General features: G+C 62.3%; 42 protein-coding genes and 3 pseudogenes. 29 read left to right on the top strand and 16 right to left on the bottom strand.

The annotated features are described in order from the left end of the window. The 3 genes and pseudogenes from C6W55_RS15915 to C6W55_RS15905 form a co-directional block, all read left to right on the top strand. A pseudogene (locus C6W55_RS15915) lies at positions 1-236 on the top strand (IS4 family transposase); the annotation flags it as partial. A 99-nt stretch (positions 237-335) separates the two neighbouring features. Then, entirely contained in the window at positions 336-779 is a 444-nt protein-coding gene (locus C6W55_RS15910; RefSeq protein WP_286893787.1) for an ATP-binding protein, read from the top strand. A gap of 34 nt (positions 780-813) precedes the next feature. Continuing rightward, positions 814-1524, top strand: a complete 711-nt coding sequence (locus C6W55_RS15905; protein ID WP_286893785.1) for a M50 family metallopeptidase — start codon at positions 814-816, stop codon at positions 1522-1524. On the opposite strand, the gene C6W55_RS15900 is transcribed toward C6W55_RS15905, so the two are convergent. From C6W55_RS15900 to C6W55_RS15895, 3 genes and pseudogenes are all read right to left on the bottom strand, one after another. After that, positions 1512-2597, bottom strand: coding sequence for a flavin-containing monooxygenase (locus C6W55_RS15900; RefSeq protein WP_286893784.1), 1086 nt, complete (start codon positions 2595-2597; stop codon positions 1512-1514). The genes C6W55_RS15905 and C6W55_RS15900 overlap by 13 nt on opposite strands. Before the next feature lie 119 nt (positions 2598-2716). Beyond that, on the bottom strand, positions 2717-2872 hold the full coding sequence (locus C6W55_RS18185; RefSeq protein ID WP_353682049.1) for a zinc-binding dehydrogenase: 156 nt from the start codon (positions 2870-2872) through the stop codon (positions 2717-2719). Continuing rightward, positions 2806-3000, bottom strand: a pseudogene (locus C6W55_RS15895) (NADP-dependent oxidoreductase); the annotation flags it as partial. The pseudogene C6W55_RS15895 and the gene C6W55_RS18185, both read right to left, overlap by 67 nt. A 125-nt stretch (positions 3001-3125) precedes the next feature. On the opposite strand from C6W55_RS15895, the gene C6W55_RS15890 reads away from it, so the two are divergent. Then, a complete protein-coding gene (locus C6W55_RS15890) occupies positions 3126-4058 on the top strand; it encodes a LysR family transcriptional regulator (RefSeq protein WP_286893783.1) in 933 nt (310 codons plus the stop codon). Positions 4059-4085: 27 nt separating this feature from the next. Continuing rightward, entirely contained in the window at positions 4086-4610 is a 525-nt protein-coding gene (locus C6W55_RS15885; RefSeq protein ID WP_286893782.1) for a DinB family protein, read from the top strand. Between the two features lie 59 nt (positions 4611-4669). Here C6W55_RS15885 and C6W55_RS15880 read toward each other — a convergent pair whose 3' ends face one another. Beyond that, the gene (locus C6W55_RS15880) at positions 4670-5260 is read right to left on the bottom strand and encodes a CGNR zinc finger domain-containing protein (RefSeq protein ID WP_286893780.1); all 591 of its coding nucleotides are present in this window, start codon (positions 5258-5260) and stop codon (positions 4670-4672) included. An 11-nt stretch (positions 5261-5271) separates the two neighbouring features. After that, complete coding sequence (locus tag C6W55_RS15875; RefSeq protein WP_213483923.1) at positions 5272-5487, bottom strand: hypothetical protein; 216 nt, start codon at positions 5485-5487, stop codon at positions 5272-5274. A 153-nt stretch (positions 5488-5640) separates the two neighbouring features. On the opposite strand from C6W55_RS15875, the gene C6W55_RS15870 reads away from it, so the two are divergent. The 3 genes from C6W55_RS15870 (at position 5641) to C6W55_RS15860 (ending at position 7246) form a co-directional block, all read left to right on the top strand. Further along, entirely contained in the window at positions 5641-5859 is a 219-nt protein-coding gene (locus C6W55_RS15870; protein ID WP_213483922.1) for a hypothetical protein, read from the top strand. A gap of 52 nt (positions 5860-5911) precedes the next feature. Continuing rightward, entirely contained in the window at positions 5912-6652 is a 741-nt protein-coding gene (locus C6W55_RS15865) for a hypothetical protein (protein ID WP_213483921.1), read from the top strand. 81 nt (positions 6653-6733) lie between these two features. After that, positions 6734-7246, top strand: a complete 513-nt coding sequence (locus C6W55_RS15860) for a hypothetical protein (RefSeq protein ID WP_213483920.1) — start codon at positions 6734-6736, stop codon at positions 7244-7246. Positions 7247-7256: 10 nt separating this feature from the next. Here the strand turns inward: C6W55_RS15860 and C6W55_RS15855 are convergent, their stop codons facing one another. The 5 genes from C6W55_RS15855 to C6W55_RS15835 form a co-directional block, all read right to left on the bottom strand. Then, positions 7257-10304: an FG-GAP repeat domain-containing protein gene (locus C6W55_RS15855; protein ID WP_015256170.1), complete on the bottom strand. Its 3048-nt coding sequence runs from the start codon at positions 10302-10304 to the stop codon at positions 7257-7259. Next, the gene (locus C6W55_RS15850) at positions 10301-10726 is read right to left on the bottom strand and encodes a hypothetical protein (RefSeq protein WP_286893777.1); all 426 of its coding nucleotides are present in this window, start codon (positions 10724-10726) and stop codon (positions 10301-10303) included. Before C6W55_RS15850 ends, C6W55_RS15855 begins: the two co-directional genes overlap by 4 nt. Before the next feature lie 264 nt (positions 10727-10990). Next, positions 10991-11323 (bottom strand): luciferase domain-containing protein, encoded by a 333-nt coding sequence (locus C6W55_RS15845; RefSeq protein ID WP_213483919.1) that lies wholly within the window; start codon positions 11321-11323, stop codon positions 10991-10993. Then, positions 11320-12720 (bottom strand): MFS transporter, encoded by a 1401-nt coding sequence (locus tag C6W55_RS15840; protein WP_286893774.1) that lies wholly within the window; start codon positions 12718-12720, stop codon positions 11320-11322. Before C6W55_RS15840 ends, C6W55_RS15845 begins: the two co-directional genes overlap by 4 nt. Further along, on the bottom strand, positions 12713-13198 hold the full coding sequence (locus C6W55_RS15835; protein WP_286893772.1) for a MarR family winged helix-turn-helix transcriptional regulator: 486 nt from the start codon (positions 13196-13198) through the stop codon (positions 12713-12715). Before C6W55_RS15835 ends, C6W55_RS15840 begins: the two co-directional genes overlap by 8 nt. Positions 13199-13662: 464 nt before the next feature. Here C6W55_RS15835 and C6W55_RS15830 point away from each other — a divergent pair, with 464 nt between their 5' ends. The 4 genes from C6W55_RS15830 to C6W55_RS15815 all read left to right on the top strand — a co-directional run bounded on the left by C6W55_RS15830 (position 13663) and on the right by C6W55_RS15815 (position 17071). Continuing rightward, on the top strand, positions 13663-14106 hold the full coding sequence (locus C6W55_RS15830; protein ID WP_286893771.1) for a DoxX family protein: 444 nt from the start codon (positions 13663-13665) through the stop codon (positions 14104-14106). A gap of 85 nt (positions 14107-14191) precedes the next feature. After that, complete coding sequence (locus C6W55_RS15825; protein WP_286893769.1) at positions 14192-15175, top strand: stalk domain-containing protein; 984 nt, start codon at positions 14192-14194, stop codon at positions 15173-15175. 184 nt (positions 15176-15359) lie between these two features. Further along, positions 15360-16466 carry a glycosyltransferase family 2 protein gene (locus tag C6W55_RS15820; RefSeq protein WP_015256162.1) on the top strand — a complete coding sequence of 369 codons (1107 nt, stop codon included), beginning with the start codon at positions 15360-15362 and terminating at the stop codon, positions 16464-16466. Then, on the top strand, positions 16466-17071 hold the full coding sequence (locus C6W55_RS15815; protein ID WP_286893766.1) for a glycerol-3-phosphate acyltransferase: 606 nt from the start codon (positions 16466-16468) through the stop codon (positions 17069-17071). The genes C6W55_RS15820 and C6W55_RS15815 overlap by 1 nt, the downstream gene beginning before the upstream one ends. Here C6W55_RS15815 and C6W55_RS15810 read toward each other — a convergent pair. Next, positions 17043-18029 carry an alpha/beta fold hydrolase gene (locus tag C6W55_RS15810; protein WP_286893764.1) on the bottom strand — a complete coding sequence of 329 codons (987 nt, stop codon included), beginning with the start codon at positions 18027-18029 and terminating at the stop codon, positions 17043-17045. The two genes, C6W55_RS15815 and C6W55_RS15810, sit on opposite strands and share 29 nt — an antisense overlap. An 86-nt stretch (positions 18030-18115) precedes the next feature. After that, a complete protein-coding gene (locus tag C6W55_RS15805; protein WP_286893762.1) occupies positions 18116-18898 on the bottom strand; it encodes a TetR/AcrR family transcriptional regulator in 783 nt (260 codons plus the stop codon). Between the two features lie 220 nt (positions 18899-19118). Here C6W55_RS15805 and C6W55_RS15800 point away from each other — a divergent pair, with 220 nt between their 5' ends. Then, complete coding sequence (locus C6W55_RS15800) at positions 19119-19457, top strand: carboxymuconolactone decarboxylase family protein (protein ID WP_286893760.1); 339 nt, start codon at positions 19119-19121, stop codon at positions 19455-19457. Positions 19458-19526: 69 nt separating this feature from the next. On the opposite strand, the pseudogene C6W55_RS15795 reads toward C6W55_RS15800, so the two are convergent. Together C6W55_RS15795 and C6W55_RS15790 are read right to left on the bottom strand one after the other, a co-directional pair. Beyond that, positions 19527-19951 (bottom strand): annotated as a pseudogene (locus C6W55_RS15795) (SRPBCC family protein). A 71-nt stretch (positions 19952-20022) separates the two neighbouring features. Then, a complete protein-coding gene (locus tag C6W55_RS15790) occupies positions 20023-20979 on the bottom strand; it encodes a sigma-70 family RNA polymerase sigma factor (protein ID WP_286893758.1) in 957 nt (318 codons plus the stop codon). Positions 20980-21251: 272 nt separating this feature from the next. On the opposite strand from C6W55_RS15790, the gene C6W55_RS15785 reads away from it, so the two are divergent. The 9 genes from C6W55_RS15785 (at position 21252) to C6W55_RS15745 (ending at position 36419) form a co-directional block, all read left to right on the top strand. Further along, positions 21252-21437 (top strand): hypothetical protein, encoded by a 186-nt coding sequence (locus C6W55_RS15785; RefSeq protein ID WP_286893756.1) that lies wholly within the window; start codon positions 21252-21254, stop codon positions 21435-21437. Between the two features lie 147 nt (positions 21438-21584). Then, complete coding sequence (locus C6W55_RS15780; protein ID WP_286893755.1) at positions 21585-25808, top strand: glycosyl hydrolase 53 family protein; 4224 nt, start codon at positions 21585-21587, stop codon at positions 25806-25808. 159 nt (positions 25809-25967) lie between these two features. Continuing rightward, entirely contained in the window at positions 25968-27848 is a 1881-nt protein-coding gene (locus tag C6W55_RS15775; protein WP_286893754.1) for a sensor histidine kinase, read from the top strand. Then, entirely contained in the window at positions 27845-29464 is a 1620-nt protein-coding gene (locus C6W55_RS15770) for a response regulator (RefSeq protein ID WP_213483887.1), read from the top strand. Before C6W55_RS15775 ends, C6W55_RS15770 begins: the two co-directional genes overlap by 4 nt. A gap of 132 nt (positions 29465-29596) precedes the next feature. Continuing rightward, positions 29597-31333 (top strand): extracellular solute-binding protein, encoded by a 1737-nt coding sequence (locus C6W55_RS15765; RefSeq protein ID WP_015256156.1) that lies wholly within the window; start codon positions 29597-29599, stop codon positions 31331-31333. 148 nt (positions 31334-31481) lie between these two features. After that, positions 31482-32378, top strand: coding sequence for an ABC transporter permease (locus tag C6W55_RS15760; protein WP_286893752.1), 897 nt, complete (start codon positions 31482-31484; stop codon positions 32376-32378). A 12-nt stretch (positions 32379-32390) separates the two neighbouring features. After that, entirely contained in the window at positions 32391-33269 is an 879-nt protein-coding gene (locus C6W55_RS15755) for a carbohydrate ABC transporter permease (RefSeq protein WP_286893750.1), read from the top strand. 7 nt (positions 33270-33276) lie between these two features. Continuing rightward, a complete protein-coding gene (locus C6W55_RS15750) occupies positions 33277-34317 on the top strand; it encodes a glycoside hydrolase family 53 protein (RefSeq protein ID WP_286893748.1) in 1041 nt (346 codons plus the stop codon). A gap of 5 nt (positions 34318-34322) precedes the next feature. Continuing rightward, positions 34323-36419: a beta-galactosidase gene (locus C6W55_RS15745; protein WP_286893746.1), complete on the top strand. Its 2097-nt coding sequence runs from the start codon at positions 34323-34325 to the stop codon at positions 36417-36419. A gap of 583 nt (positions 36420-37002) precedes the next feature. Here the strand turns inward: C6W55_RS15745 and C6W55_RS15740 are convergent. Together C6W55_RS15740 and C6W55_RS15735 are read right to left on the bottom strand one after the other, a co-directional pair. Continuing rightward, the gene (locus C6W55_RS15740; RefSeq protein WP_015256151.1) at positions 37003-37890 is read right to left on the bottom strand and encodes a fumarylacetoacetate hydrolase family protein; all 888 of its coding nucleotides are present in this window, start codon (positions 37888-37890) and stop codon (positions 37003-37005) included. Between the two features lie 59 nt (positions 37891-37949). Continuing rightward, positions 37950-38777: an HAD family hydrolase gene (locus C6W55_RS15735; RefSeq protein WP_286893745.1), complete on the bottom strand. Its 828-nt coding sequence runs from the start codon at positions 38775-38777 to the stop codon at positions 37950-37952. A gap of 207 nt (positions 38778-38984) precedes the next feature. Here C6W55_RS15735 and C6W55_RS15730 point away from each other — a divergent pair, with 207 nt between their 5' ends. From C6W55_RS15730 to C6W55_RS15700, 7 genes are all read left to right on the top strand, one after another. Continuing rightward, complete coding sequence (locus C6W55_RS15730; protein ID WP_213483884.1) at positions 38985-40340, top strand: TrpB-like pyridoxal phosphate-dependent enzyme; 1356 nt, start codon at positions 38985-38987, stop codon at positions 40338-40340. 121 nt (positions 40341-40461) lie between these two features. Continuing rightward, positions 40462-40602, top strand: coding sequence for a hypothetical protein (locus C6W55_RS15725; RefSeq protein ID WP_157373602.1), 141 nt, complete (start codon positions 40462-40464; stop codon positions 40600-40602). A 139-nt stretch (positions 40603-40741) separates the two neighbouring features. Continuing rightward, entirely contained in the window at positions 40742-42280 is a 1539-nt protein-coding gene (locus tag C6W55_RS15720) for a TIGR02677 family protein (protein WP_015256147.1), read from the top strand. Continuing rightward, entirely contained in the window at positions 42277-43518 is a 1242-nt protein-coding gene (locus C6W55_RS15715; RefSeq protein WP_015256146.1) for a TIGR02678 family protein, read from the top strand. Before C6W55_RS15720 ends, C6W55_RS15715 begins: the two co-directional genes overlap by 4 nt. Positions 43519-43560: 42 nt before the next feature. Then, positions 43561-47691, top strand: coding sequence for a TIGR02680 family protein (locus C6W55_RS15710; RefSeq protein WP_213483883.1), 4131 nt, complete (start codon positions 43561-43563; stop codon positions 47689-47691). Then, entirely contained in the window at positions 47688-49082 is a 1395-nt protein-coding gene (locus C6W55_RS15705) for a TIGR02679 domain-containing protein (RefSeq protein WP_286893742.1), read from the top strand. Before C6W55_RS15710 ends, C6W55_RS15705 begins: the two co-directional genes overlap by 4 nt. A gap of 128 nt (positions 49083-49210) precedes the next feature. Further along, on the top strand, positions 49211-49468 hold the full coding sequence (locus C6W55_RS15700) for a hypothetical protein (protein WP_286893741.1): 258 nt from the start codon (positions 49211-49213) through the stop codon (positions 49466-49468). Positions 49469-49816: the final 348 nt, after the last annotated feature.

The following is a 49816-nucleotide window of genomic DNA, read 5'->3' as shown; positions in this document are numbered from 1 at the left end:
GCCGTCACAACAACGACGCGCGGTCGTTGGGCGGTCTGTTTTTCCTGTTTTCCGACGAAGTTCGAGACCTGGATCTCAAAACGGCTTTGCAGCATCTGATCGCATTTTTCATGGCGTTCACGGAAGCGAAATCCAAACGGGATCAGTCTGCCGTTGTATGTCAACTCCAGCAATGGATTGCGAGTTTGCCCAATTATATCAAGGCTTTGTTCGGAAAATTAAGCTGCGAAAGTTGAGTTAATAACGAGTCTCAATTTATTCTTAGAATAGGCTTTGAAAAAGTAGGATTTGAGTATCAAACTAGAGAGATTATCGCAAACTCTATTGCTAATTACTTGTTAACTAAAGCTAGACAAGGAGAATTCAAATTAAACCCTATAGTATTATTTGTTGATGAAGCACATCAATTTTTGAACAGGAAAATACACGATGAGAACTTTCAGTTCACTCATCTAAATGCATTTGACCAAATTGCAAAAGAATGTCGGAAATATGGTTTATTTTTGTGTATAGCCACTCAAATGCCAAGGGATATACCCATAGGAACGTTGAGTCAAATGGGCACGTTTATAGTTCATCGATTAATAAATCAGTACGACAAAGAAGCAATAGTAAATGCTTGTTCAGCAGCTAATAACTCCATCTTGTCGTTTCTCCCGGTTTTGGGCGAAGGTGAGGCAATTTTGGCAGGTATAGATTTTCCAATGCCAATTAGCGTTAAAATAATCGAACCCACAAAGAAGCCAGATTCGAAGACCCCACGCTTTAAAACACTTTAAACACCCAATCTTCCGACCGAAATGAGGGGCGCCCATGCAATCCTGGGTGAAAATGGCGCTGTTCGTCCTGGTCACGGCGATTTTGACCCGGCTGGTGCCGTTCTCGGCGTTCTTCCGCAATGTCTATACGCTGGTGCACGAGATGGCGCACGCCGTCATGACTCTGCTGCTCTCCGGCAGCGTCCTGTACATCCATCTCTACGCCGACCAGAGCGGCGTCACGCACTCGATGATCCAGGCCGGCTGGCGGTCGATTCTGATCTCCCTCGCCGGATATACCGGCGCCGCCCTGTTCGCGTGGCTGCTGTTCCGCCTGCAGGCGAGCGGGCGCGAGAAGATCGGGCTGCTGCTTGCCGCCGCCATCGCTTCCCTCGGGCTGCTTCTCTTCGTCCGCAACGGGTACGGCATGCTGTGGTGCCTGGGGTTTGCGGTCATCACGCTGCTGGTCTGCTTCCTGACCCCGAACTGGCTGCGCATCTTCTACGCCTCGCTTGTCGCGTTCATCTGCCTCGTGGAATCGGTCATCAGTTCCGTGACGATTCTGGCGATCGCGATCATGGACCCGGCGGGGGCCGGTGACGCGGCGAACCTGAGCCGGGCGACTGCCGTTCCCGCCGTGGTGTGGGGGCTGTACTTCGCATGGGTTGCCCTGTGGTGTGCGCGAAATGCGACATCGCTCCTGTTCCGCTCCATTTGGAACCGCCGGGTCGGGGAACGGAGCGGGTCCGAGCATTATCCGCTGTAAATGGGGGTCAGGCCCGCGCGGTCCGTCCCGCCGCAATCCGCCGCAATCCGCCGCACGATCGCTTCCGCATCGCGCCCCACGCCGCCGATGAGCGCGGAATTGCGCGACGTCTGCCACGGCAGTCCGACATAGTACAGGCCGCCGACCGGGCTCACGCCCCGTTCGTGGATCGGCTTGCCCTCCGCATCCAAGGCCCCTGAAATTTGCAGCCAACTGTAATCGAACCGGAATCCGGTCGCCCAGATGACATTGTCCGCCTCCGCAACCGTGCCGTCCGCGAATTGAACGGTCCGTCCCTCCGCACGGACGGCCTTCGGCTTGAGCGTGATCCGGTTCGCGGCAAGCAGGCGCTTCAGCTCGAAGCCGAACACGGGATCGGGCCGCTTCCGGACGATCCTGCCGATGCGCGACTCGGTCGGCGCGTTCAGAATTCCCAGCGCGTCGAACCACCGGAAGACGCTTCTGCCGGCGATCGTGAGCGGGAAGAACGTCACCCGGTGCGCCGCGGACAAGATGACCCGGCGGCTTGCGGCCAGCTCCGCCGCGATCTGCGCGCCGGAATTGCCGCCGCCGATGACGAGCGCCGTGCCCGGCTTCAGATCGGCCGGATTCCGGTAATGCGCCGAATGCAGCTGGACGACGTCCGGGTCAAGCCGGCTTGCCATCGGCGGGACCCAGGGCGCCTGGAACGGTCCCGTGGCGACGATCACCTGCCGGGCGGTGAAGGCGCCCCGGTTCGTCTCCGCCAGAAATTCCCCGTCCGCTTTCCGCAGCGTCAGCACTTCGGTCGCGAGCCGGACGTTCAGTTGATGATCTTCGGCGTATTGCTTAAGCGCCGCGGCGATCTCGTCCTTCACCGGAAAGCCGTCCGGATCGCCGGCGAGGCGCATGCCCGGCAGCTCGCTGTAGTTCCGGGGCGTGAACAGCGTGAGCGAATCATAGCGCCGCCGCCAGACTTCGCCGATTTCACGGCCCTTATCGAGCACCAGGTACGGGATGTTGCGCCGGGAGAGGAAAAATGCTACCGCCAACCCGGCTTGCCCGCCGCCGATGACCAGCACGTCCGTGTGCATGACCGTTCGCCTCCAAATCAACTTCATAAAATATATATGAACAATTATTCATATATATTGACGAATTGTCAAGGCCAAGGACAGAGACCGCACGCGAACCGTGCGGTCTGGCGATGCGGTCAGTCGATTGTCAGGACGATCTTGCCGCGGCCCCGGCGGGTTTCAATCAGCCGATGGGCTTCGTCGGCCCGTTCCAGCGGGAACGTCTGTTGCCCGGAATTTGCGGTAAACGGACCTCGACATTCCCCGGGTACAGACCGCTCCGCACCGCGCAATCGAAATGCTGCACACCCGCCGCCTTCACCCGCACCCTGACCTGGCCCGGGCCGGCCTGCGGTTCGGGGAGGTCCATCAGCTCCATCACTTCCGGGCCGCCGAATGTCGCAAATGCCGCCGCCTTCATGATTCATCCCTCTTTTCCCTGTTCGGTTCTTGTGCCATTAGTTTATAATGAAACCGAAATAAACAAAAATATATATTCTGATATATGAATCATATACTCGGATATATGGGGCAGGAGGAGATCGCATGGAACTGTTGCAGCTGCAGTATTTCCGCACAGTGGCCCGGCTGGAACACATGACGCGCGCGGCGCAGGAGCTGCGCATCGCGCAGCCTGCGCTGAGCAAGACGATCGCGCGGCTGGAAGAGCACGTGGGGGTGCCGCTGTTTGACCGTCAGAGCGGGAGAATCCGGCTGAACGCGTTCGGCAGAACCTTTTTGCACAAAGTGGAGACCGCGCTCAATCTGCTGGAGGAAGCGAAGCGGGAAGTGGCCGAACTGGCGGGTCTGGAGCAGGGGAGCATCCGGCTGGTGACCTCGACGATGACTTCCCTCGTCGAACCGATCCGTGAATTTCTGGAGCGGCATCCGAACGTCGACATGCAGATTACGCACGCGGCTTCGATGGACGAGTTGGCCGCGTCGATCGATTCCGGGGAGGCGGACATCGGGTTCTCGGTGATGCCGATCGACCGGGAAGGGGTGGAGCAGTCCCGGGTGCTCGGCGAAGAGCTGTACCTTGTCGTGCCCCGGAAACACCGGCTGGCCGGCCGCTCCGCCGTCCGTCTCGCCGATGCCGCGGGCGAGCCGTTCATCGGGTACAAGGAAGGGTTTATTTTTCAGGATGTGAACGACGCGCTGTTCCGGCAGGCCGGCATCTCGCCGCGATTCGTCTGCCGGGTCGACGAGCCTGCCGCGATTCTGAGCCTCGTGCGGGCCGGTCTCGGCGTCGCGCTGTTCGCCTGCATCAATCCCAATGATCCCGAGCTGGTCTACCTGCCGATCAAGCGTCCGGTCTGCCGGCGCGACTACTGGCTCGTATGGCCGCAGCGGAGGTATCTCTCCCTGGCGGCCCGGAAGTTCATCGACTTCATCGGCGGCTATTTCGCTGAGGAGAATCGGAAAAGCGGCTTTTTCAGAGGAACAGACTGGCGTACAATGTCAGCAGGGGAAGTCTGACACGATGTCATTGCGAGGAGGGTGCGCGTGAATTTTAATTTGCAGGAAGCATTGGAGTTGCTGGAGCGAACGCCCCGGACGCTGGAAAGCATGCTGACGGGACTGTCCGATTCGTGGCTTGGGTGCCGCGAAGGGGAAGGAACCTGGAGTGCATCCGAAGTGGTCGACCATCTGATCGAAGCGGAGAAGCGCAATTGGATTCCCCGGATGGAATGGCTGCTTGCGCATGGTGAGGAGCAGCCATTTCCGCCGTTTGACCGGTTCGCCCATTTGCGCCAACCGTCCGGCCGGTCGTTGGAGCAGCGGCTTGCCGAGTTCCGGGAGCTGCGGGACGGGCATGTGGCCAGGCTGCGGGCGTTCATTGACCCGGAGCGGCATCTCGGGCTTAAAGGCATGCACCCGGAATTCGGAAGCGTGACATTGGGCCAGCTGCTCACGGCCTGGGTGGTGCACGACCTGACCCATCTGTCCCAGATCATCCGGGTGATGGCCAAGCGGTACCGCGACGACGTCGGCCCGTGGGTAGCGTATTTGAAGATCTTGAAGCAGTAACGATGAAAGGGCGGGTTGCCGCCGCCGGGGCCGAAGCGATCGTAAAGGCATGAAGGACGTCATCCGCCTGACTTCTTTTTCTGCCGGGCGTAATATTCGGCCGCCTTCTGACGGTTGCCGCACAATTCCATGCTGCACCAGCGCCGCCTGCCGCTCTTCGAGGTATCGACGAAATGCAGGATGCATGATGGGTGTTCGCACTTCCGAATCCGGTCCGGCGAATGGCTGGCCAGCGTGTCGACGATGGATTGGATCACCGCATGGCTTGCGCGGTCGGCAGGGCTCCGGCCTTCGTGAACCAGCCGGAACCCGCCGTCCCGCCGTTCCATTCGCGCCTCAATCTCCAGGCCGCGCAGAACTTCCGCAATGTCCGCGCAAGTCCGGTCGGACAACCGTCCGTTCCGCTTCAGATCCGAGATCGCGCCGGCGCAAAGATCACGCAGCCGCATGAGCGCGGGGAGAACGGCGGCCAGCATCCGGCCGGCCGCATGTTTATCTTCGGGGGCTTCCGTCAGCAATCCGTTCGACATAAGCCATTCGACCGCGAAACGCGGATCTTCGAGTCCGTCCGTCCGCTTGCCGTCCCGCATCATGACGGTGTTCGCCAGATTGATCCACAACGCGCCGCCGAGTGTCATGGTCCTGTGCATGGGATTTCTCCTTACAGCCTCAGAATTTCCGCAGTTCCGATCATGTCCACCCTTATTTTATTGGCCGCAGCCGCTTCAAGTCGAGCCGCAATATCCGCCGTCTCGTGATAGATCGGGGGATGGTGCATCGTGCCGTAGTGGATGGGAACTAGCGTCTTTGCATCGAGAATGACGGCGGCGGCGACCGCGATGCGAACCCCGGCCCATGGCAAACGTTGCAGAAGCATGTGCATTCCTCCCCCATGCAAATTGATATAACCATTATAATAGATTATTAACGGTTATATTGTGGAGTTATCATACCACACCAACTATAACCTGTAAATATTAATTTTAAAAGTTATAACTGCGGTCGGAAGACCACATTAATCAATTCTTTCATGACGAATCTGCAGCAATGGTACCCGGAAGACCGCGAGAAATCGGGCATCATCCATGGTGGAGGAGTTGCTCGGGAATTTGAGCAATGCCGACCGGGCAGCGGCGGAGTGGGAAATGAAATTATGGAGGCGTTGCCTCCATTCGAAAAGAACTGCGCATTCGAAGCGCCGGAAACAGATAAGAAAAAGGTTTCTAAATCAAAGGTAATTGACACATAAAAAACAAAATAGTAATATTTTAGGAGAATACACTTTAATTTAGGGGGGTTTTATGAAGAAAATCAGGTTTGCCGGAATCTTAATTGTTCTATCGTTGGTTCTGCTACCGACTGAAAACATCATAGCATCAGGTGATAAAACATATACCGAAGAAGATCATAAAAGGATTGTAGACCAACTTAAATTTGAAATTGACTCTGCAAAGAACGTGCCTAGTCCCGAAATTATTCTTAAACAAGAGAAAGTCCGTACTGACAGCCAAATTACCCATATGTTGTATGTAGTTCCCCTGTCTTTGGACAAATGGTTATATCGTTATCAATTAAGCAGATGGTCAGAAGCGTTGATAGATGCGGGATTGCCGATGTCAGGAGCGTTCTTGTTCCACTCTTTACAAGATGAACCATCTGATTTGGTTTATAATGCAGGTGAAGGTTACTCCAATACGGTAAAAAACTCAGAAGTCATAAAAAATTTCATTAAAAGTTTCAGAAGTGAACTTCCGTCTTCAGGGAATTACTACAGTAAAATGGGGAGCCTAACTTTAAATAAACCGGTTGATGTCTATTTAAGCCTGAATAAAGTGTCTTATATTGCCGGGGCTGAAAAGATTAACGGTTCATGGAAGGTTTATCTCAGACTTTACGACATATATGATTTTGAACACCAGAACTATACGACTTCCAATGGGGTTCCCAGTGCTTTTGTCACATGGGTGAATAACCATGCTGCTGATGCTCAAGAAGCTGGCGCCATTGTGCCTTATAGTATTACAATTTATATACAGGATTAAGATGAAGTGGGGACTTTATGTCCCCACTTCACCGTTTTTCAATTTTATGTACAATTTTCAATATGCGTCAGGAGGGATTGGATGGCCGCCGGAACCGGCAAATCGCGATCGCGGCTGATCGTCTGGATTGGCGCGATCCTTGCAGCGATCTTGGCGCTGCTTGTCGTGATCACGGAAGTCAGCAAATCGCTGGAGAGGACACAGGCTGAAGTGTGGCGTTTGAACTGGGGATTCGATACGCCCGAGCCGGAGCAGCTTGAGCGGATTCTCGCATACCCCGGAAGGGACCATGCGCAGTATTCGATCGCCCGTTACAGCGAGGAAGCGGTCCGGGAGATGCTTGCCATGCCCGATTGGGTCAGCATCGAGTCCGCGACCGGCTACGTATCCGCATTGATTGATGCCTTCATGACGGATCTGCAGCAATGGTACCCGGAAGACCGCGAGAAAATCGCGCAATTGTTCGTACAGCACCCGCCGGTTTTCGATGAACAGGATTATTACCTTGTCAAAAATGAATCGGACGGCGACCGTCTGATCGCCGTCCTGAATCCCGATCTCCGAACCCTTTATGTGCTGGAATCCTACCAATGATTCGGGTGCGTCACCGAATCTTGAGCTTCATTTGAGCCCGCTCGCCGTAATGGATGATGGTGTAATGGTTGCCGTCGCGCTTCACGCGCAGATTTTTGCCCGTCACGTTGAGCGGCTCGGGGGAGTAGATCTCGATCTCCTGCATCCCCTGCGCGTCAAGCTGCAGCTCCAGCGCGCCCTCCCGGACGGTGAACGCGACCGGGCCGTTGCTGCGGACGACATGGAGGCGCTCCGTTATCTTGGACGAGTCGACAAGATCGACCGCCGTCGGCCCGGGAATGCCGATGTAATGCCCGCCATTGCCCTCGTAATAGAACATGCCGGACGTGTCGACTTCGCGGTCCGCGTACGCCTCGCCGAGCTCCAGCTTCACGCCGAGCGTGCCGGCGTATTCCTTCACATTGGCGGGCACTTGCGAGCCGTCAGGCGTCAGATAAATCTGTCCGCCGTCCGCCTGCACTTTCACATCGGCATAGAACGTGTTCAGCAGCGACCGGGCGATCTGCTGCTCGGTCATGAAGGTGTATTTGTGCGTCTCCCGGACCCGGTTCATGGCGGAGATCATCTTGAGCAGCTTCTCGTACAGATCCGTTCCCGGCTTCATGCTGTGCTCGATATGCTCAAAATTGATAAGCGGAATGTCGAACTGCGCCAGGCTGTCCCATGCCATGCCGTAGTTGAGCGGGTGGGGCGCCGGCGAGAACAGCATGAACGGCTCGGACGGCGTATCGCCGCTGTCGTCGGGCAGCAGGAACGGAATGACGAACAGGAACTCCGCCCCATCCCGCGGCGCCGTGCTCACGTTCGGCGGATTGAACCCGAAGTTCCACCAGATCCCCGCCTCCCGCTGGTTGCGGAACGTCTGCAGCGCGTCCTTGTTGATTCGCCACGTATGATGGTTGACGCCCATGTCGTCGTCCCATTCCAGGCCGAGCGCGTGGAAGGCCGCCTTGTGCAGGGCGATCTCCTGCTTCTCCCGTTCGTCCGACATGTATTCATGCAGGTACATGTGCGGAATGAGCGGAAGATGCTTGCGCTGGATGTACCGGAGGTTCCCCCGCAGATCCTTCGGATAGGGGAACAGCGGACTGTCGATGGCGTAAGGGCTGCCGAATTCCAGATGTCCCGTGATCAGATCCTTCTTCCCGTCCCCGTTCCAGTCGACGACAACGGGCACCGCGTTGCGCCCCGGCTTGATCGTGTTCGTGCCGAAGAAATTGTATTCCTCGCCCGTAAGCGGCCCTTTGTTCGTCAGCGTGCCGTCTTCCCGGCCTTCCAGCAGCACGATCTCTCCGCTTTCGGTGCCGACCAGCAGGTCGGGGATGCCGTCGCTGTTCCAGTCGGTCGCGAACGGCGCGGCGTACCGTCCGACGTTCACCGGCTCGCCGTCCGCCCGGATCGGTTCGGCCGGGTGAAGCTCGAGCGAACCGGAGGCGGTCCCCCTGAACAGATGGAGGCTGCCTTCCGCGTCCCCGACGATGAGATCCGGGATGCCGTCGCCGTCCCAATCGGCGGCGGCGGGCGCGGCTGCTCCGGCGACGGACAGCGCCTGGCCGCCGGCGGTGAAGGTTCCCGCAAGCTTCAGCTTGTTTTTGCCGTTATTTCGGTACAGGACGACTTCGCCATTGCCGCTTCCGAGCACCAGATCGGGGTGACCGTCGCCGTCCCAGTCCACGACGAACGGCGCGGCGTCGCTGTCCGTCCGGACGCCTTTCAGCTTGACGGGCTTCTTGAAGACGAGGTCTGTTGCCTCGCCGTCATTTTCCGCGAAATAGACGTATCCGTCATGCGTGCCGATGATGAAGTCCGTCGCGCCGTCCCGGTTCCAGTCGACGGCTGTCGGGTAGGCCCGGCAGCTGGTGTCGAGCTGCGACAGGAACGAGTTGTATCCCGGCACCCGGCCGAAATGGATGTTCGCCTTCTTGGTCGTCAGCGCCCGGCCGGCGGAGAAGAAGGAGTCGCTTTCCATATTGACGAACCGCGGCGCTTGGTCGGTGCCGATGTTCTCCAGATAGCGGAGCGATTCCATCCAGACGCCGCCGTTGTAGCTGCCGCGCACGACGGAGTAGGTCGGGACCTGGTCGTGTTTTTCCAGCAGCTCGGTGAATTTGATCATGTCCCGCAGCACGAACGAATACAGCGCCTCATAGTGCGCCTGCCAGGCCATCCCCGGTCTGCCGTACGGGCCGTAGGCTTTCTGCACGGAGAAGCCGTGGTGCTCCTTCGCGGCGAACTTGATCAGTTCCGTCCGGAACAGATAGTTGGCGCTGGCATAGCCGAAGTGGAAATATTTCTGTCCTTCTTCGGCCTGCAGATCGAAGCGGGTGATGAACTGCTCGTTCGGCAGGAAATTGTTGGCCCAGATGACGGTGCCGTCGCCCGCCTGATTGGCCGTGAGCAGCGCGAGGTCGCCCTTCTTCACCAGCGGCACGGCCTGATCCGTCACGGCGCCTTCTTCGAAATGAATATGAAACTTCGGATTCAACCCGTTGTAACGGCCGTAAATGTCGCTGAACGACTGCCACACCCGCTGAATCCCCTGCAGGTTGCGGCGCACTTCCGGATACGCGAAGTTCAGCTCGGTATCCTCGATGGGCGTCATGGCCGCGATGCCGGTGAATGCCGCAGGGAAGGCGTCCGCATATTCATGGGACAGGAACAGGATGCCGCCTTGCTCGACATAGGCGATGAGCCGGTCCCGGACTTCCGGCCAGGCGGGTTCGCCGGTCAGGTCCCGGTCCAGGTACACCAGATCATAGGAGTCATCGATGGCGGCCGCATCCAGCTGCCGAACCGTCAGCCGCGCGTTCGCCACCGTGGTTTGCCGCAGGTGATGGAGAATGCCGGCGGCGCTGATCCCCCCGGAGCCGTGCAGGAACAGGACATCGACATGGATTTCCGGGCCGGACGCTGCCGGCGCAGCCTCGGCTTCCTTCAGAAGCGAGGCGGGAAGAACGGGCGAGATGTCTCCCGAACCGCCGACGCATTGGGTGAGCAGGCCGAGCAGGACGATGGCCGGGAGAAGCTTTTTCCATAGCAACTTCAACGACAATCTCATCGGACAAGCCTCCGCTTTATAAATATTCCCAGTGTGGCGGCCAGAAACGGCAGCAGGGTGATGAGCAGCACATTGACGGCATGGAACGAATCGACCAGCGGAAGCCAGGCGTACGGCAGATGGAACAGGCCGTACATATAAATCGCGTCCAACGCCAGGTCATGCAGGGCGTAGACCGGATAGAGCAGCAGGCTGATGATCAGCAGGGACAGGGTGGACAGCACATTGCCCAGCGCTTTGCGATGAGGGGTGAGCAACAGGCCGATGACGAAAGAGCCCGGCACGATGACGGCGGGGAACCAGCCGATCATATGAAAGGTGTCCACGCCCGCCCTCCATAGGCCGTAGCCCGCGGCGGCGATGAGCAGCAGCAGGATCAGATGATAGAATACCAACCGCAGATTGTTCCGGATATAAAACACGATACCGACCACCCGAGATGCCACAGGAAGACGCTGGCATTTAATAATGACGTATTATACCGCAGCATGGTTCAATTGCAAGTTGCTTCAGAAATTAATAAGATTTTCGGAACATCCCCGGCGCTTCCTGCTATGTGCTCCATAACGGCACGATCGACAGAAAGAAATGCCGGTACGATCGCGCAAGTCGGAAGGCGGCCGCCGCACGGTTGCGGTCATGGCGTGTGGCGGAAGATTGGTGAAAAGGAAAAAGACAGCGGCGGATCAGTCCCGCACGCTGTCTTTGTTCATCAGCCGATCGTAGTTGAACCGCAGCAGTTCGACCGCATGGGCTGCCGCGGCGTCATCGGTGACATGCACCGACACCCAGTTCGATTCCGGATGGATATGGTGCGGGGACGCTTTCCCGCGAGCGATCGCTTCGTCCCGCACCGCCTTGGGCAGCAGGATGTCGACGAGGGAAAACCCGTGCGTATGGCCGATTTCTTTGCCGTTTACGAGAAATTCCGTGCCGCCGAACCGGTGCGGTCCCGTCGTCACGCCCGGCCATGCGCATACTTCGGCAAACCACGCCGGCGGTTTCGTTCGTTCCGTCATCCGCTTGTCACGCTCCTTTCACGCGCGGCCCCGGCGCCGAACCGAACCCGATAGACGATGAGCAGGACGATGTGCAGGGCGGCCAGCGCACCATAGATCAGATTGAAGGCTCCGGCGTTCAGTGCGAGTTCGGACGCCAAGCCGGTTCTTCCCGCCTCGACGGCGACGCCGTACAAACTGGCCGATACCGCATTGGAGATGAAGTTCGTCATGGAGAACAAGCCCATGCCGACGCCCGCCTCCGGCTTCGGCAGCGTGCCCGACACGGAGTTGGTGATGGCGACCTGGATGAACGTCTGTCCGACGTTGCCGAACATCAGGACGAGCGGAATCGCCCAGACGGGCAATGTCCCCGCGAGGAGGCCCATGAGCGAGAAGCAGGTGATGAGCAGCCCGGCGGCGATGGCGTAGAGCGCAAGATTCCCCTTGCGGTCCGCCAGCTTGCCGCCGCGCCTGCCGAGCACGGCCGCCGCGAAAGCGGCAGGCACCAGGGCGAAGCCGATCCACTGGGATTCGAGATGGTACACGTCCGCCAGCAGCATCGGCGTCAGCAGGAACACGCCGTTCGAGGCCGCGGCGATCAGCGAGGTCATCATAAGACCGGTCCGATATTTCCGATTCCGGAACAGGGCCGGCCGCACGAACGGCTCCCGCACGCGCCGGATGTGAACGATGAACAGCGCCAGCGCGGCGGCGAACGCCGCGAACAGCCAGACGTTCCACCAGGTGAATGCGAGCAGCAGCGCTGCCGTCGCCGCAAGCAGCAGCCCGCCGCCGGGGGTGTCGAGCTTCCCTTGCGGGTTGCCGGCGGCGTCTGCCGCTTTCAGATATTTGCGGAACAGCGGCAAGAGCGTCAGCATCAGCAAGGACGGTACATAAAGCCACCGCCAGTTCGCGAAGCTGAGCAGCAGCGCCGAGACGACCGGGCCGAGCACGCCGCCGATCGCCAGCCCGACCGCGGTCATGCTGATCGCCGAACCTCTGCGTTCCGGCGCGAAATACCGGATCGGCAGAATCATGGCCATCGCCGGCACGACGGACGCGCCGGCCGCTTGCAGCAGCCGCCCCGCGAGCGCCGTCCAGAACGTCTGCGACAGCAGGCCGGTCAGGGAACCCGCCGTGAAGATGAACAGACCGATGGTGATGATCGGCCGCAGCGCGAACCGGTCCGCCAGCTTGCCGTAGACGACGGTGCCGAAACCGTAAAAGAGCGTATAGCCGGAAGACAGCCAGCTCGCCTGCGCCAGCGTGATCCCGAACTGCCGGCTGATCTCCGGCACGACAATGTTGAACGAGCTGGCGCTCATGAACGACAGCACCGCCGTGACCATCATCAGCCGCATCAGCCGCATGCCGGCCCGTTCGCGTTGCTCGTCATGTGTCAGTTGGTCAGTCATCGTCATCCGCACCTCCTTCTTCTCCCGCATCATGGCGTCCGGCTTCGACCAGCGCCAGTGCGTTCGCCGACATGCGCTTGATGGTGCGCATCATGAACGCGTACTCGTCTTCGGTGAGCCCCTCTTCGAGCGTCCGGGTCCACTTTCGCAGCTTCTCTTGGATCACATCGCGTATCTTCAGCCCTTCAGGGGTCAGCGTCACCGCGTATGCCCGGGCGTCGTTCTGGTCGCGCGCCCTGCGCACAAGCCCGAGCTTCTCCAGCCGGCTGATCGCCCGCGCCGTCGCGGCCTTGTTGATGTACAGGTTCCGGGACAGCGTCTCCTGGGAGACGCCGTCCTTTTCGTACAGATTCACGAGGTAAATGTACTCCGATGATCGGATGCCGTACGGCTTCAGTTCCCGGTTAAGATACATCTGGAATTGGCGATGCAGCACCGAGATCCATTTCGCCACGCTTTCTTTGCGGGTGTCGTTCATTGTGCGCCGCCTCTGTGTACTGGGATGGTTGATAAGTCAACTATATGCGAAGATAGTTGACTTGTCAACAGTAAGGTTAGAAATGCAAGCTGCACACGCCGGACATTCTGAGCATCGGGGAAAAGATTGTGCTTTATACCTGTGTTCCGCAAGTGGTTTTGTACGCAACGACAGGGGGCTTGCTGCTGGTTGGTAAAAGGGCCGGATGGAATTTTGATTTTGTCAACGTTGATTTTCCAATTGATGAAGCTTATTGAATTGGGCGGAGAATGATCGTCCCGGTCTTGTCATTGTGTGTGCTGTATGTTGCGGCGCATCAGTATTTTTACAAATTATTTTTCGAACGATGAAAGGCCCATGATTATTTCATGGGCCTACTCGATATGCCCTCCCAAAACTATTTAAAGACCGGCGGTCGGTCTTTTAAAATAAATTTTAGATGAGCGCAAACGGGAGGTTCGAGAATGGCACCGTTTATCATGCTGGTCGGATCGCTGCTGCTTTTCCGCTTGGCGGGTTATATGGGATGGACGTATTTCGACGACTGGACCACGTCGCTGCGCTTCGCGGTCGCCTTGATGTTCCTGCTCACGGCGCCCGCCCATTGGGGAAAACGCCAGCCCGACTTGATCCGCATGGTTCCGCCGGCATTTCCGAGGCCGGAGCTGCTCGTCACGCTCACCGGCTGGCTTGAAATCATCGGCGCGGTCGGAATTGTGATTCCCGCCGTGTCCCCGTATGCCGCCGGCGGCCTGGCGCTGCTTCTTGCGGCCATGTTTCCGGCGAATGTCCATGCGGCGCGCAACCGCCTGACGCTGGCCGGGAAGCCGGCAACCCCTATTCTACCGCGAACCTTGCTGCAGCTCGTATTTTTGGCGGCCGTTCTGCTTGCGGGATTTATGAAGTGATGCACGACGGCCGATATCCTATAATGAAGAAGAAGCCTGGCGGCATGACCGACAGCGCATACGACGGAAGACAGAGAGGTGCCGGATGAAGAAAAACATTTCGCTCCTGTTGGTGGCGGTGTTCTTGCTCCAGACTGCCGTGGTTGCGGCGGCGGAACCGGAAGACGCGGGGTATGATGCATCGAAGCTGTTTTATTTGGCCGATGAAAGCACGGGTTACCAGGTATATTTTCCGCATTATGTCAAGAGCGGTTCCGCCGTACTGGCGATCAACGGCGAGGCGTTCGAAATTGAAACGAATTACTTCGACTATCCGGACGGCGACGGCGATGTGCTCCTGTTCGAGGTGATCACGTCGGACCCGGATGCCCGCTACCTGGATATCCTGATCAGCGACGAATCCGGGCAGTGGTACGCGGCCGAATGGAAAGGGCTGGAGCTCAGAGGCGGAAAGGCGAGCGTCTCGGTAAGCCGCAGCATCTGGGAAATGAATTTTCAGGAAGAGATGCTGCGTATCGATATCTACTCGTACGATGAGGCCGGAGACTTGCTGTGGCATTTCCTTGATCTGTACATCATGTTTACGGATCAGGAGGAAGCGGAACCGGGTGCGCAAGAACCTGCGGCAGAAGACAGAGAGGTCATGGCCTTGCCGCAGACGGCCAACGTGACGGTGGACGGCAAGACGGTCGCTTTCCATGCCTATGCGATCAACGGCAACCTCTACTTGAAGCTGCGCGATCTTGCCATGGTGCTGAGCGGAACCGACAAGCCGTTCGAGGTCAAGTGGGACGGCGCGCGGAACGCCATCAGTCTGATTTCCGGCGAATCCTACACACCCGTCGGCGGGGAGCTCGCCAGATCGGAAAACCGGATGGCCGTAACCGCGACACCGAACCGTTCGAAGATCTATGTGGACGGCCGGGAGATGCAGTTTACGGCGTACACGATCGGGGGCAACAACTATTTCAAGCTCCGCGACATCGCGAGGACGTTCAACATCGGCGTGACCTGGGACGCGGCGGCCAAGATGGTCGGCCTGGATACGCAGCAGGACTACCAAGATTGACCGGATGATAAAAGGCGCCTGGAATGCAGGTGTCTTTCTTTTTTCATCACCGATAACCTCGCGCCATCATAAAGTGTTCTCGGAATACCGCTCATCTGCTACAATATTTGTATTCCATCCGTGTTCCGTTTTACGGTTTGGCAGCGGTCAGCGCTTGAACATCCTGAAATGGGACGGTGGACAGATGAAGAGCTGGATGCTTGAAGCGGCAATCGGAGCAGTGCTTGCGGCGGGTCTGTGGGCGGGATGGCGATTGTTCGACAAGAAACTTCTTCAAGCGCCTTCGGATCCATCGCCGGATGTTTTGCGGAAGACGGTGTCGGTGGTCATTCCGGCCCGCAACGAGGCGGCGAATCTGCCGCATCTGCTCGAGTCACTGCGCGACCAGACGCTGCCGCCCGTCGAAATCGTGGTGGTCGACGACGGTTCCGAGGACGGAACCGGGGAGATTGCGGCCCGTCTCGGCGCGAGCGTCGTGCGCCATGATGATCTGCCGCCGGGGTGGACGGGGAAGAACTGGGCGCTCTGGGACGGTTTCCACCACACGACCGGGGACATCGTTGTTTTTCTGGACGCCGATGTGCGGCTGGCGCCCCGGGGGTTGGAAGCGCTTGCATCAGAAAGGGAGCAGACGGGAGGCGTCATCTCGGTCGTCCCGTACCATGTCGTGCCGCGGCTGGCCGAGAAGCTGTCGCTCGTGTTCAATATGCTCGGCGTTTTCGTCTTCATGTCGCCTTATGAGGCGAACAACCCGCGCCAGGGGCTGTACGGCCCCTGCATTGTGACGTCGCGCGACGATTACCTGCGGGCGGGCGGCCATGCCGGCATCCGCTCCGAGGTCATCGACGACCTGGCGCTCGGCGCGCGCTGCAAGGCCGCGGGCATTCCGCTCGCCCATTATCTCGGCGGTGATCTCGTCTCCTACCGCATGTATCCCGGCGGCATCCGCCAGGCCGCCGAAGGGTTCGCGAAGAGCGCGGTGCCCAGCATGGCCGTGGTGAGCCGGACGACGGTCCTCCTGTGTGCGCTGTGGATGATCGGCATGTTCTTGACGGGCTTGTTCTTCTGGCTGGACTGGCTGCTTGCGGCCGGCCTCATCCTGTACGCGGCGCAGCTGTACCGCATGGCGCGGGTTGCGGGGACGTTCGGCGTGCTCATGCCGGTCCTGCACATGCTGCCTACGCTGTTCTTTGCCGCCGTCATGCTGTATTCGCTCTATCAGACCGCATGGCTTGGCCGCGTCACCTGGAAAGGCCGGCAAATCCATCTGGGAAGCGGGAGGGACGCATGATGGCGCTCTGGTTCATCCTCGGCTTCCTGTCCGGTTCCGTCATGTATGCCCATCTGCTCGGAAAAATCGCCCGCGTCGACCTGCGCACCATCGGCGACGGCAACCCCGGGGCGTTCAATCTGTGGCAGGCGGCCGGATACCGTTTCGGACTGCTGGCCGTCGTCCTTGATTTCATGAAAGGGTTCGTCCCCGTGGCGGTATGCCTGCAGACCGGCGTCATCCACCCGGACGATCCGGTCCTCATCCCCATTGCCGCCGCGCCGGTGCTCGGCCACCTGTTCTCGCCGTTCCTCCGCTTTCGCGGCGGCAAGGGGATCGCTGTCACCTTCGGCGTCTGGAGCGCGCTCACGGCGTTCGAAGTGACGCTGGTCTATGCCGTCATCCTGGCTGTGCTGCTCGTGATCGGCCGCGCGCTCAACGGCTGGCGCCCGGTCTCGTCCGAGGCGGACAGCTTCCAGGTCGTCCTCGGCATGTTCGCCGTATCGGTCTGGCTGCATCAGCGGTCGTATCCCGCCGCCATCTTCTGGGGCTGGTGCGCGAACATCGCGCTCATGATCTGGGCTCACCGCACCGGGCTCAGAGTGTTTCTGAAGAAATGGATTTGACCGGCACGGACGGCGCGGCCCCGGACAGCTCCCGCACCCTGTCGATCGCCTCGAGCGCCAGCTCCGGATGAAGCTGCGGAATCATGTGCGCGACGCGCGGGATTTCCCTCAGCTCGGCATGGGGGATATCCCGTTTCAACCGGGCGGCCTGTTCCCGGGTCCCGTAAGGATCCTCCTCGCCGACCGCGATGACGACCGGGCAGCGGATCTCGCGATAACGCCGGCCGGCCTCCAGCGCGGCGGGCACGAACGCGAGAATGTCTTCCCGGTTCGCCCGGAACTGGCCCGGCCGGAGCCAGAGCTCCAGCGCCGCTTCCCGGTAACCCGCCGGCACCGGCTCGGGGGCGAACGCCTGCCGTACCGAAGAACGGGCGAGCGCCATGCCGAGCGGACTTCCCGGCACCGTGTTCACGAAAATCGGCCCGACCACCGGCGCGGCGGCCAAGCGGGAGATCGGATCGCCGTGTTCCGCGGGATACCCTTCTTTGTACATCGCTCCCGCGAGCGTGACGACGCCGGAGACGTCGTCCGGGTAGTGAAGCGCATAGGTCAGGGCCAGCAGCCCGCTCCAGGAATGGCCGACGATGATCGGCTTTTCCACCCCCATCTGCTTCAGCGCGCCGTGAATGAGCCTCGCCTGGTCAGCCGGCGTCGCCCGCGGCGGCCGTTCGCTGTAGCCGTAACCCGGGCGGTCGAACGCGATGGCCTCATACCCGCAAGCTGCAGCCCGTTCCACCACCTGATCAAAATCGTTCGCCCGAAGCACTCCGCCATGCAGCAACACGACCGGCGTTCCCTCGCCTTTGCGGATATAGTGCAGCTTTGTCCCTTCGACGGTAATGAACGATCCGGCCGGAGGAAAAGCGGCCTCCGCCTGCGCGGACCGGATGCGGTTGTACAGCCACAGCGCCGCGGTCAAGCCGGTCAGCAATAAAACAGCGATCAGCAACATCCACATGGGGAATCCTCCTCTTCGACATTCTTTAAAGTGTTCGATTAACATACCTAACGGTATGTTCAGGCCAAATAAATCGCCGCAAAAATCTAGGATTTTTGCGGCATCATGCCTTGCCAGAGCAGGCGGGCAATCGTCCGGAACATGTCTTTCTCCTGGACGCGCCCGGGATCGATCAGCCATTCCACGACCAGCCCTTTCAGCAGGGCGTCGACCATGAGGGTGACCGCCTGGGGGTCGAGATCGGCCCGGACCCAGCCTCTGCGCTGCATTTCCCCGATACAGGCGGTCGCGCCGTCCAGCATCAGGCCGTGCATTTTCTGCAGCCGTTCGCGCACTTCCGGTTCCCGGCTTGACGTGACGAATTCCAGGAACAGCATCGGGCGGCCGTCTTCCTCGCCGGGGAGGCAGAGCTGGGCGGCCAGCCAATCCGCCAGCGCGGACTCGGGGTCTGCGGACTGCAGCGTCTGATCGAGCTGACGGGGCAGCAGCCGCAGTTGCCGGTTCAGGTGAAGATCCAGGATGGCGAGGAACAGATCCTGCTTGCTCGAGAAATGCCAGTACACCGCGCCTTTGGTCAGGCCCGCATCGGCGGCAACTTTGTCCAGCGACGTGTTGGGGTAGCCGAGCCGGGCGAACACGGCAGCGCCCGCCTCCAGGATGCGCGTGCGCGTATCCGCCGGCGGTGTCTCCAGCGCCGTCTGCAGGCGCTGCAGCCAGTTCCGCATGTCCTGCCGGCTGCCGAGATGCCTGCGCACGGCCGTCCAATGCACACCGGCTTCCTTGGCGATGTCGGCATAGGTGATGCGATCATAAGGCCGTGTGCGGGCCAGCCGCTCCGCAGCTTCGACGACTTTGTCCCTGACGTTCAATCGCGCGCCTCCCAACCTGACCGGAATGTCAATTAAATACCGTTCGGTATGCAAATATAATATATAAAATTGAAGCGGCCTGTCAATCGAGGCGGCTTCCGTTTGCCGTCTCCTCCCGAATCAATTCGATCATCAGCCGGAACGGAATACGAGGACTGGACCTTCGGCAACGGTGTGGCGCAGATGCTGGAAATCGCGCAAGGGAAGGAGCGGGCGGTCCATGGCGCATCGGTTGATTCCTTCTAGCGTCCGGGAAACGTTCGGCGGGGTCGCGGACGCGTTCGCGGACTATACCGAACAGGTGCTGTTCGGCGACTTGTGGCGCCGGGAGCAGCTGTCCCTGCGCGACTGCAGCCTGCTGACGGTCTCCGCCTTGGTCGCGGGCGGCACGCCCGAGCAACTGCCGTTCCATCTGCGTCTTGCGCAGGAGAACGGGCTGAGCGGGGAAGAGCTGGCGGAAGCCATCACGCATCTGGCGTTCTACGCCGGATGGCCGCGTGCCGCGAATGCGCTGACGGTGCTGAGACAAGTGCTGGAATCGCAGCGGTCGGCCGAATAATGCGGCCGCCGCCCCCCATGCACACACAGAAAAAGGGCGCCCCCCGGGGACGCCCTTTTTCGGATCGGCTCAATGCTGCTCCGCGTGCCGTTTGAAATTGTCCAGGATGGATTGCCAGCCCGCCTGCTGAAATTCGAGGGGGTACGTGTTTTCGGCGTCGAACGTCTCCGTGATCTTCGTTTCATCCCCTGCGCGGTGAACACGATGTCGACTCTTCGGCCGTCGCCCATCGTGAAGGAAATTTCCTCATGCTCCTTCACAACATCGTAGGTGCCGCCGAAGTCGAAGCCCGCGCTGCCGTCCTTCGCTTCCATCCGCACAATCAGCTTTCCGCCGGGGCGCAGATCGTTCGTCGCGGACGGCGCATGCCAGTCATTCGAAGCGAAGCTCCAATGCGTGATGTGCTCCGGCTCGTTCCAATACTTCCAGACTTTCTCCACCGGGGCTTTGACGATCGCCTGCACCGTGATCCTCGTCCGGCTGTTCGTTGCCATGCTGAACGCTCCTTTCGAATTGACGCTTTATTTGCGTTTTCACCACTATAGACGGAGCCGGCTCGCGGAATTCATCGGTCGAGCGGATCGGGAAGCCCGAACCGGGCAAACAAATTTCGATTGATAAAATTTTGAATATGCAATATTTTGCCGTCTTTCATTTCAATGACGTGAATGCCCCAAGGAACCAGCAAGGACGAATCCCGGTCCGGCACGTACTGCGCGAGGGCGGGATACCCGCCGCCTATCGTAACCGGAATAAAACGGGACCCCTCGCAATGCCGGCGCGTAAGCGCGAAGAACCGGGACAGATGATCGCGGCCCTGCACCCACATCGTGAAAGGCGGCATGGACATGCTGCCTTCTTCATGGAACAGCGAGACCAGCGCATCGATATCGAACCGCTCGAAAGCTTCCATGTACCGCGACAGCAGCTCGCGGTCGGGAGCGGACGCTTCCGCGCTGAACGTGTGGGAGCGAAGCTGAGCCTGCTCCATCGTTCCCCGTGCCCTTTGCAGGGCGCTGTTCACCGCCGCGGCCGACATGTCCAGCGCATCGGCGATCTCTTTGGCGGACCATTCGAACACATCTTTCAGAATCAGGACCGCCCGCTGCCGGGGAGGCAGCGTCTGCAGCAGGGCAATGAAGCAAAGCTGAAGCGTGTCTCTGCGAATGGCGGTCTCCTCCGGCTGATCCGCGAACTCGGGAGCCGGCCAGACCCAGGACGTTTCCGGCAGCGTGTCGCGGGGCTCCGCGATCGAGACCGCCGGGTCGTACACGTCGACGGGAAGCACGCGCCGCTTCGACTGCCTCAACTTGTCCAGGCACAGGTTGGTGGCGATGCGGTAAACCCAGCTTTTGAAGGAAGATTCACCGCGAAACGTATCCCAGCGCTGCCATACCCGGATGCTCGTCTCCTGCACCGCGTCATCGGCGTCATCCATGGAGCCGAGCATCCGGTAACAGGACGAGGTCAGCTCCGGCTTCATGTCCTCCAGCATCCGGAGAGCAGAGGCGAGTTCAATCATGGCACGGCCCCCCATCGAGTGAAAGGGTTACCAAACTCAGGCTTATTTTACTATGGATTGCATCCCGGAACCAGCGCTGTTTTTCGAGAGCCGGCGGGGAGGGGGCAGCGATCGCGGGTGAAAACCATGGTGTTTCGGAAATGCAACGAAACTGAGAAACGTTAGAGCATTCTCCGGCCGTCCCTCCCGCAGTCGCCGCACACTGGGCGCAGATCCGGCCCCGAACCGGACCCGCGGTCGGTGCGCCTGCCCGCCGAGCCGCGACGGCTTCGGTGGACGGCACCGGTTCTCTCGGCGCGGTCGGCATTGCCGGGGCGGCGCTCTTTTTCACCGGCCATGATCTCGGACTGGGCCCCGGCGGCATGGAGCGGGTCGCCGCTTACCCGATGCTGGCCTGGATGCTGATGTCCGGCCTTGCGCTGCTGTCCGGACGCAGATCACGTGCATCGGCAGGCTGAACGAACCGGCTCCGCGGCATCACCTGGGAATGCGCATTCAATTCGTTGTAAAAGGTGCAGAAATATTGGCTTCGCCTCCTGTTCCCGGCGAACGGGCCGTTCTTACAATGGAGCCTGAGAACGGATATTTGACGGGAGGTGGCCGATATGATCGCAAGCCTCGGATACGGAACCGGACATCGGGCGCGGCGCATTTTCACCGCCATGCTGGCGGCGCTGCTGGCGTTCGGCGCAGCCTGGACGCCGGAGCGCGCGGAAGCGGCGCCCGCCAATCTGGCGGTCAATCCGGGATTCGAGGACAGCGATGTAAACTGGACAGGTTGGACCTATGACGGCACGTTGCACAACGACAACAAGCCGGCCGTGTTTCTCAATACGGACGGAACCCCCGGCAATGTGCACAGCGGCAGCCATTCGCTCGGCTACTGGCTGGACACGGACTTCAGCTTCACGCTGACCCAGACGCTGACCGGCCTTGCGGACGGCACGTATGAGCTGTCCGCCTGGGCGGAAGGCGGCCACGACTACCTGGCCGACGACACATCGCTGAAACTGTTCGCCGAATCCGGCGGGCAGCGGGTGGAGGCGCCCATCGCCGTCACGCCCTGGGGCGATTGGCGGCAGTACACTCTCACGGTGCAGGTGACGGGCGGACAGGCGGTCATCGGCTTTGAGGTCGACGCACCGGCGACTCAATGGGGAGCGTTCGACGACGTGATGTTCCGGCTCGTGGAAGACCCTTCCGCGGACCCGCCGGGCCCGGCATGGGACGCGGACAAATCGCTGCAGGCGCCGGACCTGTCGCCGCGCAGCGTGAAGCTGCAATGGACTGCCGCGACGGACCTGTCGGGCATCGCGCATTACCGCATCTATCAGAACGGCAGACTGCGGGCGACGGTTTCCGGCAGCGTGCAGACCTACACCATCGCGCGGCTGCAGCCGAACACCGCTTATCAGTTCAAAGTGGAAGCGGGGAATGCCGCAGGCGAATGGACGACGGACGGCCCGGAACTGGCGGTGACGACGCCGGATGGAGCGGCCGCGGAGACGCTTTTCCTCAAGGGAGCCGACATTTCCACGCTGCAGGCGATCGAGGACGCGGGCGGCAAGTACTATGACAACGGCGTGGAGCGCGATTTGCTCGCCATCCTGAAGGATCGGGGCGTCAACGCCATCCGGCTGCGGGTGTGGAACGACCCGGTTCTCGCGGACGGTTACAACGACAAGGTACACACGATCGAGATGGCCAAGCGGGTGAAAAACGCCGGGCTGAACCTGCTCATCGACTTCCACTATTCCGACTTCTGGGCGGACCCCGGCAAACAGGAAAAACCGGCGGCCTGGCAGCATCTCGACTTCGCCGGTCTGAGCCAGGCGGTCTATGACTACACGGCCGAAGTGCTGAACGATCTGCATGCGGCGGGCGCCTGGCCCGACATGGTGCAGATCGGCAACGAGATCAACAACGGCATGCTACTGCCGGACGGATCGACAAGCCGCTTCAACCAACTGGCCGAACTGATCGGCAGCGGCATCCGGGCGGTCCGCGATACGACCCCGCCGGGACGCGAGGTGAAGGTCATGATTCATCTCGCGGAGGGCGGCGACAATGCGAAGTTCCGCGGCTTCTTCGATGCGCTGACGGCTTACACGAACGACTTCGACGTGATCGGCCTGTCGTTCTATCCGTACTGGCACGGGACGTATCAGCAGCTCAAGGACAATCTGAACGACCTGGCCGTCCGTTACGGCAAGGAGCTGGTCGTCGTCGAGACGGCGCATCCGCATACGCTCGAGGAAGGCGACGGCTGGCCGAACATCGCCGGCGCGGCCGATGCGGAGAAGGCCGGATTCCCGGCGACGCCGCAGGGGCAGGCGGACATGCTCACCCTGATGATGAACACGGTGGCGCATACGGCGGGCGGCCTGGGCACGGGCGTGTTCTACTGGGAGCCGGCCTGGATCCCCGTGCCGCGAGACGCGAACGGCGACTACCAGGCGGGTTGGAAGACGAAGGAAGGCAACGCGTGGGACAACCAGGCCATGTTCGACTTCAAGGGGAACGCCCTGCCGTCCCTGGATGCGTTCAGGTTCGATCCGGCGAACCTGCCGGCGAAGGCGCCGATCCGGGCGCTGACACCCGCGGGCGTGACCATTCCGGCCCTTGAATCGGTGGTAGATGCGGCCGCGCGTCTGCCGGCTGCGGTCCAGGTGCTGTACAACGAAGGCAGCATCGAGAGCGTGCCGGTTGAATGGGCGCCGCTCGATACGGACCGGCTCAGCCGGATCGGCACGTTCCGCCTCACCGGGCAGACCGCCGGACTGAAGCTGCCGGTTTCCATTGACCTCACCGTGACGGCGTACCGGAATCTGGCCGTAAACGGCGGATTCGAGGCCGGAAATACACCGGACGGCTGGGACACGGCCGGCACTCCCGGCGCCGTCAAGGTCGACGGCAATGCGAACAATGCCTACAGCGGAATCCGGTCGCTCAACTATTGGCACGAGTCGGACTTTGCGTTCAAGATCAGCCAGACGATCACGGGCCTGCCCGACGGCTTGTACACGCTGCGCGTGAAAGCGTCCGGAGGCGGCGGCGACCGTATCCTGCGGCTGTTCGCGGAAGGATACGGCGGCGAACGGCGCACGGCGGACATCGTCAACACGGGCTGGAACGAGTGGAAAACCTACGCCATCGCGGACATCCCCGTCAACAGCGGACAGATCGTCATCGGCGTCGAAGCGGAAGCGCCCGGCGAAACCTGGGGGTTCCTGGATGACTTCGAATTATTCCGCCATGTGACGATGCCGGAATGGAGTGAAAGCGCCAAGCTGGAAGCGGCGGACATCGGAACGAGCCATGTCCGGCTGCGATGGTCCGGCGTCGCCAATCCGGAAGCGGCCGCGGGCTTCAAAATCTACAGGGACGGGAAGCCGGTTGCTGCCGTTGACGGCGGCGCGGACAGCCGCACGATCACCGGCCTGTCGCCCGGCACCACCTATACGTTCCAGGTCGAAGCAGGAAGCGACGCCGGACTTTGGACGGACGGCGGACCTTCCGTCACGGTGACGACGCGGCGGCCCGCGTCCGGCGGCCCGGCGCCGCAGAATCCTCAGCCCGCACCGGGCGGCGAAGACGAGGAGACGGAAGAACCGGACGAAGCAGAGGAAGCTGAAGTCGTGACCGTTCCGGAGGAAGAGCTGGCGGGGGCGGGCGACGGGCCGGTCGTCCTCGACGTGCCGGAGACGGCGGGCGAAGTGCGGCTGCCGGCGAATGCGCCCGATCTGCTCGGGGACCGGCCGCTGGAAGTGCGGAGCGGCGGCCTCGTCCTGCGGGTGCCCGCGGAAGTGCTGGCGCAGCTGGCCGGCCAGGCGGACGGCGCGAACGAGGCAGACCCGCGGGACGCCGCCCGGGGCAATGGAGTCTCCGCCATCCTGTCCGCCGCGGACGAAGCGTACCTGTCACTGCGGCTGCAGCCGCCCGCCGAGCCGCGGCAATGGATCGCCCGCGCGGAGCGGCGGACGGGCCTCGGCCTGACGGCGCTCGCCCGGCTCGTCGATCTGCGCCTGGCCTACGTCGACGGCGGCGGCGAGGTCTTCGCCCCCGAAACGTTCGCCGTTCCGGTGACGATCGGACTTCGTCCGGGAACGGAAGACGCCTATAATCCGGACCTGACCGGCATCTACTTGCTGCTGCCCGACGGCGCGCTGCATCATATCGGCGGCCATGGCCCGGGCGAATGGACGGAGGCCGGGGCGACCCGCGCCGGCGTCTACGGGCTGCTTGAAGCGGCGCGCAGCTACGCCGACGTGCCGGACAGCCACTGGGCGCACCGGGCGATCTCGGCGCTCTCCGCGCGGCTCGTCCTCACCGGCACGGACGCAGCCGGCGGCCGGTTCGAGCCGAACCGGACCGTCACGCGGGCCGAGTTCACGGCGATGCTCGCGCGGCTGCTCAAGTTGCCGGACGACCCGCAAGCCCCGGACGCCTCGGCATTCGCCGACGTCCCGGACAGCGCCTGGTACGCCTCCGCGGCACGCGCCGCGCGGGCGGCCGGCATCGTGACCGGCGACGCCGACGGCTTGTTCCGGCCGAACGAGGCGATCACGCGCGCAGAGATGGCGGCGCTGCTGGCCCGCGCCGCGGCCCGGGCGGCGATCGGCAACGAAACCTCGCAGCCCGGAGCCGACGCGGCCTATGCCGACGGCGGCAAGATCCCGGCATGGGCACGGGACGCGGTGCGCCGGGTGACAGCGCTCGGCCTCATGCAAGGCCTGCCCGGCGGCACCTTCGCCCCGGACGGCGCGGCCAGCCGGGCGGAAGCGGCCCAGGTGCTGCACCGCCTGGCCTCCCTCATGGCCGGATATTGAACAAACATCACAAAACTTGCAATTCTGCCCTATTCCAAAGCCGCAAGATCGTTTATTCTGAATAGAAAGGCCAGATAAGCGGGAGGTTGCCCCGGGGATGTCCGGGCAGCCTCTTTTCACCTTCCCGGAGCAAGCGACGACGGACGGTGAGGGAATGTCATGCCGAAGCACAATCTCTTCAAGAAGATCGCGCTGATTCTTTTTGCCCTGCTGGTGCCGATCGTGGCCCTGTACGTGCTGTCCAACCGGATCAGCACCGACGTGCTGCGGGACGAACTGAACGACTCGAACGCGAACCGTCTCGCGTTCTTCCAGCATCAGGCCGACACGACGATCCAGTCGATCGCGATGTGGCCGAACCTGCTCATGCACGACCCCGACATCACGGAACTCCGGCACACCTTCGAAAGCCCCGTCCCGTCGCTCGGGCTTGACCAGATCATGCTGGTAAAGCGCATTCAACGCAAGCTGAGCATCCAGGAGAACTCCTCCAATTGGAGCAGCACGCTGTCCATTTACTCGCCCGTGCTCGGCCGCGTGCTGACGAGCAGCAATGCGGCGCCCTACGATCCCGACGAACTGACCCGGCGGCTGAAGCCGGGTTGGCATGTGGAGCCGGCGGAGGGCGGGCGGTATCTTTTCTCGCTGTTCACCATTTCCCCGTACGTCACCGAGGACCGTCTGCACAACGTCAACCTCGTCATCGAAGTGCAATTCGACAGCTCCAATCTCGTCCACATGCTCGACCAGTTCAAAATCGGCGACCGCCGCGATCCGTTCTACTACATGCCGGGCGTCGGCGCCGTCTACAACAGCACGGCGGACAGCGCCGCTGCGGACAGGCTGGTGGAACTGCTCGAAGAAGAGGGGGAACTGTCCACAGGCAGCCGGACCGTCACCCTGGACGGGCAGCCGTACCTCGTCTATCTGCAGAAATCCGATATCGCGGAATGGTACCTGATCGACTACATTCCGCTGGCGGAGGTCATGCAGCCGATCAAGCGGACAAACCTGCTGTTCTACGTGTCCGTCGGCTCCCTGCTGCTAATGGGTTGCGTCATGGCTTACGTCCTCTACGCCCAGGTGCAGTCGCCGCTGAAGCAGCTCGTGACGAGCTTCCAGCGGCTGAAGCTCGAAGACTACACCGTGCGCCTGAAACCGCGCGGCAAGAGCGAGTTCGCGTTCGTCTTCCAGCGCTTCAACTCCATGGTGGAGCAGATCCAGGAGCTGTTTAACCGGGTGTATCTGGAGCGGCTGCGCGTCCAGGAAGCGCGGCTGAAGCAGCTCCAGTCGCAGATCAACCCGCATTTTTTCCATAACAGCATCTCCTTCATCAGCAGCATGGCGAAAATGAAAAACCACCAGGCGATCATCGCGATGGCCGAAAACCTGTCGAGCTACTTCCGTTACGCGACGCGCCAGGAGCGGGATTTCGTCACGCTGGAGGAGGAGCTGCAGTTCGTCGGCAGCTATCTGGAGATTTACAAGCTGCGCCGCAGCCGGCTGACGTTCACGATCGAACTGCCGTCCCGGCTGCGCCACCTGCACGTGCCGCCGCTGCTCATCCAGCCGCTCGCCGAGAACGCGGTGCGGCATGGAATCGAAGCGAACGGCGGCGAAGGGCTGATCCGCATCGCGGTCGGCGAAGCGGACGGCGTATGCCGCGTGACCGTGGACGACAACGGCAAGGGGCTGAATGAGGAGGCGCGCAGCCATCTGATGCGCCGGCTGGCCGAACCGATGGACGAGCGGGCCGGCTGCGGCCTCTGGAACGTGAACCAGCGGCTATATCTCCGTTACGGCCCGGACGCCGGAATGCGGATGGAGCCTTCCCCGCTCGGCGGGCTGCGGATCGTGCTGGAGTGGCGGCTCGCTGGCCATGCCGCCTCCGGCACGCCCGATGCGGTGACCGCCGCCGCCACCGACGCCGCGGCCAGCGCGGAGACCCCCGCGGCCGAATCTGCCGCGGACGAGGATGCATACGGCGAAGCCGCCCGTCCGATCCCCCATGTCCATGCGAAAGCGAGGGAACTGCCTTGATCGAACTGCTTCTGGTCGACGACGAGCCCTATATCATCGACAGCTTGAACGCGACGATTCCCTGGGAATCGCTCGGCATCAGCGAAGTGTGCGCCGCTTCCTCCGGGATCGAAGCGCTCCGCCTGCTCGAGGAGCGACCGATTGACATCCTCGTCACCGATATCCGGATGCCGGAGATGGACGGCCTCGAGCTGATTGAACAGGTGAACGCGCGCTGGCCGAACGTGCGCTGCCTGCTGCTCACCGGCTATTCCGACTTCGAATACGCGAAGCGGGCGATCCGTCTGCAGGCGTTCGACTATATCCTGAAGCCGGTGAACGACGAGGAGTTCATGCGCAGCATCGCGGGCGCCGTCGATTCGCTGCGCGACGAATGGGCCGAGGCCGAGCAGCTCCATCGGATGCGCTACCGCCTCAATTCGGACCGCTCGATCATCAGCGGCGATCTGATCCGCGGGCTGGCGCTCGGCAGGCCGTGGCCGCGGCGCCGGTTGGAGGACCGGCTCCGCGAGTACGGCATCCCGCTCGAGCCGGGCGGCATGGCGCTGCTCATGCTGGTGACGCTCGGCCGCCCGTTCGCCGATTACGATGCGGAATCGCTGTCCCTGATCGAGTACGCCGTCGGCAACATCGCCGAGGAAGTGTTCGCCCCGGGGTTCCGCGTCTGGCACGGCAAGGCGCCGCACGACGGCGTCATGCTGCTCGCCGCTCCGCGGGACGGGACGGCGGCCGGCGAGGCCGGGCTGCCGGTCAAGGCGCAGCTTGAGCCGCTCGCCCGCGAGTTTCACCGCCAGGTGCGCCATTATCTCAAGGGCGACATCTCCATCGTCATCTCGCCCTGGTTCGTGTTCCCCGACGAGCTGGCGGGCGCCTACCGCGCGGCGCTCACCGAGCTGTTCCGGCACCGGGAAGACGGCGGCGGACAGATCCTGTTTCAGGAGGAGGCGCCGCACGACCCGGCCGCCGTGACGACGCTCGAGAGCCTGTACCGGCCGCCGACGCTCATCCAATTGCTCGAGTCGCGGAACTGGCGGGCGGCCGCGGACAAAATCGGCGAGGTGTTCGACTCGCTGGAGCGGATGTCCGCCACCCGCGAGCACCTGTACGAAGCGTTCCTGTCGATCGCGAGCGCCTACTTGTACCTGGCGCACAAGCGGGGCGTGCTGTTCCACCGGATTGACCGGTCGGGCCTCGATCCGCTGCTCGATCCCCCGCTGCTGCTTGCGGCGGACAAAGTGCGGGCCTGGGCGCTCGATACGCTGGACAGTCTGCGGCGGCAGCTTACGGAGAACGAGCGCGACATCAAGAGCCGCATCGTCCGGCAGGTGCAGGAGATGGTCATGGCCGAGACCGGGGACATCTCGGTCCGGTCGATCGCGGAGCGGGTGTACCTGCATCCCGTCTACCTGTCCAAGCTGTTCAAGAGCGAGACCGGCGAGAGCCTCGGCGACTACATCATCCGGGTCAAAATGGAGCGCGCCCGCTGGCTGCTTGCCCACACCAACCGCAAAATCTACGAAATCACGGCCGAGCTTGGCTACCAGAACCCGCAATATTTCAGCAAGATGTTCAAGAAGCATTTCGGCATGACACCGCTCGAATACCGCGAGCGTTAGCGGCCGTCAAATGATTGCCAAAGGTGCGGAAATGTTGACATCGCGCCATAGGTTCACCGAAGCCTCCTTCCTATAATGAAAAGCAGACACCGGCAAGGTGCATCATCCTTAAGGCGATTGGGGGAGGGAAACATGAAAACCGGCATGCGGAAATGGTGGTCCGCCGCGCTGGTCCTCGTGCTCGCGGCGGCGCTGATATCGGCTTGCGGCGGCTCGCGGGACAAGGGCGGCCCGGCGGAGGGCGGAGGATCGCAATCCCCGGCGTCTTCTGCATCTCCGAACGCAAGCTCGAATTCCGGTTCATCCGATGGGCAGGATGAAAACCCTTACAGAGACAAGTACGATCCGCCGGTCACGATTACGACGGTGTGGGGCGTGGACCCGGCGCTGCAGTTCAAGAACGGCGAGACGATCGAGAACAACGTCGCGACCCGGTGGGCGCTCGAGACGCTCGGCATCAAGGTCGAAACGCTCTGGTCGGTCACCGACACGAACAACGCGTTCGTCACGAAGATGCGCCTGGCCCTGGCGTCCGGCCAGCAGATGCCCGACGTCGTCACGATCGGCGACGAGCAGCTCGCCCACGATCTGATCGACTCCGGCCTGTTCCGCGAAGTCGGGTCGCTGTTCGACGCGTACGCGAACGAGAAATGGAAGCAGGCGATGGCGCTCGACCCGCACGTCTGGGATCCTTATATCCGCGACGGCAAGCGGATGGGCATCCCGGTGCTGGACTACGCCTACAACCACGACTACCTGCTCTGGATCCGGCAGGACTGGATGGACAAGCTGAACCTCGAGGCGCCGAAGACGCTGGACGACCTCGAGACGATCATGGACGCGTTCAAGCACCGGAATCCGGACGGCCTGTCGCCGGATCAGGTGACGCCGCTTTCCATCGGCTTCAAGAACACGTTCAACACGTGGATGGGCGATCCGTCCTGGGTGTTCGGCGCGTTCGGCACGATTCCGGAGCAATGGAACCTCGCGGAAGACGGCACGCTGGCATGGGGCTCGATCCATCCCGGCGCGAAGCAGGCGCTCGAGACGCTGAAGCGCTGGCGCGACCTGGGCTACATCCCGGCCGAAGCGGCGCTGTGGGACGAGAACAAGACGGCCGAACCGGCGGTGGCGGGCACGGCGGGCATCATTCCCGGTCCGTACTGGATGAGCGGCTGGCCGCTGCAGGATACGGAGAAGAACGTGCCGCACGCGGTCTGGAAGCCGTACCCGATTCCGGCCGGTCCGGACGGCAAGGCGGGCCGCCACGGCACCCGCTTCACGAACGGCGTGACGCTCATCAGCAAGGACGCGAAACATCCGGAAGCGCTGTTCACGTACCAGAACTACCTGTTCGAGCAGCTGGCCGATCCGGAGCCGGGCAGCCAGTGGGACATCGGGGTGTTCAAAGGGTACGACTACGACCTTGACGCCAGCGGCAACCCGATCTACGGGGACGACATTCCGGGCGGCCCGGTCAACATCAACCGCTACTGGCTCGTGCGGGACGGCGCGCGGATTCCGGACGCGCAGATGAAGGCGTTGCTTGCGCTGGCGGACGGCAAGGAACCCGAGACCCGGCTTGAAAAAGAAGTGAAGAACAACTACGGTCCGGAGACGCCGGCCGCCGCCAAGGTGCTCATGTCCCAGCCCGACATCTCGTACACGAACCTGTTCAGCGGTCCGCCGACGCCGACGATGACGTCGAAACTCGACTATCTGAAGAAGATCGAGCTTCAGACATTCAGCGAGATCATCTACGGACAGAAGAGCCTCGACGAGTTCGACAAATTCGTCCAGACGTGGAAAAGCTCCGGCGGCGACCAGATGACGAAAGAAGTCAACGATTGGTACAACCAGACGAAGTAAGGACCGCAAGACAGACAGTCCGCGGCCGGTCCGATCGGGCGCGGCCGCGGACGAGCGCGGGAACCGGAGGCCTTAAGCCTCCGGTTCCCCGTCTTTCGCGATTCAGGCGGTGCGCTCCGGGGCGCACCGCATCGGGGAGGCAGAAGGGATGAGACCCACCTTGAGGCGAACCTGGCCGCTGCACTTCATGCTGCTGCCTGCGCTGGCGGGGCTGATCGTGTTCAACTACGTGCCGCTCGGCGGCATCGTCATGGCGTTCATGGACTATAAGCCGTGGCTCGGCTTCGACCATTCGCCGTGGATCGGACTGGACCACTTCCGGGCCCTGTTCGAGCGGGAGGACAGCCTGCAGGTCATCTGGAACACGCTGATCATTTCCGTGTTCAAAATCATCTTCAATCTGCTCGTGCCGTTCTTCTTCGCGATTCTGCTGAACGAAGTGCGCATCCGGCTGCTGACCCGCACGATCCAGACGATGGTGTATCTGCCGCATTTTCTGTCCTGGGTCATTCTGGGCGGCATTCTGGTCAACTTCCTGTCGACGGACGGCGGTTTCGTCAACCGGGTGCTCGGGGCAATCGGAATCGGTCCGATTCCGTTCCTGATGCACGGCGACTGGTTCCGGTTCACGGTCATCGTCTCCGACGTCTGGAAGGAGTTCGGCTACGGCACGATCGTCTTCATCGCGGCGCTGGCGAACATCGACCCGGCCCTGTACGAGGCGGCGGAGGTGGACGGCGCGAGCCGGTGGAAGCAGACGCTGCACATTACGATTCCATCGCTCTTGCCGATGGCGATCGTCGTCGGGACGCTGTCGCTCGGGAACATTTTGAACGCCGGATTCGACCAGATCTTCAACCTGTACAACAGCATGGTGATGAACAAGGGCGATATCATCGACACGTTCGTCTACCGGACGGCGATCCTCGAAGGCAACTTCGGATTCGCCACCGCCGTCGGCCTGTTCAAGTCGGTCGTCAGCATGGTGCTCATCGTCGGCGCGTACCGGCTCGCTTACCAATACGCCAACTACAGGGTGTTCTGAGGAGGGAGCGCCATGTACCACAAAACGTTGCCGTACCGCATCTTCAACGTTTTCAATACCGCGTTCCTGTCGGCGCTCGCCGTCATCTGCGTCATTCCGCTCCTGCACGTGCTGGCCGTCTCGCTCAGTTCGAAGGCGGCGGCGGACGGCAATCTGGTCGGGCTGTGGCCGGTCGACTTTTCGCTCGAGGCGTACAAGGCGGCGATCAACAACCAATATTTCCTCGGCTCGGTCTGGATTTCCGTGATGCGGACCGTGCTCGGCACGGCGCTCATCCTGCTCGTCACCGTGCTCGCGGCCTATCCGCTGTCGAAGGAGACCCGCGAATTCCGCGGCCGGCCGGTGTACGCCTGGATGTTCGTGTTCACGATGATTTTCAACGGCGGGCTGGTGCCGTTTTACATACTGATCATGAAGCTCGGGCTGATCGACAAGTTCGCGGTGCTCATCATTCCGGCGATGGTGAACGTCTGGCTGATCGTGCTCATGATGAATTTCTTCCGCGGCGTGCCGCGGGCGCTCGAGGAAGCGGCGTTCATCGACGGCGCCAGCCACTTCGGCGTCCTGTTCCGCATCTACCTGCCGCTGTCGCTGCCCGCGCTGGCGACGCTCGGGCTGTTCGCCGGCGTCTGGCACTGGAACTCGTGGTTCGACGGGCTGCTCTACTTGAGCCGGAAGGAAGATTACCCGCTGGCGACCTACCTGCAGACGGTCATCGTCTCGCGGGACATGAGTTCGATGAATTTCACGATCGAGGAAATGCAGCTGCTCTCGCAGAAAACAATCAACGCGGCGCAAATTTTCATCGGGGCGCTGCCGGTGCTGCTCGTGTACCCGTTCCTGCAGCGGTATTTCATCAAAGGGCTGGTGCTCGGCTCGGTGAAGGAGTGAAATCCGGATGATGTTCATCAAGGGAATGGATCTGTCGTTCGTCGACGAGGTGGAGGCGGCGGGCGGCGCTTACTGTGACGGCGGGATGCGCCGGGATCCGGTCGCGCTGATGGCGGATCTCGGCATGAATGCCGTGCGGCTGCGCATCTGGAACGATCCGCCGGGGGGCTTCTGCAATCTGGAGCGGACGCTCGTTATGGCCCGGCGCATCAAGGAGCGGGGGCTGCATTTTCTGCTGGACTTCCACTATTCCGACCGGTGGGCCGATCCGTCCAACCAGTGGAAGCCGCGGGCGTGGGAAGGGCTGGACGCGGCCGGGCTTCGGGAGGCGGTGCGCCGGTACACGGCGGATGTGCTGTCCGCGCTGGCCATGCAGGGGACGGCGCCGGACATGGTGCAGATCGGCAACGAGGTGACGCCGGGGATGCTGTGGCCGGACGGACGCGTGGACGGGGAGCTTGACACGGATGCGCAGTGGCGCACGTTCGCGGGGCTGCTCCAGGCGGGCGCGTCCGCGGTGCGTTCCGTTTGTCCAGACGCCGGGGTGATGATCCACATCGACCGCGGCGGAGACTGGGAGGCGACGCGGAAGTTTTTCGGGAAGATGGAGGAACTCGGCGTCGATTACGACGTGATCGGCCAGTCGTTCTACACCTGGTGGCACGGGACGCTGGACGATCTGCGGCGCAACCTGGCGCTGACGGCGGAGACTTTCGGCAAGCCGATTGTGGTTGTGGAGACCGCCTATCCGTGGACGCTCGAGAAGCCGGACGATACGGGCTATATTCTGGAACGGGAAGACCAGCTCGCGCCGGGCTATCCGGCCAGTGTCGAGGGGCAGTCGGCCTATCTGAGGGATTTCATGCGAATCGTGCGCGAGACGCCGAATGGGCTCGGCGCCGGATTCTACTGGTGGGAACCCGCGTGGATTCCGGCGAAGGCAATGTGGTCGGTCGGCCATCACAACAACTGGGCAAACCTGACGTTGTTCGATTATGAGGGGCGCAGGCTGGCCACGTGGGATGTTTTGCGGGAGGAGGAAACGTGATGCGCATGCTCAAACGATACCCGCCGGTCAGCGCCAAACTGCCGGTGCTCATGCACGGGGCGGACTATAATCCGGACCAATGGCTGCACGATCCGAAGGTGCTGGAGGAGGATGTGCGGCTGATGAAGCTGGCCGGCTGCAACGTGATGTCGGTCGGCATTTTCGCGTGGGCGGCGCTGGAGCCGGAAGAGGGGAGGTTCGAATTCGGCTGGCTGGATGATGTGATGGAGCGGTTGCACCGGAACGGCATTTACGTCTGGCTGGCGACGCCGAGCGGGGCGCGGCCGGCGTGGATGTCGCAGAAGTATCCGGAGGTGCTGCGCGTCGGGCCGAACCGGGTGCGCAATCTGCACGGGTTCCGCCACAACCATTGCTACACGTCGCCGGTGTACCGGGAGAAGACGGCGATCATGAACGCGAAGCTGGCGGAGCGGTACGCGCATCACCCGGCGGTCGTCGGCTGGCACGTGTCGAACGAGTACGGCGGCGAATGCCACTGCCCGCTGTGCCAGGAGGCGTTCCGCGCGTGGCTGCGGGCGAAGTACGGCTCGCTGGAGGCGTTGAACCGGGCGTGGTGGACAGCGTTTTGGTCGCACACATATACCGACTGGGCGCAGATCGAGTCGCCCGCGCCGCACGGGGAACATCAGGTGCACGGGCACAATCTCGACTGGCGGCGGTTCGTGACCGAGCAGACGGCCGATTTTCTGAGGCATGAGGCAAGGCCTTTGAAGGCGGTGAATCCGGACCTGCCGGTGACGGCGAATCTGATGGAACTGTACGACGGGCTGGATTATCGCGTTTTGGCACGGGAGATGGACGTCGTCTCCTGGGACGCGTACCCGCTGTGGCACAAGCCCGGCGCGGACGGCGACGCGGACACGGCCTCGTGGTTCGCCCTGAACCACGATCTGTTCCGCTCTTTGAAGGGCGGGCGGCCGTTCCTGCTCATGGAGAGCACGCCGAGCCTGACGAACTGGCAGCCGGTCAGCAAGCTGAAGCGGCCCGGCATGCACCGGCTGTCCTCGCTGCAGGCGGTGGCGCACGGCTCGGATTCGGTGCAATATTTCCAGTGGCGGAAGAGCCGGGGATCGAGCGAGAAGTTCCACGGCGCCGTCATAGGCCACGCCGGCCACGAGCATACCCGCGTGTTCCGCGATGTCGCGGAGCTCGGCGAGACGTTGAAGCGGCTGGCGGACGTGCGCGGCTGCGCGGTGCCGGCGGAGGCGGCGATCGTGTTTGACTGGGACAACCGGTGGGCGATCCGGGATGCACAGGGACCGCGCAACGCCGGAATGGGGTATGAGCAGACGGTGCACACGCATTATCGCGCGCTGTGGGAGCTTGGCGTGCCTGTTGATGTGATCGGCTCGGAGGATGACTTTGATCCGGAGCGGTACAAGCTGATCATTGCGCCGATGCTGTACATGGTGAAGCCGGGCGTCGGCGGGAAGGTCGAGGCGTTCGTCGAGCGCGGCGGCACGTTCGTCGCGACGTACTGGTCGGGCATCGTCGACGAGAACGATCTTTGTTATCTCGGGGGATTCCCGGGGCCATTGCGGCATGTGCTCGGCATATGGGCGGAGGAGATCGAGGGGCTGTACGACGAGGACCGGAACGGCTTGCGCATGAACGGTTTGGGTGCGGTTGAGCTGGGGCTAACGGAGGGGCGGACGTACGAGATCCGCGAGCTGTGCGAGCTCGTGCACGCGGAGTCCGCCGAGGTGCTGGCGGAGTATACGGATGATTTCTACGCCGGGCGTCCGGCCCTGACCGTGTGCCGGCTCGGCGCGGGGCGCGCGTATTATCTGGCCGGACGGGCGCAGCCGCCGTTCTATGACGACTTCTACGGCGGCCTGGTGAGGCGGCTGGGCGTCCGGCGCGCGCTTGAGGTTGATCTGCCGCGGGGCGTGACCGCGGGCGTGCGCACCGACGGCGAGCACGACTACGTGTTCGTGCAGAACTTCACCGGCGGGCCGGTGAAGCTGGCGCTCGACGCGCGCGAATACGTGGATATGGAGAGCGGCGCGGCGTACGCGCCCGGCAGCGCGCTGGAGCTGCCGGTGCACGGCGTGCGCGTGCTGCGGCGCCGCGCGGTGTGACCGCGGCGCGTGCGCGTCGCGCGGGTGCGCGGCCGCTAACGGAACGTAGTACCGTTAGCGTGGCCTGACCGCGCCGCCGAGCCTTAACGGCATTCCATGCCGTAAAGCATGCCCGGGCAAGGCGTCGGGGCGGCTAACGGCACGTGGTGCCGTTAATTGACCGTTCGGGCGTAGCATCGTGCCCAATAACGGCACTTGGTGCCGTTACAGGCGGCTCGCGGCCGAAGCCTTCGTCCGAAAGAAGGAAATAACGGCACGTGGTGCCGTTAATTGACCGTTCGGGCGTGGCAGCGTGCCCAATAACGGCACTTGGTGCCGTTACAGGCGGCTCGCGGCCGAAGCTTCCGCCCGAAAGAGGGAATTAACGGCACGTGGTGCCGTTAATTGACCGTTCGGGCGTGGCAGCGTGCTTAATAACGGCACTTGGTGCCGTTACAGGCGGCTCGCGGCCGAAGCCTTCGCCCGAAAGAGGGAATTAACGGCACGTGGTGCCGTTAATTGACCGTTCGGGCGTGGCAGCGTGCCCAATAACGGCACTTGGTGCCGTTACAGACGGGGCCTGGCCGCAAGCCAGCCCCTGAACTCACGCAATCGGATTCGTCAGCGCGCCGAGCCGCTCGATTTCCACCGTCACCGTATCGCCCGCCCGCAGGTACGGCTTGCCGGGCATGCCCATCGCCACGCCGGCGGGCGTCCCCGTCAGGATGATGTCGCCCGGCTCGAGCGTGAAATGCCGCGAGATATACGCGATCAGCTCGGCGCAGCCGAAGATCATGTCGCCCGTATTGGACTGCTGGCGCACCTCGCCGTTCACGATCGAGCGGATCGCGAGCCGCTGCGGGTCGCCGACCTCGTTCGCGGTGACGAGATACGGTCCGAGCGGGCAGAAGCCGTCGCCGGTCTTGCCGAGCAGCCACTGGGATGTGCGGTTCTGCAGATCGCGCGCCGAAATGTCGTTGGCGCAGCAGTAGCCGAAAACATGATCCAGCGCTTCCGCCTCCGATACCCCGCTTGTCCGCTTCCCGATCACGACGCACAGTTCGGCCTCGTAATCGAGCTGATCCGTCAAATGCGTTCCGCGAACCGGCTGCAGATGGGCATTCAGTGCGTTGGCGTACTTGCTGAACAGCACGGGCGTCTCCGGCGGCGTCTTGCCTGTCTCTTCGGCGTGCGCGCGGTAATTGAGCCCGACGCAGATGATTTTGCCCGGCGCGGGCACGCACGGCCCCCACGACACCTGATCCTCCGGCACGAGGTACGGTGCTCCGGCCGTCGCGGGGCATTCTTCCAGCAGCCGACCGAGCGCGGCAATGCCGGCCTCACCCGTGCGGATCGCGGCCATCGGATCGATCGGCACGCCGTCCCGGCTGCCGCCCGTCGCTTCAAGCGCGCGCTCAAAATCGATGATTCCGCCCTCGACTTTCACCCCGAGACGGGGCGTCCCGTCCCGCATCAATGTCGCCAGTTTCAACAGCCATCCTCTCCTTTCGGATGCATACGACTGCGCGATGCCGAAGGAACCTGCAGCCGCTATGTTCCCGTCCTCATCGTAACCGAAAAACCGGCTTCTGCGCGACCGTCCCGACTTCTCGCCTCCCCGTGCGGCGGGAAGGCGAGCGCATCGTAATCGGAAACGACTTCGTCCGCTCCCGGCAGGCCGCCGGGCGCGCCGATCCCGATGGTCAGGCGGACGCCCGCTGCCTTGCCCATCTGCATGTCGCCGGCGGTATCGCCGATCAGCGCGGTCCGCGACGGCTCGATGCCGAGCGAGGCGCAGGCCAGGCGCGCCATCTCGGGATCGGGTTTGCCGCGGCTTACCCGGTCGTTGCCGATGATGTCGGCGAAATGATGGTCAATCCCCAGCCAATGCAAATGTTTCCGGGCTTCCTTCGTATCATCCGCGGTTACGACGGCCAGCGGCAATCCGCGCTGCGCGCATTGTTCCAGGAAACGGTGCAGGCCGGGCAGCGCCCGGGCCGGCCGCATCCGGTCCAGTTCCGCTGCAGCCTGGATGCGGCAGCTGCGGACCAGTTCCAGCGCTTCATTCCACGGCAGCCCGCAACGATACGCCTTGCCCGCCAGAATGGCCGTCACATCATCGATCGACCCCATCGCGAAAGGGCCTTTGCGGTCATAGCCGATCATCGGGCCGTCCGCCGCATGGAAAGTGCCCAGCAGTTCGGTCCACTCGTTCATCCGCCACTCGATTCCCCGGGCGGCAAGACCGGCGCGCAGCCGTTCGTACAGACAATCCGCCCAGGCTCCCCATAACCCGAGGAAATCAAGCAGCGTGCCGTCCTTGTCGAAAAGGATGCCGTCGATCTCATAGGCTCGGCCGTTTACCAGCAGCATCGTCATACAGCCTTCCCCTCCGACACGCCGGAGAGCAGTTCCCCCCAGTACGTCATGTCGACCGAAACCTCCATCAGCACAAGTGCCATTTTCCACTTCAACATGAACATTGCCGATTCCTCCGTATTCCGGAACAGAATTGAAGACGATGAAAAGGAAATTTCCCCTTCGCGTTGAATGTTTTGTAGAAACTTCCCCAAGGAGTCGATGCCGGTGAGCGAGAAGAAAATTCTGCTGTCCGAACGCGAGATTCCGACGCATTGGTACAACGTCATGGCGGACATGCCCAACCTGCCGCAGCCGCCGCTGAACCCGGCGACCGGGAAACCGGCCGGTCCCGAAGATCTGGCGGCGATCTTCCCGATGGAGCTGATCAAGCAGGAAGTATCGACGGAACGGTGGATCGAAATTCCGGAGCCGGTGCGGGAGCTGTACAAGATCTGGCGTCCGGCGCCGCTGTACCGCGCCCTGCAGCTGGAGAAGGAGCTGGATACGCCGGCGCACATTTATTATAAGTACGAAGGCGTCTCCCCGGCCGGCAGCCACAAGCTCAACACGGCGATTCCGCAAGCCTACTATAACAAAGAAGCGGGCATCAAGCGGCTGACGACGGAGACCGGCGCCGGCCAATGGGGCTCATCCATCAGCTTGGCCTGCCGATTCTTCGGGCTGGAATGCATGGTGTACATGGTGAAGGTCAGCTACAACCAGAAGCCGTACCGCCGCATCCTGATGAACACATTCGGCGCCCAGGTCGTCGCAAGCCCGTCGAACCTGACGGAAGCGGGCCGCGCCGTGCTCGCCGCCGATCCGGACTCGAACGGATCGCTCGGCATCGCGATCAGCGAGGCGGTGGAAGATGCGGCGAAGCGCAGCGACACGAACTATTCGCTCGGCAGCGTGCTGAATCACGTCTGCCTGCATCAGACGGTCATCGGCCAGGAAGCGAAGCTGCAGCTTGAGAAAGTCGGGGAGTATCCCGACGTGGTGTTCGCGAGCTGCGGCGGCGGTTCGAATTTCGCCGGGCTGGCGTTCCCGTTCCTGAGGGACAAGCTGACGGAGAACCGGAAGGTTCGCCTTGTGGCCGTCGAGCCGTCGGCCTGCCCGACGCTGACGCGCGGTACGTTCGCGTACGACTTCGGTGACGTGGCGAAGATGACGCCGCTCCTCATGATGTACACGCTCGGCCACGAGTTCATGCCGCCGGGCATCCATGCCGGCGGGCTGCGCTACCATGGCGACTCGCCGCTCGTCAGCCAGCTCTATCATGACGGGCTGATCGAGGCTGTCGCGTACGACCAGACCCGCGTCTTCGAGGCGGCCGTGCAGTTCGCCCGGACCGAGGGCATCGTGCCGGCGCCGGAGTCGGCGCATGCGGTGCGTGCGGCGATCGACGAAGCGCTGCGGGCGAAGGAAGCCGGCGAGAAGAAGGTCATCCTGATCGGCCTGTCGGGCCACGGTCATTTCGACATGTCGGCTTATGAGACGTATCTGTCCGGCGCCCTGCAGGATACGCCGTATTCGGAAGAAGCGCTGCGGGAGAGCCTGAGCCGGCTGCCGCAAGTATGATGGTTCGCGAATGGTTTGAAAGCGATGATGCAGGATCGCCGTGACGCTTTGAAGGGAGGCGGTCAATCCGGAAATAATCGAACTGCCGAAAACCTCGGGATTTTTCCGGGCGAAACGCCGGATGGAAGAACGGATCGGCACGTCGCTCGATCTGATCACGGCCGGCGATCCGGAAGCGATCGCCATCATGGAAGCGAACATGCTCAAGGAAACGTTGGAATGGCGTAGAAAATTGAAGTTGGATGAGACGGCTGAAAAATGATTGGGTCATGTCCCTGCCTATTTGGCGGGGTTTCTTCTTGCGCAATTGTTCGCTTTCCCAACATTCCGCGGCTTGCCAACCGCCCGTGTTCTTGTTTACAGTTGGGAATAGAACGTTTCATGGCGAAGGGAGTCGGAAAATGGATCTGCCGCTGTCCGGCCGCTTGACGCGCAACATCCCCGAACTCAAGTATGTCAACGCGGACAACGTCGCCCGTTACCGCGTGATCATGCGATTTTTCTACGAGGAATACAAGCGTCTGCGCTACTGGATGAAGCCCGAGGACGTGTACAACGGGGTCATGCGGTGGGGCGCGCTGCCCGATTACACGCTGGAGCAGTGCATGGCCGATCTCGCGCAGCTCGAGGAGTGGGGCAACCTCGCTTCCCGGCACGACGCGGGGCGCGCCACAACGCTTGAAGAGTACATGCGCAAGAAGCTGCAATATCTGCTCACGCCGTATTCAATCGAGATCGAGCGGCTGCTGGAATCGCTCGAGAAAGTGACGGGATACGGCGGCTCGCTGGAGCCGACGCTGTTCGACTCGATTGCGGAGAAACTTTTCGCCATCCGGCGGATGGACTGGGACAAGGAGCCGGGAGCCGCGCTTGAACTGTGGACGTCGCTCCATGACGCGTTCAAGCGACTGCACGAGAACGCGGCCGACTACATCGCGAGCATGCAGACGGCCAAGGCCGAGGAAATGATGGTAACCGAATCGTTCCTCGTCTACAAGGACCGGCTCACCCATTACCTGCAGAATTTCGTTCAGGCGCTGCAGCGGAGCGCCTACAAGATCGAAGGCAATCTCGAGCAGATATCGGCCAATCTGCGCGACATGTTCCTGGAGCGTGTCGCCGACGAAGAGCTGGACAGGCCCCGGCTTGAGGACGTGCCGGACAAGGCGTCGATGGTCGGCGAGTTGCGGCAGGGCTGGAGCAATCTGGACCGGTGGTTCCGCGGAGACGGGCGCGCCCCGTCCGAGCTGGCGCTGCTCGAGCGGGCGACGAAGGACACGATCGCGCGCGTCGTGCGCAGCGTCATCCGCCTGCAAGAAAGAAAACGCTCCGGCGTCAGCCGCAAGAAGGAACTGGAACATCTCGCCGGCTGGTTCGCGCGGATGGAGCGGCTGGAGGACGCGCACAGGTTGGCCGGGCTCGTGTTCGGCTTGTTTCGGACACGCCATCTGCAAGGTGAAGATTTGCGGTTGACCGACCGGGCCGACCAGTCGATGTGGGACGAGGAGCCGACGGTACGCGCCTTGCGCTCCCGCAGCCGGAAGCGCATCGGGCGGCAGGAGACGGAGCCGGTGCCCGAGCATGCCGAACGGAAGCGGCGCGAGCGGGAGGCGTACCGGCGGCGCCAGGCGGAGGAATGGGCGGTCATGCAGGATCTGCTGCGGCGTGGAAAGCTCGTCGTATCCGAACTCGGCGTCGTGCCGTCCGCCGTGCGCTTGCGGCTGTTGCACTGGATCGGAAGATGCAACGCGTCGCCTCGGCATTCGTTCATGACGCCGGAAGGCGTCGTCATCGCCATGACGAATCCCCGGACGGCGCGGCGGACCATCCTCCGATCGGAAGACGGCGACCTGGAGCTGCCGGATTACGAGTTCGTCTTCGCGATGGAAGACGCGGCCCGGATGGCGGCCGCGGCGGCGGAAGGAGGACGGGGCGAATGAGCGGCGGCAACGCGGGCATGAGCGCGATCGCGCGGGCGAAGCGGGCGGCCCGCACGGAGGCGGCTTCGGCGCAGGCGCTGGAGCGCAAGCGGGAATGCGTCCACGCGCTGCTGAACCGGCCATGGATCCTGAAGGAAGACGATCCGGACCTCTACTTCGCGATCCGGGATGACTACGAGGAGCTGCGGGACTGGTTCATGGATCAGGCGGGTCTTCCCCTCATCGTCACGCGCAGTCTCGCCAAGCTGGAAAAGACGCCGGCCATACCGCACCCGTGGATGGGGTTCGAGGAGTTCCGCGAGGTCAGCGACTACGTTTTTTTCACCTATGTGCTGTGGTATCTGGAAGACAAGACCGAGATGGACCAGTTTCTTCTGTCGGAGCTGGTGGAAGAAGTGCGCGAACAGATGAACGCGGCGGGCCTGGAAGCGGACTGGAAGATCTATCATCACCGGATGTCGATGGCCCGGGCGCTGCGCAAGCTGACGTCGCTCGGCGTGCTGATCGCGGTCGACGGGGACGAAAGCGGCTGGGCGCAGAGCGAGGAACGGAACGCGCTCTACGAATGTTCGTCCCATGCCCGCTATGTGCTCCGCCGGTTCCCGCAGGATCTGACGATGTACGTCCGGATGGAGGAACTGACGGATCCGATCCGATACGCGGACACGCCGGACGGCGAGAACATGCGCCGGCGCCATCGCGTCTACCGGCGGTTCTTGATGGAGCCGGCCGTGCTTGACCGGGATTGGGAAGCGGATTTGCTGCCCTATGTGCTGACGCAGCGCAGGTCGATCATGGACCATCTGCAGCGGATGCTCGGATGGGAAGGCCGAAGATACCGCGAGGGACTTCTGTTCTTCCATCCCGAACTGACGAGCGAGGCGGAGCTGTTCCCGACGCTGGCCGGTGTGTCGGATCTCGTCCTGCTGCTGGCCGGTGAGCTGCGCCGCCGTCTCGGCATGGAAGACGGCGGCTTGCGGCCGGAACCGGACGGAACGATCCTGCTCGAACGGTCGGAGCTGGAAGGGATGCTTCTGCGCCTGCAGGAACAGCATCAGACTTATTGGAGCAAGGAATACCGCGGAATGTCCTCGGCCCAGCTGGCGGAGGAATGCACCCGCCACATGGCGGAGTGGCGGCTGGGCGAGTGGGAGGACGGGCACCGCTTCAGAATCTTTCCTGTGCTGTCGCGCTGGAGCGGGGAATACGACATCGCGGGCACGGATGACGAACCATAGAACGGATGCGGAGAATAAAGAAAGACCGGAGGAGGCGACGGAATGACGGTCTATACGGGGAACGCGGACGGCAGATGGCGGATGGGGCGCGTCGGCATCCTCAATTTTTGGCATTACGATGAAGAAGTGTTCGAACTGGAGGATGGACGGCTCATTCTGCGTGGGGCGAACGGATCGGGCAAGTCGGTGACGATGCAAAGTTTTCTCCCGCTCGTCCTCGACGGAGACAAGCGTCCGCACCGCCTCGATCCGTTCGGTTCGCGCGACCGGCGCATCGAGTATTATCTGCTCGGCGAGCCGGACAGCGGCAAGACGGACGTCACGGGCTATTTGTGGATGGAATTCGTCCATCCCGCGAGGGGGCTGACGAAGACGATCGGCATCGGTCTTCGCGCGCGGCGGGGAGCGGCCCAGGTGCAGTTCTGGGGATTTCTGCTCGACGACGGGCGGAGGATCGGGATCGATTTCTGGCTGTACGATCGGAATCACTGGCTCGAACACCATACCCGGATTCCACTCGGCCGGCAGGAGCTGGAGAAGGCGATCGGCGCCGGTGGCCAGGTGGTGCACGATCAGGCGTCCTATCGCGATCTGGTGAATCGGCAGTTGTTCGGTTTCGCGGACGCGGAGAGCTATCAGGATCTTCTGCATCTGATGATCCAGCTGCGCAGCCCGAAGCTGTCGAAGGAATTCAAGCCGTCGGCGATCTATGACATTCTGCACAGCGCGCTCCCGCCGCTGCAGGAGGATGAGCTCAGGCCGCTCTCCGAAGTGCTGGAGGACATGGATCAGATAGCCGACCGGCTGGACGAGCTGCGTCTCCATATGCGGGAACTCGGCAGGCTGCAGGAGACGTACGAGCGCTACAACCGGCGGACGCTGTACGACGAATCGGCGCGGTTGCTGGAGGCGAGCGCGGAACATCGCGGGCAGGAGACGCGGCTTCGCGAGAGCGAGGCGAACCTGAAGCAGGCGGAAGAGGACAAACGGGCCGCGATGGCGGACATTTCGCGTCTGGAAGCGGCGATCGGGCAGGCCGAGAGCGAGCTGGACGTGCTGGAGAACCACGAGGCGATCGGCAAGCAGCGGGAGCTGGAAGCGGCGGCGGCCGCGCTCGCGGATGCGGAGAAACATCTGGAACTGGCGCATGAACGATTGCGCAGGAACCGCGACCGTCTTCTGGCGGTCGAACGCGACCTTGAGGAAGCCGAACTGCATCGCGGCCGGTTGCGCGCGGAACAACAGGAGTTGTTGAAAGAGCTCGAATCGATCGCGCAAGAGATCGAATTCGCCGATCACGCGGTCCATCATCGGCTGTGGGAGCGCGGCGAACCCGCGGATGATGTGTGGAGGGAACCTTGGCGGCGCGATCTGAAGCGGCACAGGGAACGGTTGGAAATGGCGCTTGCGAAGGCGCGCGAGGAGCAGGCCGCCGCCCGGGCGGTGCGGGAGTTGGAAGCGGACCTGGGCGAAGCGCGCAAGGGAAGGGACGAACGGGAGCGGGAGCGCAATGAATGTGCGCGGGCGCTTGAAGAAGGCAAGGACGCGCTGCGCGAAACAATCGTCATGTGGCGCGATGCGCTCGTCGAATTGCCGTTCGGCGAGGATCGGGTCCGCGAGACGTTCGAGGCGGTGTCGGCGTTCGGCGTGAACACCCGGTCCGCCGAAGCGATCCGCGCGCCGATGCGGGAAGCGCTGGCCGCAAGACGGGAACAACTGGCCGCCGAGCGGCTGCGGCTGGAGCATGAACGGCGGATGCTGGAGTTGGAGCGGGAGCGGCTCGCGGAGGAGAAGCGGACATGGGAAGCGGAGCGCGAGCCCGAGCCGCCCCGGGGCGATGCGCGCGCGCGCCGGCGCGAGCGCTGCGCGCCCGGAAGCGGTGCGCCGCTGTACGCCGCTTGCGATTTCCGCGCGGATGTGGACGATGCGCGGCGGGCGCGGATCGAGGAAGCGCTGGAGCGCGCGGGGCTGCTGGACGCCTGGATTTCGCCGGACGGACGGATCGGCGCGGCGGGCGACGATGAAGAGGAGGCCTGGATTGTTCCGCAGCCGATCGAGTTCGGTTACACGCTGGCCGATGTGCTCGTTCCGTCGCCCCCGGCGGAATCCGGACTCTCAAATGAGACGATTGACGCGGTATTGCGGACGGTGCTGTGGGTCGATGACGGAGGGGCGTATGGACTTGACGCGCAGGGGGCCGCCCTGTCGGGCGCCGGAGCCTGGCGGATCGGTCCGCTCGCCGGCCAGACGGCCGGCAAGGCGCGCGCCGAGTATATCGGCAAGGAGACGCGGCGCCGGACTCGGCTGCTGGAGATCGCGCGCCTGCAGCGGGAACTGGAGGCGCTGGCCGAACGGATCGCCGATCTCGACCGCGGGCTGGCCGACCTGTCCGCCAGAGAGCGGCAGGCGATTGAGGAGAGCGGCGGTTTCCCGGACACGGCCAATCTTGAGCAGCGGCTGCAGGACCTGAACGATGCGGCTTCCAGGTTGGAGGCCGCACTCGGTCAGGAGCATCGCGCGCTCGAGCGGTTCAAGGCGAAGTCGGCCGAATGGCGCGAACTGCAGCGGGAGTTGACCGAACTGACACAATCCTGGTCGCGGCTGAAGCGGGAACGGGACCTCGAAGAGGCGCTGGCCGCGGCGAGGGACTATGAGGCGGCGCTCTCGGACCTGCATTCCGCCTGGCGGCGGCAGGCCGATCTGGAGCGGCGGACAGACGACTTGCGTCATGCGCGGCAAGCCGCGGAAGACGCGATCGGACAGGACGAACAGCTGACGGATGAACTGGAGGATCGCCGCCGCGTGCTGCGCGCCCAGGTGGACGCATTGCGCAGGCTGATGGATGATCTCGGGCTGGCCGATATTTCCCGCCGCATCGAGACGTTGAAGCGGGAGCGGGAGCGGCTGCTGCTGGAACGGAAGGCGGCGTCCGCGAGGCTGGCGGATGCCACCGAGGCGGCGGGCAAGGCGGCAGCAAGCGTGGAACTGGTGCGGGAGCGGGAAGCCGAGTGCCGGCGGCTGCTGGAAGACGCTCTGGAGCGCTGGCGGCGCGAGATCGGCAGGCGGCTTCTGGACGAATGGCGGGACGCGGCGGCCGAAGCCGCATCCGCGGGCGCGGAACGGGCGGCAGAGCTGGCCCATGCGATCCGGCAGCGCTACGACGCGGCGTTCTCCGGCCGGAACGCGGACACGGTCAAGAACACGCTGCTGGAGCAGTTCAATGAAGTGCGGAGCGTTCTGACCGACTACGTGCTCGAGCTGGACATCGAGGAAGACACGGGACGGATCGTGCTGGCCTCGAAAAGGGACCGCGCGCATCCGCAGCCGCCTTCGTTGCTGCTCGAGGAACTGAAGCGTGACGAGGAACAGCAGAGCGCGCTGCTCAGCGAGAAGGACCGCGAATTGTACGAGGAGATCATCTTGCGCAGCGTCGGCAAGGCGATCCGCCAGCGCATCCACCGCGCGGAAAGCTGGGTGGACCGCATGAACCGTCTCATGGAAGAGCGCAACACGTCGAGCGGCCTGCGGCTGAAGCTGGAATGGCGGGAGAAGGCGGCGGCGAACGAACAGCAGCTGGACACGGCGGTGCTCGTCGAGCTGCTCAAGCGGGACGCCCACCGGCTGCGCGAAGACGAGATTGACGCCATGATCCGGCATTTCCGCTCGCAGATCGGCTACGCGAAGCAGAACGCCCTGAGCGAGAAGGAGTCGCTGCGCAAGCATCTGTACGAGGTGCTTGACTACCGCAACTGGTTCCAGTTCGAGCTGAAGTATCGCAAAGGGGAACAGACCGGGTACCGGCCGCTCACCGATTCGCGCTTCAATGTGCTGAGCGGCGGCGAGAAGGCGATGGCGATGTACATTCCGCTGTTCGCCGCGGCCTGGTCGAGGTATTCCGACGCCCGTCCCGACGCGCCGCGGATCATCTCGCTCGACGAGGCGTTCGCCGGGGTCGACGAAGAGAACATGCGCGACATGTTCCAACTGCTCACCGAAATGGGCTTCGACTACATGATGACATCGCAGGTGTTGTGGGGCTGTTACGACACGGTGCCCCGGCTGGCCATCTATGAAATCCACCGCCCAAAGGACGCCGATTTCATCACGCTGTTCCGCTACCGGTGGAACGGGCGCGTCAGGGAATATGTGCCGGACGAGGCGGATGCGTCATGAGGACGGACGAGCAGCGGGGCGATGGTCCGCGGAGGGCGGCCCAATATTTCGGCCGGCCAGCCTTCCGGCGCATGCTGGCCGCTGTCTGGAGGAAGTATGCATCGCTCGGGCGGATCGGCGGCAAGGCGGTCGTGCCGGATCTGTCGCCGGACGAATGCGAGGCGATCGGCGAGTTCTTCGGCTGGAACTTAAGGCCCGGGGACACGGCCGAGATCCCGCTCACCCTGTTCGAGGCGGAGCTTCGGGATTCAGCGTTTGCGATCGGCCTTCTGGAGTTGCATCAGGTGCTGGAGGGCACGCCGCTGCTGTCGAGAAGTGAGCGGTTGCTGCTGCGGGACGCAGCGTGGCAGCAGTTTTTCCGGACGGCCCGGGAATCCGCGGGAACGGCGATGTCTCGGGTTGCCGCCGAATGGCTGTCCCGGTTGGAACAGGGTTGCGGGGCCGGACTGCCCGCGCTGCGGGAACTGTACAAGGCCGATCCGGAAGAGGCCCTGTCGTCGCTTCGGGTTGTCGTGCGCGTGCTGGACTTCCTGTTCGCGGGCGCGGAGCGCGGCGCGGGTCGGCCGATCCGGCTCCCGGTGTTGGCTGCCCGGATCAGCGGCGATGCCCACGCGCTGGATGCCGGACATCCCGCCGGCCGGATGCTACTGGCGGTGCTCAGGGAACGCGCGGATATGGAGGACGGCGTCGCCTCGACGGGCGGCGGCGATGCCGCCTCCGAGTTGGGTGCCGGAGATTCGCGGGAAGAGGAAGACGGTTCCGGGACGTTGAAGCTGCGGGAACTGTACCGCCGATTTGGCATCCTGGATGACGACCTGTCTTCTATCGTTCACTGGTATGTTCCGGTTCCGGACGAGCCGGCGATGCCGCGGGTGTGGACATTGCGGCAGGTGGAGGCGGCCGAACGGATTCCGCGTTGTTCTTCGCTCTATGTCGTCGAGAATCCCGCCGTATTTTCAACGATTGTGGATGCGGCCGGACCGGTGGTGATGGACGGCGATCCTCCCGCGCTGATCTGCACGAGCGGACCGGCCAGCGCGGCGGCGATCCGTTGGATGCAGCGCGCGTTGGAGTATTCGGGCGACGGCTGCAAGCTTTACTATTCCGGAGACTTCGACATCAAGGGGCTGTCCATGGCCCGGACATTGGCCGGTCTGTTTCCGGAGCGGTTTGCGCCATGGCGGTTTGACAGCGAGTCTTATCTGACGGCGATCCGGTCTTTGCCGGGCCCGGCGTTCGACGGAGGCGAACTTTCAAGGCTGGCGAATATGGTGGTGGAATGGGATCGCTCATTGTGCGCCGTGATGCGGGAAGTGGGGCGGAAGGTTCATCAGGAAGCGCTTGTGGAAGATTTGGTCAGCGATTTCTGTGAGACAGGCGGGTTTGCGTGACGGCGCATCCCCCTTTTTTGTTGATGAACCGCGGAGTGATATTGTGTAAAAATATGGATATTCCATGAAAGATCTATCGCCAAATGTGGGCGTTAACGTGGCCGGCCGGAGAGAAGGGAGAACCGAATATGATGATGGCCAAAACCTTTTCCGCATTCCTGTCCGCCATCCCCCTGTCGGCGATATTTACGTTTAACCAGAGGAACGCGCCGGACAACGATTCGTTTGGATATGTGTTTTTTACGGGGAGCATGGTCCTTGCCGCCTTCTATCTCCTTGTCGGCATCCCGTCCGTGATGGCGGACCGCATGGCATATCGAAGCAGACACCGGTTTGTATCGCAGTATCGCGGGAGGCGGTTTATTTTAAAAGATAAGACTTTATAAGTTTCACGCTTATAACCGGCTTATCTTTCACCGCAAAACGGACGCGCCCGCCCGGGAGGACGGCGCCAGCCGTTTTTGCTTGTCTTGGGTACCGGGTTTGGCCTGTTGTTCTTGCTGGTCAGAGATTTGCGTTACGATTTCGGATTGAGCGGCAGCATGCTTCGGACGATCTTGCTGTTCGGGCTGGCCGGAACGGTCTTCGCGGTCTTATGAATATTTAACCTGAATTTCGAAAGTCCGGAATAGCGCTAGTCGGATGAAGCGATCAGCAAAGATTCCATTCAATTTTGTGGCTGTTTTTCCAGTCAATTCGAGTGATTGCAGGCTAGATGGGTAAACGTTCCCCCT

The sequence above is a fragment of the Thermobacillus sp. genome (genome assembly GCF_003390775.1).
Taxonomy (GTDB): Bacteria; Bacillota; Bacilli; order Paenibacillales; family Paenibacillaceae; genus Thermobacillus; species Thermobacillus xylanilyticus.
The sequence above is the reverse complement of the archived record's forward strand: the minus strand, read 5'-3'. Positions and strand labels throughout refer to the sequence as shown.

Excerpts from the sequence above, each read along its gene's own strand:
- C6W55_RS15905 (WP_286893785.1), top strand. The coding sequence starts at position 814 with ATGCAATCCTGGGTGAAAATGGCGCTGTTCGTCCTGGTCACGGCGATT.
- C6W55_RS15900 (WP_286893784.1), bottom strand. The coding sequence starts at position 2,597 with ATGCACACGGACGTGCTGGTCATCGGCGGCGGGCAAGCCGGGTTGGCG.
- C6W55_RS15890 (WP_286893783.1), top strand. The coding sequence starts at position 3,126 with ATGGAACTGTTGCAGCTGCAGTATTTCCGCACAGTGGCCCGGCTGGAA.
- C6W55_RS15880 (WP_286893780.1), bottom strand. The coding sequence starts at position 5,260 with ATGCACAGGACCATGACACTCGGCGGCGCGTTGTGGATCAATCTGGCG.
- C6W55_RS15875 (WP_213483923.1), bottom strand. The coding sequence starts at position 5,487 with ATGCTTCTGCAACGTTTGCCATGGGCCGGGGTTCGCATCGCGGTCGCC.
- C6W55_RS15870 (WP_213483922.1), top strand. The coding sequence starts at position 5,641 with ATGACGAATCTGCAGCAATGGTACCCGGAAGACCGCGAGAAATCGGGC.
- C6W55_RS15865 (WP_213483921.1), top strand. The coding sequence starts at position 5,912 with ATGAAGAAAATCAGGTTTGCCGGAATCTTAATTGTTCTATCGTTGGTT.
- C6W55_RS15860 (WP_213483920.1), top strand. The coding sequence starts at position 6,734 with ATGGCCGCCGGAACCGGCAAATCGCGATCGCGGCTGATCGTCTGGATT.
- C6W55_RS15855 (WP_015256170.1), bottom strand. The coding sequence starts at position 10,304 with ATGAGATTGTCGTTGAAGTTGCTATGGAAAAAGCTTCTCCCGGCCATC.
- C6W55_RS15845 (WP_213483919.1), bottom strand. The coding sequence starts at position 11,323 with ATGACGGAACGAACGAAACCGCCGGCGTGGTTTGCCGAAGTATGCGCA.
- C6W55_RS15840 (WP_286893774.1), bottom strand. The coding sequence starts at position 12,720 with ATGACTGACCAACTGACACATGACGAGCAACGCGAACGGGCCGGCATG.
- C6W55_RS15835 (WP_286893772.1), bottom strand. The coding sequence starts at position 13,198 with ATGAACGACACCCGCAAAGAAAGCGTGGCGAAATGGATCTCGGTGCTG.
- C6W55_RS15830 (WP_286893771.1), top strand. The coding sequence starts at position 13,663 with ATGGCACCGTTTATCATGCTGGTCGGATCGCTGCTGCTTTTCCGCTTG.
- C6W55_RS15825 (WP_286893769.1), top strand. The coding sequence starts at position 14,192 with ATGAAGAAAAACATTTCGCTCCTGTTGGTGGCGGTGTTCTTGCTCCAG.
- C6W55_RS15820 (WP_015256162.1), top strand. The coding sequence starts at position 15,360 with ATGAAGAGCTGGATGCTTGAAGCGGCAATCGGAGCAGTGCTTGCGGCG.
- C6W55_RS15815 (WP_286893766.1), top strand. The coding sequence starts at position 16,466 with ATGGCGCTCTGGTTCATCCTCGGCTTCCTGTCCGGTTCCGTCATGTAT.
- C6W55_RS15810 (WP_286893764.1), bottom strand. The coding sequence starts at position 18,029 with ATGTGGATGTTGCTGATCGCTGTTTTATTGCTGACCGGCTTGACCGCG.
- C6W55_RS15800 (WP_286893760.1), top strand. The coding sequence starts at position 19,119 with ATGGCGCATCGGTTGATTCCTTCTAGCGTCCGGGAAACGTTCGGCGGG.
- C6W55_RS15790 (WP_286893758.1), bottom strand. The coding sequence starts at position 20,979 with ATGATTGAACTCGCCTCTGCTCTCCGGATGCTGGAGGACATGAAGCCG.
- C6W55_RS15780 (WP_286893755.1), top strand. The coding sequence starts at position 21,585 with ATGATCGCAAGCCTCGGATACGGAACCGGACATCGGGCGCGGCGCATT.
- C6W55_RS15775 (WP_286893754.1), top strand. The coding sequence starts at position 25,968 with ATGCCGAAGCACAATCTCTTCAAGAAGATCGCGCTGATTCTTTTTGCC.
- C6W55_RS15765 (WP_015256156.1), top strand. The coding sequence starts at position 29,597 with ATGAAAACCGGCATGCGGAAATGGTGGTCCGCCGCGCTGGTCCTCGTG.
- C6W55_RS15760 (WP_286893752.1), top strand. The coding sequence starts at position 31,482 with ATGAGACCCACCTTGAGGCGAACCTGGCCGCTGCACTTCATGCTGCTG.
- C6W55_RS15755 (WP_286893750.1), top strand. The coding sequence starts at position 32,391 with ATGTACCACAAAACGTTGCCGTACCGCATCTTCAACGTTTTCAATACC.
- C6W55_RS15750 (WP_286893748.1), top strand. The coding sequence starts at position 33,277 with ATGATGTTCATCAAGGGAATGGATCTGTCGTTCGTCGACGAGGTGGAG.
- C6W55_RS15745 (WP_286893746.1), top strand. The coding sequence starts at position 34,323 with ATGCTCAAACGATACCCGCCGGTCAGCGCCAAACTGCCGGTGCTCATG.
- C6W55_RS15735 (WP_286893745.1), bottom strand. The coding sequence starts at position 38,777 with ATGACGATGCTGCTGGTAAACGGCCGAGCCTATGAGATCGACGGCATC.
- C6W55_RS15725 (WP_157373602.1), top strand. The coding sequence starts at position 40,462 with ATGGAAGAACGGATCGGCACGTCGCTCGATCTGATCACGGCCGGCGAT.
- C6W55_RS15720 (WP_015256147.1), top strand. The coding sequence starts at position 40,742 with ATGGATCTGCCGCTGTCCGGCCGCTTGACGCGCAACATCCCCGAACTC.
- C6W55_RS15715 (WP_015256146.1), top strand. The coding sequence starts at position 42,277 with ATGAGCGGCGGCAACGCGGGCATGAGCGCGATCGCGCGGGCGAAGCGG.
- C6W55_RS15710 (WP_213483883.1), top strand. The coding sequence starts at position 43,561 with ATGACGGTCTATACGGGGAACGCGGACGGCAGATGGCGGATGGGGCGC.
- C6W55_RS15705 (WP_286893742.1), top strand. The coding sequence starts at position 47,688 with ATGAGGACGGACGAGCAGCGGGGCGATGGTCCGCGGAGGGCGGCCCAA.
- C6W55_RS15700 (WP_286893741.1), top strand. The coding sequence starts at position 49,211 with ATGATGATGGCCAAAACCTTTTCCGCATTCCTGTCCGCCATCCCCCTG.